The 56,232-nt window shown below is 68.5% G+C and carries 50 protein-coding genes (2 of these 50 only partly in view); 19 read left to right on the top strand and 31 right to left on the bottom strand.

Translation table 11 applies throughout. The features are described from left to right. Window positions 1–1,999, bottom strand: the 5' portion of a protein-coding gene (locus OZ671_RS05495) for a marine proteobacterial sortase target protein (protein ID WP_268859798.1). 185 nt of this gene lie to the left of the window's left edge; the window shows 1,999 of its 2,184 coding nt (coding positions 1–1,999); it begins with the start codon at window positions 1,997–1,999; its stop codon lies off the left edge, out of view. Between the two features lie 179 nt (window positions 2,000–2,178). Here OZ671_RS05495 and OZ671_RS05490 point away from each other — a divergent pair, with 179 nt between their 5' ends. Both OZ671_RS05490 and OZ671_RS05485 read left to right on the top strand, forming a co-directional pair. Then, window positions 2,179–2,943, top strand: coding sequence for a helix-turn-helix domain-containing protein (locus tag OZ671_RS05490; RefSeq protein ID WP_268859797.1), 765 nt, complete (start codon window positions 2,179–2,181; stop codon window positions 2,941–2,943). 6 nt (window positions 2,944–2,949) lie between these two features. Further along, complete coding sequence (locus OZ671_RS05485) at window positions 2,950–3,921, top strand: DUF1624 domain-containing protein (protein WP_268859796.1); 972 nt, start codon at window positions 2,950–2,952, stop codon at window positions 3,919–3,921. A gap of 42 nt (window positions 3,922–3,963) precedes the next feature. On the opposite strand, the gene OZ671_RS05480 is transcribed toward OZ671_RS05485, so the two are convergent. The 3 genes from OZ671_RS05480 to OZ671_RS05470 form a co-directional block, all read right to left on the bottom strand. Next, window positions 3,964–4,545, bottom strand: coding sequence for a GNAT family N-acetyltransferase (locus tag OZ671_RS05480; protein ID WP_268859795.1), 582 nt, complete (start codon window positions 4,543–4,545; stop codon window positions 3,964–3,966). Between the two features lie 33 nt (window positions 4,546–4,578). Further along, window positions 4,579–5,250: a hypothetical protein gene (locus tag OZ671_RS05475; protein ID WP_268859794.1), complete on the bottom strand. Its 672-nt coding sequence runs from the start codon at window positions 5,248–5,250 to the stop codon at window positions 4,579–4,581. A 315-nt stretch (window positions 5,251–5,565) separates the two neighbouring features. Next, complete coding sequence (locus OZ671_RS05470; protein ID WP_268859793.1) at window positions 5,566–6,432, bottom strand: TetR family transcriptional regulator; 867 nt, start codon at window positions 6,430–6,432, stop codon at window positions 5,566–5,568. A gap of 23 nt (window positions 6,433–6,455) precedes the next feature. On the opposite strand from OZ671_RS05470, the gene OZ671_RS05465 reads away from it, so the two are divergent. Further along, window positions 6,456–8,168 carry an acyl-CoA dehydrogenase family protein gene (locus OZ671_RS05465; protein WP_268859792.1) on the top strand — a complete coding sequence of 571 codons (1,713 nt, stop codon included), beginning with the start codon at window positions 6,456–6,458 and terminating at the stop codon, window positions 8,166–8,168. A gap of 73 nt (window positions 8,169–8,241) precedes the next feature. Here the strand turns inward: OZ671_RS05465 and OZ671_RS05460 are convergent, their stop codons facing one another. Then, window positions 8,242–9,825, bottom strand: a complete 1,584-nt coding sequence (locus tag OZ671_RS05460) for an ABC transporter substrate-binding protein (RefSeq protein ID WP_268859791.1) — start codon at window positions 9,823–9,825, stop codon at window positions 8,242–8,244. 182 nt (window positions 9,826–10,007) lie between these two features. Between OZ671_RS05460 and OZ671_RS05455 the strand changes: the two genes are divergently transcribed. Next, complete coding sequence (locus OZ671_RS05455; RefSeq protein WP_442957056.1) at window positions 10,008–11,570, top strand: GMC family oxidoreductase; 1,563 nt, start codon at window positions 10,008–10,010, stop codon at window positions 11,568–11,570. A gap of 24 nt (window positions 11,571–11,594) precedes the next feature. Here the strand turns inward: OZ671_RS05455 and OZ671_RS05450 are convergent, their stop codons facing one another. Next, window positions 11,595–12,191: a DNA-3-methyladenine glycosylase I gene (locus OZ671_RS05450; RefSeq protein WP_268859789.1), complete on the bottom strand. Its 597-nt coding sequence runs from the start codon at window positions 12,189–12,191 to the stop codon at window positions 11,595–11,597. Window positions 12,192–12,369: 178 nt separating this feature from the next. On the opposite strand from OZ671_RS05450, the gene OZ671_RS05445 reads away from it, so the two are divergent. The 9 genes from OZ671_RS05445 (at window position 12,370) to OZ671_RS05405 (ending at window position 20,491) form a co-directional block, all read left to right on the top strand. Further along, complete coding sequence (locus OZ671_RS05445) at window positions 12,370–13,557, top strand: ABC transporter substrate-binding protein (protein WP_038309485.1); 1,188 nt, start codon at window positions 12,370–12,372, stop codon at window positions 13,555–13,557. Window positions 13,558–13,757: 200 nt separating this feature from the next. Next, window positions 13,758–14,681 carry a branched-chain amino acid ABC transporter permease gene (locus OZ671_RS05440; RefSeq protein WP_268859788.1) on the top strand — a complete coding sequence of 308 codons (924 nt, stop codon included), beginning with the start codon at window positions 13,758–13,760 and terminating at the stop codon, window positions 14,679–14,681. A gap of 3 nt (window positions 14,682–14,684) precedes the next feature. Continuing rightward, a complete protein-coding gene (locus OZ671_RS05435) occupies window positions 14,685–15,665 on the top strand; it encodes a branched-chain amino acid ABC transporter permease (protein ID WP_268859787.1) in 981 nt (326 codons plus the stop codon). Further along, on the top strand, window positions 15,662–16,417 hold the full coding sequence (locus tag OZ671_RS05430) for an ABC transporter ATP-binding protein (RefSeq protein WP_268859786.1): 756 nt from the start codon (window positions 15,662–15,664) through the stop codon (window positions 16,415–16,417). Before OZ671_RS05435 ends, OZ671_RS05430 begins: the two co-directional genes overlap by 4 nt. Continuing rightward, on the top strand, window positions 16,414–16,923 hold the full coding sequence (locus OZ671_RS05425) for a MarR family winged helix-turn-helix transcriptional regulator (protein ID WP_268859785.1): 510 nt from the start codon (window positions 16,414–16,416) through the stop codon (window positions 16,921–16,923). The genes OZ671_RS05430 and OZ671_RS05425 overlap by 4 nt, the downstream gene beginning before the upstream one ends. 3 nt (window positions 16,924–16,926) lie before the next feature. Then, a complete protein-coding gene (locus OZ671_RS05420; RefSeq protein WP_268859784.1) occupies window positions 16,927–17,622 on the top strand; it encodes an ABC transporter ATP-binding protein in 696 nt (231 codons plus the stop codon). Window positions 17,623–17,653: 31 nt separating this feature from the next. Then, window positions 17,654–18,736, top strand: coding sequence for an alanine racemase (locus OZ671_RS05415; RefSeq protein WP_268859783.1), 1,083 nt, complete (start codon window positions 17,654–17,656; stop codon window positions 18,734–18,736). Window positions 18,737–18,782: 46 nt separating this feature from the next. Next, entirely contained in the window at window positions 18,783–19,244 is a 462-nt protein-coding gene (locus OZ671_RS05410) for a RidA family protein (protein WP_268859782.1), read from the top strand. A gap of 59 nt (window positions 19,245–19,303) precedes the next feature. Then, the gene (locus OZ671_RS05405) at window positions 19,304–20,491 is read left to right on the top strand and encodes an aminotransferase class V-fold PLP-dependent enzyme (RefSeq protein ID WP_268859781.1); all 1,188 of its coding nucleotides are present in this window, start codon (window positions 19,304–19,306) and stop codon (window positions 20,489–20,491) included. Between the two features lie 28 nt (window positions 20,492–20,519). Here OZ671_RS05405 and OZ671_RS05400 read toward each other — a convergent pair whose 3' ends face one another. From OZ671_RS05400 to OZ671_RS05380, 5 genes are all read right to left on the bottom strand, one after another. Further along, window positions 20,520–20,966, bottom strand: a complete 447-nt coding sequence (locus tag OZ671_RS05400) for a RidA family protein (protein ID WP_268859780.1) — start codon at window positions 20,964–20,966, stop codon at window positions 20,520–20,522. A gap of 57 nt (window positions 20,967–21,023) precedes the next feature. After that, on the bottom strand, window positions 21,024–22,661 hold the full coding sequence (locus OZ671_RS05395; RefSeq protein ID WP_268859779.1) for an AMP-binding protein: 1,638 nt from the start codon (window positions 22,659–22,661) through the stop codon (window positions 21,024–21,026). Then, window positions 22,661–23,851 carry an acyl-CoA dehydrogenase family protein gene (locus OZ671_RS05390; RefSeq protein WP_268859778.1) on the bottom strand — a complete coding sequence of 397 codons (1,191 nt, stop codon included), beginning with the start codon at window positions 23,849–23,851 and terminating at the stop codon, window positions 22,661–22,663. The genes OZ671_RS05395 and OZ671_RS05390 overlap by 1 nt, the downstream gene beginning before the upstream one ends. An 87-nt stretch (window positions 23,852–23,938) precedes the next feature. After that, window positions 23,939–24,769: an enoyl-CoA hydratase family protein gene (locus OZ671_RS05385; RefSeq protein ID WP_268859777.1), complete on the bottom strand. Its 831-nt coding sequence runs from the start codon at window positions 24,767–24,769 to the stop codon at window positions 23,939–23,941. A gap of 39 nt (window positions 24,770–24,808) precedes the next feature. Continuing rightward, window positions 24,809–25,621 carry an SDR family NAD(P)-dependent oxidoreductase gene (locus OZ671_RS05380; RefSeq protein WP_268859776.1) on the bottom strand — a complete coding sequence of 271 codons (813 nt, stop codon included), beginning with the start codon at window positions 25,619–25,621 and terminating at the stop codon, window positions 24,809–24,811. A gap of 141 nt (window positions 25,622–25,762) precedes the next feature. Between OZ671_RS05380 and OZ671_RS05375 the strand changes: the two genes are divergently transcribed. From OZ671_RS05375 to OZ671_RS05365, 3 genes are all read left to right on the top strand, one after another. Then, on the top strand, window positions 25,763–28,090 hold the full coding sequence (locus tag OZ671_RS05375; protein WP_268859775.1) for a bifunctional salicylyl-CoA 5-hydroxylase/oxidoreductase: 2,328 nt from the start codon (window positions 25,763–25,765) through the stop codon (window positions 28,088–28,090). 108 nt (window positions 28,091–28,198) lie between these two features. Beyond that, window positions 28,199–28,441 carry a type II toxin-antitoxin system Phd/YefM family antitoxin gene (locus OZ671_RS05370; protein WP_268859774.1) on the top strand — a complete coding sequence of 81 codons (243 nt, stop codon included), beginning with the start codon at window positions 28,199–28,201 and terminating at the stop codon, window positions 28,439–28,441. Next, window positions 28,441–28,899, top strand: coding sequence for a PIN domain-containing protein (locus OZ671_RS05365; RefSeq protein ID WP_268859773.1), 459 nt, complete (start codon window positions 28,441–28,443; stop codon window positions 28,897–28,899). Before OZ671_RS05370 ends, OZ671_RS05365 begins: the two co-directional genes overlap by 1 nt. 12 nt (window positions 28,900–28,911) lie before the next feature. On the opposite strand, the gene OZ671_RS05360 is transcribed toward OZ671_RS05365, so the two are convergent. From OZ671_RS05360 to OZ671_RS05330, 7 genes are all read right to left on the bottom strand, one after another. Continuing rightward, the gene (locus OZ671_RS05360; RefSeq protein ID WP_268859772.1) at window positions 28,912–30,228 is read right to left on the bottom strand and encodes a nicotinate phosphoribosyltransferase; all 1,317 of its coding nucleotides are present in this window, start codon (window positions 30,226–30,228) and stop codon (window positions 28,912–28,914) included. 127 nt (window positions 30,229–30,355) lie between these two features. Next, window positions 30,356–31,051 (bottom strand): molybdate ABC transporter permease subunit, encoded by a 696-nt coding sequence (gene modB, locus OZ671_RS05355; protein WP_268859771.1) that lies wholly within the window; start codon window positions 31,049–31,051, stop codon window positions 30,356–30,358. Between the two features lie 69 nt (window positions 31,052–31,120). Then, on the bottom strand, window positions 31,121–32,743 hold the full coding sequence (locus tag OZ671_RS05350) for an ABC transporter ATP-binding protein (protein WP_268859770.1): 1,623 nt from the start codon (window positions 32,741–32,743) through the stop codon (window positions 31,121–31,123). Continuing rightward, on the bottom strand, window positions 32,740–33,570 hold the full coding sequence (locus tag OZ671_RS05345; RefSeq protein ID WP_268859769.1) for an ABC transporter permease: 831 nt from the start codon (window positions 33,568–33,570) through the stop codon (window positions 32,740–32,742). The genes OZ671_RS05350 and OZ671_RS05345 overlap by 4 nt, the downstream gene beginning before the upstream one ends. A 4-nt stretch (window positions 33,571–33,574) precedes the next feature. Further along, the gene (locus OZ671_RS05340) at window positions 33,575–34,552 is read right to left on the bottom strand and encodes an ABC transporter permease (protein ID WP_268859768.1); all 978 of its coding nucleotides are present in this window, start codon (window positions 34,550–34,552) and stop codon (window positions 33,575–33,577) included. Window positions 34,553–34,614: 62 nt separating this feature from the next. After that, window positions 34,615–36,219 (bottom strand): ABC transporter substrate-binding protein, encoded by a 1,605-nt coding sequence (locus tag OZ671_RS05335; protein ID WP_268859767.1) that lies wholly within the window; start codon window positions 36,217–36,219, stop codon window positions 34,615–34,617. A gap of 93 nt (window positions 36,220–36,312) precedes the next feature. After that, window positions 36,313–37,161, bottom strand: a complete 849-nt coding sequence (locus OZ671_RS05330; protein ID WP_268859766.1) for a VOC family protein — start codon at window positions 37,159–37,161, stop codon at window positions 36,313–36,315. 337 nt (window positions 37,162–37,498) lie between these two features. On the opposite strand from OZ671_RS05330, the gene OZ671_RS05325 reads away from it, so the two are divergent. Next, a complete protein-coding gene (locus OZ671_RS05325; protein WP_268859765.1) occupies window positions 37,499–38,839 on the top strand; it encodes an NAD(P)/FAD-dependent oxidoreductase in 1,341 nt (446 codons plus the stop codon). Between the two features lie 65 nt (window positions 38,840–38,904). Here the strand turns inward: OZ671_RS05325 and OZ671_RS05320 are convergent, their stop codons facing one another. Both OZ671_RS05320 and OZ671_RS05315 read right to left on the bottom strand, forming a co-directional pair. Then, window positions 38,905–41,235 (bottom strand): Tex family protein, encoded by a 2,331-nt coding sequence (locus OZ671_RS05320; RefSeq protein WP_442957055.1) that lies wholly within the window; start codon window positions 41,233–41,235, stop codon window positions 38,905–38,907. A 176-nt stretch (window positions 41,236–41,411) separates the two neighbouring features. Continuing rightward, a complete protein-coding gene (locus OZ671_RS05315) occupies window positions 41,412–42,392 on the bottom strand; it encodes an aldo/keto reductase (protein WP_268859763.1) in 981 nt (326 codons plus the stop codon). A gap of 238 nt (window positions 42,393–42,630) precedes the next feature. On the opposite strand from OZ671_RS05315, the gene OZ671_RS05310 reads away from it, so the two are divergent. Beyond that, window positions 42,631–43,617: a Bug family tripartite tricarboxylate transporter substrate binding protein gene (locus OZ671_RS05310; RefSeq protein WP_268859762.1), complete on the top strand. Its 987-nt coding sequence runs from the start codon at window positions 42,631–42,633 to the stop codon at window positions 43,615–43,617. 21 nt (window positions 43,618–43,638) lie between these two features. On the opposite strand, the gene OZ671_RS05305 is transcribed toward OZ671_RS05310, so the two are convergent. The 4 genes from OZ671_RS05305 to OZ671_RS05290 form a co-directional block, all read right to left on the bottom strand. Further along, window positions 43,639–45,060, bottom strand: coding sequence for an amidohydrolase (locus OZ671_RS05305; RefSeq protein ID WP_268859761.1), 1,422 nt, complete (start codon window positions 45,058–45,060; stop codon window positions 43,639–43,641). Between the two features lie 87 nt (window positions 45,061–45,147). Then, the gene (locus OZ671_RS05300; RefSeq protein ID WP_268859760.1) at window positions 45,148–46,788 is read right to left on the bottom strand and encodes a sulfatase-like hydrolase/transferase; all 1,641 of its coding nucleotides are present in this window, start codon (window positions 46,786–46,788) and stop codon (window positions 45,148–45,150) included. Window positions 46,789–46,792: 4 nt separating this feature from the next. Beyond that, window positions 46,793–47,788, bottom strand: coding sequence for a tripartite tricarboxylate transporter substrate-binding protein (locus OZ671_RS05295; RefSeq protein WP_268859759.1), 996 nt, complete (start codon window positions 47,786–47,788; stop codon window positions 46,793–46,795). Window positions 47,789–47,894: 106 nt separating this feature from the next. Then, a complete protein-coding gene (locus OZ671_RS05290; RefSeq protein ID WP_268859758.1) occupies window positions 47,895–48,338 on the bottom strand; it encodes a DMT family transporter in 444 nt (147 codons plus the stop codon). Window positions 48,339–48,450: 112 nt separating this feature from the next. Here OZ671_RS05290 and OZ671_RS05285 point away from each other — a divergent pair, with 112 nt between their 5' ends. After that, a complete protein-coding gene (locus tag OZ671_RS05285) occupies window positions 48,451–49,359 on the top strand; it encodes a LysR family transcriptional regulator (RefSeq protein WP_268859757.1) in 909 nt (302 codons plus the stop codon). A 34-nt stretch (window positions 49,360–49,393) separates the two neighbouring features. Here the strand turns inward: OZ671_RS05285 and OZ671_RS05280 are convergent, their stop codons facing one another. From OZ671_RS05280 to OZ671_RS05250, 7 genes are all read right to left on the bottom strand, one after another. Further along, window positions 49,394–51,040, bottom strand: coding sequence for a thiamine pyrophosphate-dependent enzyme (locus OZ671_RS05280; protein WP_268859756.1), 1,647 nt, complete (start codon window positions 51,038–51,040; stop codon window positions 49,394–49,396). Between the two features lie 53 nt (window positions 51,041–51,093). After that, on the bottom strand, window positions 51,094–51,531 hold the full coding sequence (gene hpaR, locus OZ671_RS05275; protein WP_103169047.1) for a homoprotocatechuate degradation operon regulator HpaR: 438 nt from the start codon (window positions 51,529–51,531) through the stop codon (window positions 51,094–51,096). A gap of 76 nt (window positions 51,532–51,607) precedes the next feature. Beyond that, window positions 51,608–52,432: a 2-oxo-hept-4-ene-1,7-dioate hydratase gene (hpaH, locus tag OZ671_RS05270; protein WP_268859755.1), complete on the bottom strand. Its 825-nt coding sequence runs from the start codon at window positions 52,430–52,432 to the stop codon at window positions 51,608–51,610. A gap of 2 nt (window positions 52,433–52,434) precedes the next feature. After that, the gene (locus OZ671_RS05265) at window positions 52,435–53,304 is read right to left on the bottom strand and encodes a fumarylacetoacetate hydrolase family protein (protein ID WP_268859754.1); all 870 of its coding nucleotides are present in this window, start codon (window positions 53,302–53,304) and stop codon (window positions 52,435–52,437) included. A 10-nt stretch (window positions 53,305–53,314) separates the two neighbouring features. Then, entirely contained in the window at window positions 53,315–54,298 is a 984-nt protein-coding gene (gene hpaD, locus OZ671_RS05260) for a 3,4-dihydroxyphenylacetate 2,3-dioxygenase (RefSeq protein ID WP_268859753.1), read from the bottom strand. Window positions 54,299–54,343: 45 nt separating this feature from the next. Continuing rightward, the gene (hpaE, locus tag OZ671_RS05255; RefSeq protein WP_268859752.1) at window positions 54,344–55,885 is read right to left on the bottom strand and encodes a 5-carboxymethyl-2-hydroxymuconate semialdehyde dehydrogenase; all 1,542 of its coding nucleotides are present in this window, start codon (window positions 55,883–55,885) and stop codon (window positions 54,344–54,346) included. 33 nt (window positions 55,886–55,918) lie between these two features. Beyond that, on the bottom strand, window positions 55,919–56,232 hold the 3' portion of the coding sequence (locus OZ671_RS05250) for a 5-carboxymethyl-2-hydroxymuconate Delta-isomerase (protein WP_268859751.1). The gene runs 76 nt beyond the window's last position; 314 of the gene's 390 nt are visible here — the last part of the coding sequence; its start codon lies off the right edge, out of view — the gene reads right to left on this strand; its stop codon occupies window positions 55,919–55,921.

Here is a 56,232-nt window from a genome sequence, read left to right as displayed (position 1 = left end):
CCTGGCCGAACAGGGCCTGGAAGTCCCAGCCGGCCGGCAGGTTCAGCGGCAGGTCCTGGCGGGTCAGCGGCGTGCCGACCGGACGGACCGGCGTATGGTCGACCGCAACAAGGCTCGTCTGGCTCGAGACGAGGCCGTGGGCGAGCGCGAGGTCGCGGATGCGCGCATCGGCGACGTCTCCGGTGATCCGGCGCAGCGAGCGCTCGGCCTCGACGTCGGCGATCTTGCGCCGCGCCCAGAGCTTGGAGAGGCCGCGGCCTTCGATGGCGGCGGCGACCGGCAGTTCGGCCCGCCACGTCTCGCCGGCAATGCGGCCTTCGATCCGCAGGGTGCCGGTCAGTGCCGCGACCTTGATCGCGACGACCACCGGCTCGCCGGCATAGAGATCGGGCATGGCCGCCGGCGTCATGTCGGCGCTCGTGCCCTCGATGCGGGCCGCGAGGTCGGTCACGACCGGACGCTCCAGCTTGCCGAACAGCTCACGCATGCGGGTCTCCACCTCGGCGACCGAGCCGATATGGGTGTAGGTGCCGCGGCCCATCTCCGCGCCGCGCGTCATCAGGAAGGTGTTGGGCGCCGAGCCGATGCCGACCATGAACAGGCGCGAGCGGCCGCGTTCGCGGGCGATCGTGTCGATCAGCTGCTGGTCGTTGCCGATCGCACCGTCGGTGAGGAACACGACCTGGCGGACGCGGGCGGCATCCTCGGGACGCGGGTCCTCCAGCGCGGCACGCAGGGCCGGAACCATTTCGGTGCCGCCGCGCGCCTCGAGGCCGGAGACGAACTGCCGGGCCGTGTCGAGATGGCCGGCATCGGCCGGAACCGTATCCGGGAACAGCTTGGTCAAGGTATCGTCGAAGCGGACGACGTTGAACCGGTCGCCGGGCTTCAGCCGTGACAGTGCGTAGAGGAGGCTCGCTTTGGCCTGGCGCATGGAGAGGCCGCTCATGGAGCCGGAATTATCGATGACGAAGACGATCTCGCGCGGCGCTTCGGCCGCGGTCGCGGCCGAGGGGGGCGTCACGAAGGCCATCAGATAGTCTTCGCCGCCGATCCGTTCGCGGAACAGCCGGGCCTGCGGCGCGGCGGAGGGGGCCGCCGTCCAGGTCAGTTCGAAGTCGCGGTCGGCCGGCACTTCGCCATCGGTCAGCATGATGAAGCGGCCGGCGCCCTCGGGCCTGTCGACCACCGCGTGATAGGCGCTCTTGACTTCGCCGAGCTGGAAGCCGGGCCGCAGCTGGACGCGGATCGACACCGGATTGGTCTTGTCGTAGCGGCGCGGATCCAGGACGGGCGCAGCCATGGCGGCGCGGTTCGACACCGGATCGGCGCCATCGGCGCCCGGCCTGGGATTGTAGCGCGGCCCCATCACCAGCGGCACGCGCACGGACGAGACACCCGCGCTCTGGCGGACCTGCGCCTGATATTCGATCTGCACCAGCACCGTCTCGCCCGGGCCGATATTGGCGACCGAATTGGTGAAGAGGTTCGGCCGCTGCTGCTCGACGAGACCGGCGCGCCGGCCTTCGGCGCGCGCCGCCTCATAGACCGCCCGGGCCTCGGCCCGCGGCTTGATCTCGCCAATGATGATGCGATTGCCGACCACCATCTTGAGATAGTCGACCGCGCCGTCGTCAGGCAGCGGGAAGACGTAGACCGCCTCGACCCAGCGGTCGCTGGTATTGCGGAACACCTGGGTGATCCGGCCGCGCACGGTCGGCCCGCTCACCGAGAGATAGACGTCCGTGCCGAGCCGGACCGCTTCGGTGAAGCCCGGACCGTCGGCATTGCGGACGAGGAGGCCGCCCGACTGCATGGCGCCGGGCGTCACGGCCTCGCCACGGCCATCGCCGGCCCGGGCATGGCCGAGAATGAGAAGGCAGCCGAAAAGCGCCAGCAGGGCGGCCATGGCGTGCCTTGCGAAACGCTCGAGCCGGGCGGCGAGGACGGTGGGGACGATGGCTCCGGCAATGGGTGGCCGGCGGATGGAGCTCGTCATGATCTCAAGGTCTCCTGCGATCGATGGGGACAGGCGACCTCCCTTTTGTGCGCAGGCGCGTCCGCACAGTGAGCGTCGAGTTCGGCGTCTTCCGGCCATCGGCCGCACCGGCCGTCTTGTTCGCGGCCGGGCCGTGTGACACTGTGCGGCCTTGTGCGGAAATGTGCGGAAGCGTTCAGATGCCGGCCACCGAGAGCGAGCTGACGGGCGAACACAGCCGGGTGGTCGCGGGCCTCGTGCGCAGCGAGCTGGCGCGCCGGCGCATGTCGCGGCAGGCGCTGGCGGACAAGGCGCGCATCAGCATATCGACGCTGGAAAAGGCGCTCGCCGGCAGCCGGCCCTTCACGCTCGCCACGACGCTGCGCCTCGAGGAAGCTCTCGGCCGATCGCTGCAGCCCGGCGGCGCAGCACCGCAGCCGCAGGCGCAACCATCGGGCCTCGCGCCGACCTCGCTCGGCGCCTATTCGCGGGCGGCCGCCGATTGGCTGACCGGCGAATATCTGACGATCCGGCCCTCGCTCGAGGAGGCCGAAGCAATCTTCGCCTATCACACCGAGATCGTCTGGGACGAGGCGGCCTCACATCTCGTCTTCCGCGAAAAGGCGCGGCTCGATGCCGCCTTCACCCAGAAGGGCTCGGTCTCGCTGCCCAACCAGTCCGGGCAGGTCTATCTGGTCACCAGCGAAGCCGGGCAATATCGGCTGGCGATCCTCAACCGGCCGACGATCACCGGCGAGCTCTACGGCCTCATCACCACGCTGCAGGTCGGGCTCGGCGGCCATCTGACGCCGGCCTCCCTGCCGCTGGCGCTGATCCCGATGCGCCATGCACCGGCCGCCGCGCCCGGGCGCCTGCATGCCGCTGATCCCACCTACGCCGCCTGCCGCGAACGCCTGGAGCGCATCACGCGGCAGGGTTTCGCGCGTCTCGTGGCCGTCGGCTGAGGCGCCATGACCGCCATTGCCCCATCGGCCGCCTCCACGCCGTCGCGACGGGCCGACCTCGTCGACCTCGCACGCGGGCTGGCGCTCGTCGCCATGTTCGTCTTCCACTTCACCTGGGACCTGTCGCTGTTCCGGCTGATCGCGACCGACATCGCCGCCGAACCAGGCTGGCGCTGGTTCGCGCGCTGCATTGCCGGCTCGTTCCTCGTCATCGTCGGCTTCAGCCTGGTGCTGGCGACCCGCAACGGCTTCAAGGCCCGCCCCTATTTCAAGCGGCTCGCCATGGTGGCGGGCGCTGCCGCGCTGGTGACGCTCGCCACCTGGTTCGCCCTGCCCGACGCCTATATCTTCTTCGGCATTCTGCACCATATCGCCGTCGCCAGCGTGCTGGGCCTCGCCTTCCTGCAGCTGCCGTTCCTCGCCGTCGCGGGCGCGGCGGTCACCGCCTTCGCGCTGCCTCCGCTCGTCACCAGTCCGATCCTCGACAGCTCCTGGCTCGCCTGGCTCGGCCTCGGCCGCCAGCAGCTCTCGACGGCGGACTATGTGCCGGTCCTGCCCTGGTTCGGCTGCGTGCTGGCCGGCATCCTGCTCGCGCGCCTCATGCTTGGCAGCACCCTCGGGGCGCGCGTCATGGGCTGGCGCGCCGCGTCCGCACCCACCCGGCTCCTCGCCTGGGGCGGCCGGCACAGCCTTGCCGTCTATCTCGCTCACCAGCCGGTCTTCTTCGCCGTGCTGTTCCTCGTCGCCCGGGTCGCCGCCATGCCGGCGGCCGATGCCCGCCCCTTCATCGCCGCCTGCGAACGCAGCTGCACGGCCGTGGGCCAGGCCGCGGCCACCTGCCGGCCAGCCTGTCTCTGCACCGTCGACCGGCTGAAGCGCGCACAGCTCTGGGACAGGGTGCTGACCGACCGGCTCAGCGCCGACGAGCGGACGCGCATGAGCGAGATTGCGGAAGGCTGCTACGACGCGCCACGCTGAGGGCCTTTCCGGAGCTGGTTCGGTCAGGTCCTCGCCCGGAGCTCAGCGCGGTCGCCGCAGCATCGGGACGAGCGTCGGCGACGAACCGGCCTGGATCGCGCCGAGCGGTTCGAAGCCATGGCGCCGGTAGAGCGGGATGTTGCGCGGGTTGGAGGATTCCAGACAGGCCGGCGCCGGATCGCGGTCGCAATGCGCGAGTGCATCCGCCATCAGGGCGCCGTGACCCTGGCCCTGGCAGCACGGATCGACGCCGATCACCGGCAGGTACCAATGCGGCTCGGCGGGGTGGAACGCAGCCATCTGCTCGAATATGAACGCGGCCTTCGCCGAACGAGCGGGTGCGACCGTGCTGTCCATCAGCGCACCGAGCTCCTCCTCGTCGCGATGCAGGCCGGGCGCCAGCCACAGCGCGGCACCGGCAAAGCCGTCGGTGCAGAAGGCGCTTCCGCCGGAGAAGGCCTTGCGCCCGAATGCGCGGACCAGCCGCGGCATGGCTGCGAGGTATTCGTGGGCATGAGGCCAGGTCCATCGGGCCATCGGGTCCGCGCCGAATGCCAGCACGATGGTTTCGACCGCCGGGCGCTCATCGGCCTCGGTCATGACCCTCACTGTCGGCGATCTCACGTCCGCGTCCTACGCACCGGATGCGCGATGGGTTCACTGTCCGTGGTCAGCCACCATGTGATCGGCCAGGCTGTAGCAGTGGCTTGCCTGATAGGCGTTCCGGCCCCGGTTCATATGCGTCAGGTTGAAGGCCCTGACGGCCTGCAGCGCGCGGCGCTCCGTCAGGAATTTGCCGATCGAGGCGCAGCCCCGGACCCTGACGCCGAACATGTCCTCGCCGCGGGGCACGACATAGCTGACGTCTTCCGGCGCCGCCACGCAGTGCTCGAGGAAAGCTTGGTCGATCTGGGCCGCGTCGCGTGAACGGTCCCTGGTGAAATCGGACAGATGCACCAGGAACAGCGCGCGGATGCCCTCTCCGTCCGGATAGAGCGAGAACAGCTCCATCCAGCTCGCATTGACGCGAACCAGGGCCTTGCCCGGCGTCGAAGGCAGACAGGACACCGACCAGTAGTGCCGTTCGGTCCGGCGCGGGATCGGGATGCAGTCGCGGCCGTATCGCCCGAGAATATCCAGGACCGCCCCGGCCTGCGGCCGGCGCAGCAGCTTCTCGAACCGGGGGGCATATCTGAAGCGCAGTTCCAGGGACTGCTCGCGCTCGTCGGCATCGTGCAGAACCGCCCTGCCCTCCAGCCAATCGCGCTGCTGCCGGAGGTCGAGGAAACGACGGAGGCCCGTCGGGCCGGAGCGGTTCGCCGCGCTCATAGCCGGTCCTCCGCCGATCCGATCCATGTGGTTGCGGCGGCGCCCGCTCGCCGCGCCCGGCGGCCTCGTCCGCCGCGCCCCCATCGATCGCCAATCCCACTCCGCATGCAGAGGCCTCTTGCCTGCCGTCGACATGTACCCGGCGGTGCCGGCCCGACGGCAAGGGCGCCGATGCGCCGCCGCCATCAGTCCGGTTCGCGCCTGTTCCAATCGGCCACGCTCCGGAACCATGAAACAGAATTGCGGCGACGGCATACCGGATTTTCACGGCCGGCCTTCCGAAAAAACCGCCGCAGCGACCTGTGTCGACGGCTTTCAGCCGGCCCGGCCCGCGCGTGCCCTTTGCCGCAGGTGCACGGGAGTCCCGGCCCCGGCCGCACGGCCGTTCAGGACGGGATTGTCGGGCCGCGCGACGGCCGCCAGGCAGAGATCCGCGATCGCCTCGGCCACTTCCGCGGCCCTTTCGCGGACGCCGCCCGTGTCGGGGGCGAGCGAGCCGACGAGCCCTTCCATGAACGCGCCGACGAGGCAGGCGCCGGCGACCTCGACGTCGACCGCCCTGAACTCGCCCGCGGCGATGCCCTCCCTGATGATGGTCTCGAACACTCGCGCGATCGCGCGGCGATATTGCAGCCGGGTGCTTTCCACCTCGGGATCGATCGGCTCGAAGATCAGGCCATAGGCGAGCCGCCGGCCGCGCATGGCGCGCGTGGCGAAGGTGCGAACCGCGTCGCGCACCTTCTGCGAGGGCGATCCCTCCGACACCGCGATGCCGGCGAGGACATCCACTTCGCGCTGGGAGGTCGTGCTCACGATGGCCGCGCAGAGCTCGGCCCGGGACGGGAAATAGCGATAGATCGTACCCACCGCGACACCGGCGGCCGCGGCCACGGCATTCATCTGCAGATCGCCGAAGCCGCCATCCATGACGACGGAGCGCGCCGCGCGCAGGATCTGCGTCTTCTTGTCGAGCGAGCGAACCTGCCTGCCGTTCATCGTCACGCCCCCCGAAAGACGGATATCGATATGCCGCCTTGATATGAATTCGAATTCATTTTCATCTTGATTGATGCAGCTCGCGGCGTCAATGTGTGTCGCTACCCCTGACTTCGCATTCAATGAATACGAATTCATATTCATGCCGAATGAGCACTGCCACCCGCAGCCGCGCAGCTGAAACACGATCACCCCTTCCCGGGCTTCCCATGACCAAGGCTCCCCTGGCCGGCACGGCCGACACCTCCGCCAGCCGCTACAGCACCCATGACGTGCGCAACCAGGCACGGCCGGCGACCGGCTTCAACGCCTTCGCCGGCGATGCCGTCCTGCGCGCCGCCATCGCGCGCGAGGCGCCCTGGGCGGCGGAGCGCTGCGACGCGCTCGGCGCGGTCGCGGGCGACGAACATGTGCAGGACCTGGCACGCCTCGCCAACCGCAACCTGCCCGAGCTTCGCACGCACGACCGTTTCGGCCATCGCATCGACTGGGTCGAGTTCCACCCGAGCTGGCACGAGCTGATGACGCTCGCCTGGCGGCACGAGGTGCCCAATCTCGCCTGGCGCACGAATCAGAAGAACGGCCACTTCGCACGCGCCGTCCTGTCCTATCTCTGGAACCAGGTCGAGCATGGCACGGCCTGTCCGACCGGCATGGCCTATGCTTCCTATGCCGGTTTCGCCGCGGAGCCCGCCCTCGCCATCTGGGCGGAAAAGGTCAAGGGGACGGAATACGAATTCAGCCGCAGGGAGGTCGGCGACAAGCCGTCGGTGGTGATCGGCTATGCGATGACCGAGAAGCAGGGCGGTTCGGACCTGCGCGAGACGCAGACGACGGCGCGCTTCTCGCATGCCGGCGACTATCACGGCAAGACCGCCAACTGGTACGAGCTGACAGGCCACAAATGGTTCTGCTCGGTGCCGCAATCCGACGGCTTCTTCACGCTCGCCAAGGTCGATGGCGAGGTGACCTGCTTCTTCCTGCCGCGCACCCTGCCGGACGGCAGCTACAACCGGTTCTTCGTGCAGCGCCTCAAGGACAAGGCTGGCAACAAGTCCAATGCCTCGAGCGAGGTCGAATATGCGGGAACGCTGGCGATCCGTGTCGGCGAGGAAGGCAAGGGCATCCGCGAAATCCTGTCGCACGCGCACCTGACCCGGCTCGACTTCGCCATCGGCTCGGCCGGCCTGATGCGGCAGTCGCTGACGCTCGCCCTGCAGCATACGACGACCCGCAACGCGTTCGGCACGACCATCGCGGACCGGCCGATGATGACCCATGTCCTGGCGGACATGGCCGTGGAGGTGGAGGCGGCGACGCTGATGGCCCTGCGTGTGGCGAAGGCCACCGATCAGCTTGCCGCGGTCGAGCACGAAAAGCTTCTGGCGCGTGTCGCAACCCCTGCGGCGAAGTTCTTCAACTGCTCGCGCGCTCCCTCGATCGCCTTCGAGGCGCTGCAATGCCATGGCGGCAACGGCTTCATCGAGGAGAACCCGATGGCGCGCCTCTATCGGGAAGCCCCGCTCAACAGCGTCTGGGAAGGCACCGCCAACATGATGTGCATGGACGTGCGGCGCGCCATGACGAAGGACCCGCGCACGATCGAGGCGCTGTTCGACGAGGTCAGGCCGCTCGCGCGCCAGGATGCGCGCTACGACGCGATGGTCGCGCTGGCCGAGCGGCTGGTGCGCGGGGCGGCCGCCGACGAATGTCTCGCCCGTCCGATGACCGAGGCCGTCGCCCGCATCCTGCAGGGCGCGGAGCTGCTGCGCCACAGCACGCAGGAGGTTGCCGACCTGTTTCTCGCGACACGCAATCCGGGACTGCCCGGCGCCTGGGGCGTGCACTACGGAACGCTCGGCGAGGCCGTCGGCTCCGCCACGGCCTCAGCCGTCATGCGGCGGGCCATGGTCAGCGGTTGAGGCCGCAAGCGCCACGGCCCGGCAGGTGGCGGCACATGGCCGCCGCGCGGCATGGATCGAGCCGGCCGTCGCCTCAGGCCCTGCGGACGTTCCAGAAGGTGGCAAAGCCGCTCTTCACCCCGGTCAGGCTCGAGCGGAAGGCGGTCGGCTGGATGTACTGGCCGAGCGGCAGGTAGGGCGCGTCGACGAAGGCCTGCTTCTGGATCTGGGCGGCGATCGCCTGCTGGCCGGCAAGATCCGGCGCCTCGAACCAGGCGTGGCGCAGCCGCTCCAGTTCATCGCTCTTCGGCCAGCCGAAAAAGCCGCCGTCGCCGCGCAGCAGGAGATGAGCCGACGGATCGAGCTGGTCGAGCCCGCCCCAGCTCGAGCAGTAGCAGCTCCAGCCGCCGTTCTCGACCGGCTCGCGGTTCGACCGGCGCTGGATGACGGTGCCCCAGTCGAGCGCCTGATAGTCGACATTCATGCCGACGCGCCGCATCATTTCGGCTGCGACATCGCAGGAATTCTTCACGTCGGGCACGTTCACGCCGGCGAGCAGCACCACCTTCTCACCCTTGTAGCCGGCCTGTTCCAGTGCCTGCCTCACCTTGGCGTCGTCGCGCGGGCCGGTGAGCACTTCCATGCCGGCACTGCTCGCCATGGGCGTGCCCGGGCAGAACACGCCGACGCCGGTGCGGAACATGCTGGCGTCGCTGCCGACCTGCGCCCGCATGAACTCCTCCTGGTCGACCGCGCCGAGCAGCGCCCGGCGGATCGCGGGATTGTCGAAGGGCTTGGTGAGCGTGTTGAAGCGCAGGGTCGGGATCATGCCCGTGGGCTCGGGCACCTCGACACGGACGCCGCGGTTGCGCTTCAGCATCGGCAGGAGGTCGTGCAGCGGATATTCCCACCAGTCGACCTCGCCGCCCTGGAGCGCGCCGGCGGCGGTCGCCGGATCGGGGATGATCGCCCATTCGACCCGGTCGAAATGGGCGACCTTCGGCCCGCCGGTCCAGCCCGGTTCGCCGTCGCTGCGCGGCACATAGTCGGCGAACCGCTCGTAGACGACGCGGGCGCCCGGCACGCGCTCGTCGAGCTTGATGCGATAGGGGCCGCTGCCGACCATTTCGGTCACCTGCGTCGTCGGTTCCGCGGCGGCAAGGCGCTCCGGCATGATCGCCGGCATGTAGGAGGGCACCTTGCCGAGCGCATTGGGCAGCAGCGGGAATGGCCGCTTCAGGCGGAACCGCAAGGTTCTGTCGTCGACCGCGGCAAGTTCGTCGGTCGCCGCCATCAGGACCTGACCGAAACCGTCGCGGCCGGCCCAGCGGCGGATGCTGGCGACACAGTCGCGCGCCAGCACCGGCGTGCCGTCATGGAACTTCAGGCCGTCCCGCAGCCTGATGGTCCATTGCCGGCCGTCGTTCTCGGTGCCGGCGCTCTCGGCCATCTGCAGCACCGGCCGCAGGTTGCCGTCCATGCCGAACAGCGTGTCGAACACGAGATAGGCATGGTGACGCGTGACATAGGCCGGCGAAAAGACCGGATCGAGCACGGCGAGGTCGGCATGCGGGACGAATTTCAGAACGCGCTGGTTCTGGGCCAGCGCAATGCCCGGCGCCGCGAGCGCAGCGGCAAATCCCGCCCCGGCGCCCTTCAGAAATCCCCGACGGTCCATCGATCACCCTTTCCCAGAACCCATCTTCCGGCGAACGCTAGTCAGGGCGGGGCGCAAGAGCCATGGCCGGCAAGCGGGCGGACGTTCCGCCGGAATTGCATAGCTCGACGCGGATCGCGCCCTTTAGGCTCGACCGATCGGCAGCCGCCGGCAAGGCTGCGCCGGACATGAGGGCCATGGGAATGATCGGCGAGGACTACGACTACATCATCATCGGCGCGGGATCGGCCGGTGCGGTGCTGGCCGCGCGGCTGAGCGAAGACCCGGCCGTCAAGGTGCTGCTGCTCGAAGCCGGGCGTGATTTCCGCTCGGCGGAAACGCCGGATCATATCCGCATCCCCAATCCCATGCGCGCGATCGGCGATGACGACTATCGCTGGCCGAAGCTGATGGCGCGGCGCACCGAGCGGCAGGAACCCAGGCTGCTCTGGCGCGGCCGGGCGGTCGGCGGCAGCTCGACCATCAACGGGCAGATCGCCATTCGCGGCGTGCCCGACGATTTCGACCGGTGGCAGGCCGACGGTTGCGCCGGATGGGGCTGGCAGGATGTCCTGCCCTTCTTCAACCGGCTCGAAACCGACGTCAATTTCGGCACGGCACCCTATCACGGCAGCACCGGGCCGATCCCGGTCTATCGCGCGCCGGTGGCCGACTGGGGCAGCGTCGACGTGGCGCTGAAGGACGCCTCCATCGGCCTCGGCTATGGCTGGTGCGAGGACCACAATGCCCCCGAGGGCACCGGCGCCTCGCCCTATGCCATCAACAGCCGCGCCGGTGCGCGCGTCTCGACCAATGACGGCTATCTGGAGCCGGCCCGCGGCCGGGCGAACCTGACCATTGTCGGCCACGCGCTCGTCGATCGGCTGCAGGTCGAAGGCAACCGCCCGCATGCGAGCGGCGTGCACGTCACGGTCGAGGGCCGGACCTATGCGCCACGCGCGAACCGGAGCGTGATCCTGTCGGCCGGCGCCATCCACTCCCCGGCGGTGCTGCAGCGCTCGGGCATCGGTCCGGCCGGCGTGCTGAAGGGCCTCGGCATTCCCGTCGTCGCCGACCTGCCGGTCGGCGAGAACCTGCTCGACCATCCGATGATGCCGCTGTTCCTGACGCTCAAGGACCATGCGCGCGTCGGCACGCTGATGCACCGCCATACCAATTGCTGCCTGCGCTATTCCTCCGGGCTCGGCGGTGCCGGCGAGAACGACATGATCGTCATCGCCGGCAATCTCGTCTCGCTCGGCGCGAATGGCGACACCGGCCGCGGCCGGCTGGTCGTCTCGGTCTACCAGGCGTTCAGCCAGGGCCACGTGCGGATCACCACCCCCGACCCGAGCGTCGATCCCGCGGTGGAGGAGCGCATGCTGTCCGACGAGCGCGACCTCGTCCGGATGCGCGACGGCGTCCTGCGCCTCAGGGCCCTCGCCCGGCACGAAGCCATCCGCGCCATTACGACCCGCGTCGACTATGGCTCGACCGGCCGCTCGATCGAGGAGGACTTGAGCCCGGCCGAACTCGACGACTGGCTGTTCAGCGAATGCTCGGATGCCCAGCATGCCAGCGGCACCTGCCGGATGGGTGCGGCCGACGACCCCCGTTCGGTGGTCGATCCGGACTGCCGGGTGATCGGTTGCACCGGTTTGCACGTCATCGACGCCTCGATCATGCCCGAGGTGGTACGCGCCAACACGCATCTGACGACGGTCATGATCGCCGAGAAGATGGCCGAAAGGCTGCGGGCGGGCTGAAACCCGCTGGTGCCGGGTGGCTGGTCAGCCCATCGCCGCCACCTCCTCGTGGCGGAAGCAGCCGACCATGTGGTCGTTGGTCATGCCCACCGCCTGCATGAAGGCATAGACGATGGTCGGCCCGACGAAGGCGAAGCCGCGCGCCTTCAGGTCCTTGGAGATCTTGCGCGCGATTTCGGTTTCGGTCGGCACCTGCGACCGGTCGGTGAAACGGGGCTGCACCGGCCGGCCGTCGACGAAACCCCAGAGATACTCGGAAAAGCCGATGCCCCTGGCCTGCATGTCGAGATAGATGCCGGCCGACCGGATGGTGCCGACGATCTTGGCACGGTTGCGGATGATGCCGGGATCGGCCATCAGCGCCTCGATCTTGGCCGGCGTGTAATTGGCGATGATCTCCGGTTCGAAGCCGTCGAAAACCTTGCGGAAATGATCGCGCTTCCGGAGAATGGTGATCCAGGACAGGCCCGCCTGGAAGCCGTCGAGGATCAGCTTCTCGAACAGGGCGCGATCGTCGCGCTCGGGCACGCCCCAGTCGGTGTCGTGATAGGCGACATAGAGCGGGTCGTAGCCGGGCCAGGCACAGCGCGGCTTGCCATCGGCATGGTCGGTGATCAGCATCGGGCCTACCTGCGGGTTCCTGCGGCGAATCGCCCCTGCCAGCCTTGCGGAAAATTACTTTAGGCTTAAAATATTTTTCGCGGCCGGGGTTGTTCACGACAAATCCGGCGTAATAATGCCTTGGCATCAGCCGCGACCACGGACAAGCCCGGGCCGGCGCACGGGTGGGGAGATTTTGATGAAACGCCTTCTGTCGATGGTGGCTGCCGGTTTTGCCGCCGGCCTGGGCCTCAGCACGGCTGCGCCGGTGGCCAGCGCCCAGGAGCCGATCCGGATCGGCGTCATCGAGACGCTTTCGGGCCCCTCGGCGGTGCTCGGCCAGCACGCCCGCGACGGCTTCCAGCTGGCCATCCGCCAGCTCGGCGGCCGGATGGGCGGCCGCGAGGTGCAGGTGATCGTGGTCGACGACGAATTGAAGCCCGACATCGCGATCCAGCGCGTCCAGGGCCTCATCGACCGCGACAAGGTGGACTTCGTGGTCGGCCCGATCTTCTCGAACGTGCTGCAGGCGATCCAGGCGCCCGTGGTCAATTCGCGCGCCTTCCTGATCAGCGCCAATGCCGGCCCGTCGAGCTATGCCGGCAAGGCCTGCCACGAAAACATGTTCGTCACCTCCTACCAGAACGACCAGGTGCACGAGGTGCTGGGCGCCTATGCGCAGAGCCGCAACATGCGCCGTGTCTTCCTTCTGACGCCGAACTACCAGGCCGGCCGCGACGCCATGGCCGGCTTCAAGCGGCATTTCCGCGGCGAGGTCGTCGACGAGGTGTTCACCCCGCTCGGCCATCTCGACTTCTCCGCCGAGCTCGCCCGCATCGGCGCCTCCCGGTCCGACGGCATGTTCACCTTCATGCCCGGCGGCATGGGCGTGAACCTGGTGCGCCAGTATCGCCAGGCCGGCCTCGTCGATCGCGTGCCGTTCCTCTCGGCCTTCACCGTCGACGAATCCACCCTGCCCGCCCAGCAGGACGCGGCGATCGGCATGATCGGCGGCATGACCTGGGCGCCGAACATGGACAATCCGCAGAACAAGAAGTTCGTCGCCGATTTCGAAGCGGCTTTCGGCTACGTGCCCGGCTCCTACGCCATGCAGGCCTATGACTCGGCCATGCTGATCGACAGCGCCGTGCGCGCCGTCAACGGCAATCTGAGCAATCGCGACGCCGTACGCGCCGCCCTGCGCAAGGCCGACTTCGTCTCGCTGCGCGGCAACTTCCGCTTCGGCAACAACCATTATCCGATCCAGGACTTCTACACCGTGCGCGCCGCGCGGCGTCCCGACGGCAAGTTCCAGACCGAGATCGTCGAGCGGGTGTTCACCAACTACGCCGACGTCTATGCCCGCGACTGCCCGATGCGCTGGTGACGGTCCAACCCGGCCCCGGCGCCAGCCGGTCGCCGGTCGCTGGGACGGCCGTACCGCCTGAATGCGAGGCCCGGCCGGCCTTGCCTGTTCCCGATCCCGCCCGGTGCGGGATCGGCAGGGCCGGTTCATGCCGGCCGTCGTTGTCTCACATGTCAGCAGCCGCGCCGATCTCGTAGCCACCCGAGCCCCGACCGGAACTCATGTCCTCGACTCTTCTGATCATCCAGACATTGAACGGGCTGCAGCTCGGCGTGCTGCTGTTCCTGATCGCCGCCGGCCTGACGCTGGTGTTCGGCGTGATGGACTTCATCAACCTCGCCCACGGCGTGCAATACATGCTCGGCGCCTATCTCGCGGCCATGTTCGTCGCCTGGACGGGCAACTTCTTTTTCGGCCTGGTGCTGGCCCTCATCGCGGCGCTCGCCTTCGGCCTGCTGCTGGAGGTGGCCGTCATGCGCCATCTCTATGAGCGCGACCATCTCGAACAGGTCCTGGCGACCTTCGGCGTCATTCTGTTCCTCAACGAGAGCGTGAAGATCATCTGGGGCGCCGCGCCCCTGCAGGTGCCGGTGCCGGACGTGCTCTCGGGCTCGATCGCGATCGCCGATGGCGTGCTCTACCCGGTCTGGCGTCTGGCCATCATCCTCGCCGGGCTCGGTGTCGCGCTGGGCCTCTACCTGATCGTCGCGAAGACACGCGTCGGCATGCTGATCCGCGCCGGCGCGACCAACGCGCCGATGGTCTCGGCTCTCGGCGTCGATATCAAGCGCCTGTTCATGATCGTCTTCGGCTTCGGCGCCATGCTGGCCGGCTTTGCCGGCTGCATGGCCGCGCCGGTCCTGTCCGTCGAGCCCGGCATGGGCGACAATCTGCTGATCCTCGCCTTCGTCGTCATCGTCATCGGCGGCATCGGCTCGATCCGCGGCGCCTTCATCGGCGCACTGATCGTCGGCCTCACGGACACGCTGCTGCGCTCGTTCTCGGTCGATCTCCTGCGCCTTGCCGGCCTCTCGCCCTCGGACGCGCGCACCGTCGGCCCGGCCATCGCGTCCATGTCGATCTACATCCTGATGGCGGCGGTGCTGTTCTTCCGGCCGACCGGCCTGTTCCCGGCAAAGGGCTGAGCGATGACCGACGCCTCGCCCCTCGCCGCCCCCATGGCCGCAGCGCCGCGGTTCGACCGCCGGCGGCTCCTTGTGCCGCTCGCCGTGTTCGCGGCGCTCGCGCTGGTGCCGCTGGTGCTGCCGGTCGACCGCTATGTCCTGACCCTCGTCACCCGCGCCATGATCTTCGCCATCGCGGCGCTGTCGCTCGACCTGATCCTCGGCTACGGCGCGATGATCTCGTTCGGCCATGCCGCCTTCATGGGCATCGGCGGCTATGCGGTCGCTATCCTGATGTTCCACGACACCGACGAGGCGCTGATCGCCTTTCCCGTGGCGATCGGCGCCGGCGCGCTGTTCGCCCTGGTGACGGGGGCGATCTCGCTGAAGACCCGCGGCGTCTACTTCATCATGATCACGCTTGCCTTCGGCCAGATGGCCTTCTTCACCGCCACCTCGCTCTCGGCCTATGGCGGCGACGACGGCCTGCGCATGGTCCAGCGCAGCCTGGTGGCCGGCACGCGGCTGATGCGCAGCGACACGAGCTTCTACTTCATCGTGCTCGGCCTGCTTGTCGCCTGCTATGGCCTGCTGCGCATGATCGTCGGCTCGCGTTTCGGACGCGTGCTGCGCGGCGCGAAGGAGAATGAGCGGCGCATGCGGGCGCTCGGTTTCGATCCGTTCCGCTACCGCCTCGCCGCCTATGTCATATCCGGCGCGATCTGCGCGCTGTCGGGCGCGCTCTTCGCCAATCTCGGCCTGTTCGTCGCGCCCGCCTATATGAGCTGGCCCCGTTCCGGCGAACTGATCGCCATGGTCGTCCTGGGCGGCACCGGCTCGCTCAGCGGCGCGGTCATCGGCGCCATCGGCGTCATCCTGATCGAGGAGTGGCTCGCCGAACTGACCCAGCACTGGAAGGTGATCTTCGGACCGCTGGTGGTGCTGGTCGCGCTCTTCGCGCGCGGCGGGATCATCAGGCTGATCGAGCGGAGGAACCGTCCATGACCCGGCCGATCCTCGAGCTGAAGGGGCTGCGCAAGGCGTTCGGCGCGCTCGTCGTCACCGACGACGTGACGCTCGACATCGGACCGTCGGAATTCCACGCCGTCATCGGCCCGAACGGCGCCGGCAAGACGACGCTGATCGGCGAGATCACGGGCGAGCTGTCGATCGATGCCGGCAGCGTCACTTTCGCCGGCGAGGACATCGGCCACCTCCCCGTCCATGCCCGGGCGCTGCGCGGGCTCACCCGCTCGTTCCAGATCACCCAGGTGCTGCCCGGCTTCTCCGTCCTCGACAATGTCGCAACCGCGGTGCAGGCCCATTCGGGCTCGTCGTTCCGCTTCTTCCGGCCGGTCGCGGCCGAGCGCGCCCTGAACGACAAGGCCTTCGCCGCGCTGGAGCAGGTCGGCCTCGACGCGCGCGCGGCGAGCGATGCGGCGAGCCTCTCCCATGGCGAGAAGCGCCAGTTGGAGCTCGCCATGGCGCTGGCGTCCGAGCCGAAGCTCCTGCTGCTCGACGAGCCCATGGCCGGCATGGGCCGGGAGGAGACCGAGGGCATGGTGGAGGTGCTGCTCAAGCTCAAGGGGCGCTATCCGATCGTGCTGGTCGAACACGACATGCACGCCGTGTTCCGCCTCGCCGACCGCATTTCCGTGCTCGTCTACGGCCGGCTGATCGCCTCGGGCACGCCCGACAGCGTCCGGGCCAATCCGGCGGTGCGCGAAGCCTATCTCGGCGCGGAGGAATTCGCATGACCGAGCCGCTCGACGCCGAAAGCCGCCTTGCCCACCAGCCGCGCGATGCCCGACCGGAGCTCAGGCTGTGGCTCAGGCTGCTCACCTGCACCAACCTGATCGAGCGCGAGATCCGCCGCCGGCTGATGGACCGTTTCGCCATCACGCTGCCGCGCTTCGATCTGCTCGCCCAGCTCGACAAGGCGCCCGACGGCCTGACGCTCGGCGAGATCTCGCGCCGCATGATGGTCACCAACGGCAATGTCACCGGGCTCGTCGACCGCATCGTCGAGCAGGGCCATGTCGAGCGCCGCCGCGATGCCAGCGACCGGCGCGCCCAGCGCATCGTGATGACCGACCAGGGCCATGTCGCCTTCACCCGCATGGCGCGCGAGCATGGCCAGTGGATGACCGAGCTCCTGGGCGACCTCGAACCGGCCGAGCGGGAGACGCTGATGGGCCTGCTCGGGCGCACCAAGGCCTCGGTCGCGCGTGCGCTCGCCCGGCCGGTCGAAGCGGCGGAGTGAGCGATGCTGACGGTGAAGAACCTCGAAGCCGGCTACGGCGACGTGCAGGTGCTGTTTGGCGTCTCGCTGGAGGTCGGCCAGGGCGAGGTCGTGACCCTGCTCGGCCGCAACGGCATGGGCAAGACCACCACGATCCGCGCGATCTTCGGCCTGATCCGGCCGCGCGGCGGTGCGATCGAGGTGGAAGGGGTCGCGCTCGCCGGCCGGCCGCCCTATCGCGTCGCCCAGGCCGGCCTAGGCCTGGTGCCGGAGGGCCGGCAGATCTTCCCCAATCTCGATGTCGAGGAAAATCTGGTCGCGACCGCCGCGAGCCGCGGCGCGCCGGCCTGGACGCTGGAGCGGGTCTACGCCTTCTTCCCGCGCCTCAAGGAGCGCCGGCGCAATATGGGCAACCAGCTCTCCGGCGGCGAGCAGCAGATGCTGGCCATCGGCCGCGCCCTGATGACCAATCCGAAGCTGCTCGTGCTTGACGAGGCGACCGAAGGCCTCGCACCGGTCATCCGGGCCGAGATCTGGGCCTGCCTTCAGCGTTTGAAGCAGGACGGCCAGTCGATCCTGGTGATCGACAAGAACGTCGATGCTCTGATCAAACTGGCCGACCGGCATCTGATCCTTGAAAAGGGACGGATCGTCTGGTCAGGATCGAGCGCGGCCTTCGTCGCCATCCCCGACCTGAAGGACCGCTACCTGCACGTCTAGATCCAGCGCCCGGAATGCCCAGAGGACCGTCATGACCACATCGCTCGCCGCCAAGATCGCCCGCGAATACGGAACGCCGGCCGTGGTCATCGACATGGACCGGGTCGAGCGCAACATCCAGCGCATCCAGTCCGCCTGCAACGCGGCGGGCGTCGCCAACCGGCCGCACATCAAGACGCACAAGAGCCCGGAGCTCGCCAAGCTGCAGGTCGCCGCCGGCGCCAAGGGCATTACCTGCCAGAAGATCGGCGAGGCCGAGATCATGGCGGAAGCCGGCATCGACGACATCCTGATCAGCTACAACCTGATCGGCGAGGAGAAGATGGCGCGCCTCGCGGCGCTCATGGGCAAGGCCGAAATGACAGTCGCCGCCGACAACCCGACCGTCATTGCCGGCCTGCCGGCGGCGGGCGCCGCGGCCGGCCGCGACCTCGGCGTGGTGATCGAATGCGATACCGGGCGCAAGCGCGCCGGCGTCGAGACCCCGGCCGAGGCGGTCGCGCTCGCCAAGCTCGTCGCCGACACGCCGGGCATCGCCTTCAAGGGCTTCATGTTCTACCCGACCGAGGACGGCTGGGCCGAAGCGCAGCGGTTCCATGACGAGGCCCTCGCCGGCGTCCGCTCGCATGGCCTCGAGCCCGCCATCGTCTCCACCGGCGGCTCGCCCAACATGAAAAATGTCGGCAAGCTCAAGGGCGCCACCGAGCACCGGCCGGGCACCTATATCTACAACGACCGCATGCAGGTCGCGGCCGGCGTCGCCAGCCTCGACGACTGCGCCCTCACCGTCTATTCGACCGTCGTCAGCCGCGCCGCCGCCGACCGCGGCATTCTGGACGCCGGCTCGAAGACGCTGACCTCGGATCCCGGCGGCGGCCTCGACGGTTTCGGCCTGATCCTCGAACATCCGGAAGCCCGGATCGCACGGTTTGCCGAGGAGCACGGCATGCTGGACCTCGCCCGCTGCAACGAGCGGCCGAAGGTCGGCGATGTCGTGCGCGTGGTGCCGAACCATGTCTGCGTGGTCGTCAACATGGTCGACGAGGTGGTGATGGTGCGCGGCGAGGAGATCGTCGGCATCCTGCCGGTCGTCGCGCGTGGCAAGCTGCGCTGATCAACCCTTCCCATCCCCTCCCAGTCCCGTCAGTCCGGAGCCGCCAATGACCCCCGAAGACAAGCTCGCCAAGATGGGCCTCACGCTGCCCGAGGTGCCGACGCCCGCCGGCAACTACGTGCCCTGGAAGCGGGTCGGCGACATCGCCTATCTCGCCGGCCAGGGCCCGCGCAAGGCGGACGGCGCCTTCGCCACCGGCAAGGTCGGCGCCGACGTGACCGTCGAGACGGCCTATGAGCATGCCAAGCTCGTCGGCCTGCAGATCCTGGCCTCGGCCAAGGCCGCCGCCGGCGGCGACCTCTCCAAGGTCGAATTCGTCAAGGTGCTGGGCATGGTCAATGCGGTGTCGGATTTCGGCGACCAGCCGCGCGTGATCAACGGCTTCTCCGATCTGATCGTCGCCGTGCTCGGCGACCGCGGCCGGCATGCCCGGTCGGCGGTCGGCATGGGCTCGCTGCCGATGGGCATCACCGTCGAGGTCGAAGCCATCATCAAGATCCACGACTGAACGGGCTGCGGCCGCCGGCAGGAATGGCCGCCGGCCTCCGTCAGAGGATGCTCTCGGGGATGCCGATGACCGCGCTCGATCTCACCCGCCATTTCTCGCGGTTCCGGGCGGCCGCGCCCGACCGGATCAACCTCGCCGCCCACAGCCATCACGACTGGCCGGACGTGACCTTCGCCGCCCAGGCGGCAGCCTGGCAGGATGCCGCGGGCCTTGCCGGCGACAAGTGGGGCAAGGTGTTCGGCGAGGTGATTCCCGCCGTGCAGGCGCATCTGGCACGGGCGCTCGCCCTGCCGGATCCTCGTACGATCGCGGTCGCGCCCAACACGCACGAATTCCTGCGCCGGCTGCTCTCCTGCTTTCCCGCCGGCAAGCCGGTGCGGATCCTGACCAGCGACGCCGAATTCCACACCGCGCGGCGGCAGATGGCGCGGCTGGAGGAGGACGGCCTCGTCACGGTCGAGCGCATCGCGACCGAACCGTTCGCAACCTTCGCCGAGCGGTTCGGAGCGCGGATCGCCAGCGGCGCCCATGACCTCGTCTTCGTCAGCCAGGTGTTCTTCACGTCGGGCGCGACATCGGGCGATCTCGGCGCGCTCGCCGGCTGCCGGCACAGCGGCGATACGCTCATCGTCATCGATGGCTATCACGGCTTCATGGCGCGGCCGACCGACCTCGCCGCCATCGCCGACCGTGTGTTCTATCTCGCCGGCGGCTACAAATATGCCATGGCGGGGGAAGGCGCCTGTTTCCTGCACTGCCCGCCCGGCCTCGCGCCACGGCCGCGCGACACCGGCTGGTTCGCCGATTTCGGCGCGCTCGCCGCGCCCGCGGGCAAGAGCGTCGGTTATCCCGCCGATGGCGGCCGCTTCCTCGGCGCGACCTTCGATCCGAGCGGCCTCTATCGCCTGAGGGCGGTGTTCGACTGGCTGGCGGCGGCCGGCGTGACGGCCGCCACGGCGCATGACCATGCCCGCTCGCTCATGGCCCGGTTTCTCGACGCGGTCGAAGCGATGAACATTGCTGGGCTTCGGCGCGACGATCTGCTCACGCCGTTCGGGCCGCAAGCCGAGCACGGCAACTTCCTCGCCTTCCGCACGGAGCGGGCCGGCGAGATCGAAACGCGCCTTGCCGCCGTCGGCGTGCACAGCGACCACCGCGGCGACCGCCTGCGTTTCGGCTTCGGCTTGTGCTGCAATGCCGACGACGTCGACCGGGCGGTGGAACGGCTCGCCCGGGCGCTGCGCTGAGGCCGCCGGCGCGGCTCGCCGGCGAGCCTCATTCGGGAACGATGGCGGTCGCCTCGATCTCGATCTTGGCCGCCTTTTCGACGAGGCGCACCACCTGCACCACGGCCATGGCCGGATAGTGCTGGCCGAAGATCTCGCGATAGGCCCGTCCGAGCGGCTTCAGATGCGCCAGATATTCCTCGACGTCGGTCACATACCAGGTCAGGCGCACGATATGGTGCGGGCTCGCGCCGCCTTCGGCGAGGATCGCCCTGATATTGTCGAAGCACTGGCGGGCCTGGTCGCCGAAATCGGGCTTGAAATTGCCCATCACGTCCCAGCCGACGACACCGCCGGTCACCACGACGCGGCCCTTGGCCGCCATGCCGTTGGCATAGCCGCGCGGTACCGGCCAGCCCGGCGGATTGAGGGTGACGGGACGTTCGTCCTCGTCGGCGATGGAGAAGGACAGGACGGGGGTGGTCGGCTTGGTCATATCATCAACTCCGCCGCTCGCATCGTCGGGACGGGCGTGGTCGGCCTGGTCATCATTTCAACTCGCCCCAGGGGTCAAGGCGGCATCGCGCGCCGCGATCTCGCGCAGCGCGAAACGCTGCAGCTTGCCGGTCTCCGTGCGGGGCAACTGGTCCACGAAGGCGATCGACCTGGGGTATTTGTAAGGCGCGATCTCGGCCTTGACGAAGGCCTGGAGTTCCTCGGCGAGCGTCTTGCCCGGCGCAAAGCCCGGCTTCAGCACCACATAGGCCTTCACCACTGTGCCGCGTTCCGGACAGGGCTGGCCGACGACGCCGCATTCGGCCACGGCCGGATGGCTCATCAGGCAAGCCTCGACCTCGGGGCCGGCAATGTTGTAACCGGCCGAGATGATCATGTCGTCGCTGCGCGCCTGGTACCAGAAATAGCCTTCCGGATCGACCAGATAGGTGTCGCCGGTGACGTTCCAGCCGTCGATCACGTAGCGGGCCTGGCGCTCGTCGGAGAGATAGCGGCAGCCGGTCGGGCCGCGCACGGCCAGACGTCCAGGCGTGCCGGCCGGCAGGTCTTCGCCGTCGGGACCGATCACCTTGGCCTGGTAGCCCGGCACGGGAAGCCCGGTCGCCCCCGGGCGGATCAGCTCCTGCGGCGCGGCGATGAAGATGTGCAGCATTTCGGTCGCGCCGATGCCGTCCATCAATTGCAGGCCGGTCGCCTCCTTCCAGGCATCGAAGGTCGCCTTCGGCAGCGCCTCGCCAGCCGAGACGCATTTCTTCAGCGAGCGCCAGTCGTGATCCTTCAGCATCGGGATCATCGCCCGGTATGCGGTCGGCGCGGTGAAGCAGACGGTCGGCCGATAGGCCGCGATCGCCGGCAGCAGTTCAGCGGGCGGCGCCTTTTCGATCAGCACGGTGGAGGCGCCGACGCGGAAGGGGAACAGCACCAGGCCGCCGAGACCGAAGGTGAAGGCGAGCGGCGGCGAGCCAATGAAGCGATCGTCGGGCTCGGCCTTCAGCACGTTGCGGCCATAGGCGTCGCAGATCGCCAGGAGATCGCGATGGCCGTGCATGGTGCATTTCGGCGTGCCCGTCGTACCCGAGGTGAAACCGAACAGGCAGATGTCGGTGGCCGATGTGTCGACCGCGGCGAAGTCGGCGGAAGCCTTCGCCGCGCGCTCGGCGAGCTCGCCGAACCCGACCACCCGCCGGAGCGGCGCCAGCAGGGCGCCGGCCGTGCCGAGCTCGGCGGTCAGGCGATCGTCGCAGAGCGCCAGGCCGATCTCGGCCTTGGCGGCGATGGCGCCGAGCTCCTTGGCGCGCAGCAGCGGCATGGTCGCCACCACGATGCCGCCGGCCTTGATGACCGCGAGATAGGCCGCAACCATCATCGGATTGTTGGGCGCGCGCAGCAGCACCCGATTGCCGGGCACGAGACCGAGCTCGCCGGTCAGGACATTGGCGATGCGGTTCACGTGGTCAGCGAGATCGGCATAGGTCCAGGCAAGTCCGCCCGGCGCCAGGATCGCCAGGCGCTCGCCCCGGCCCGCGGCGACATGGCTGTCGACGAAATCGGTGACGCAGTTGATCCGCTCGGGATACTGCAGCTCCGGCCGGTCGAACAGGAACACCGGCTGGGCGCTCGCCGGCGGCAGGCCGCGGGCGGCGAAATCGTCGACATGTGCGGAATGGGCGGACATCAGCGCTTTCCCCCCTCGGCGGCCGCGGCATGCTCGGCGAGATGCGCGCGGGCGATGACGATCTTCTGGACCTCTGTGGCCCCCTCGTAGATGCGCAGGGCCCGGATATCGCGGTAGAGCTCCTCGACCTTCTCGCCCTTCTTGACGCCGAGGCCGCCGAAGACCTGGATGGCGCGGTCGATCACCTTCTGGGCATTCTCGGTCGCCACCATCTTGGCGACCGCCGCCTCCTTGGTGATGCGGGGCTTGCCCTGGTCCTTGGCGTAGGCCGCGCGGAAGATCAGCAGGCTCGCGGCCTCGAGCTCGGCGACGGAATCGGCGAGCGAAGCCTGCGTGAGCTGAAGATCGGCGAGCGGCGCGCCGAACATCTGCCGCTTCACCGCCCTTGCCGTCGCCTCGGCCAGCGCGCGGTTGCCCATGCCGAGAGCGGCGGCGGCGACCGTCGAGCGGAACACGTCCAGGGTCGCCATGGCGATGCGGAAGCCGTCACCCGGCTTGCCCAGCATGGCGCCGGCCGGAACGAGGCAATTGTCGAATTTCAGGGTCGCCAGCGGATGCGGCGCAATGACGTCGATACGCTCGGCTATGGCGAGGCCGGGCGTGTCGGCCGGCACGATGAAGGCCGAAAGGCCGCGCGCACCCGGCGCCTCGCCGGTCCGTGCGAAAACGACATAGCAGTCGGCAATGCCGCCGTTGGAGATCCAGGTCTTCAACCCGTCGAGCCGATAGTGCGCGCCGACCCGCGTCGCGCTGGTGGTCATGGCCGCGACGTCCGAGCCGGCATCGGGCTCCGACAGGGCGAAGGCGGCGATGGCATGGCCGCTGCGCACGGAGGGGCAGCAGGCGGCCTTCTGCTCGGCCGTGCCGAACAGCGAGATCGGGCCGGTGCCGAGGCCCTGCATGGCGAAGGCGAAATCGGCGAGGCCGTCGACATAGCCGAGCGTCGCGCGGGCGATGCAGAGGGTGCGCACGTCGAGCCCTTCGCGCAGCCCACCCTGGTCACCGGGCACGCAGGCGGCCAGGAACCCGGCTTCGCCGAGCGCTGCCACGAGACGCCGGCAGGAACCGTCGACATCGTGATGGTCGACCAGCGGCGGCACCGTCTCGCGCGCCCAGGCGGCAAGGCGGCGGGCAAAGGCGCGGTGTGCCTCGTCGAAGAACGGCAGGTCGAGAATATCGGAACCGAGCATGTCAGCAGCCTCCCCCGATGCTGCGGAAATCGTCGGAGCACCGCCGGATCGGACCGGCAGGCGCGCCCAATGGGCCGGTGGCCATGGTCAGTTTCCCTCGAAGACGGGCTTCTGTTTGGCCGCGAAAGCCTCGAAGGCCCGGCGGAAATCCTGGGTGTCCATGCAGATCGCCTGGGCCATGGCCTCGGCCTCGATCGCCTCATCCACCGACATGGTCCATTCCATGTGCAGCATGCGCTTGGTGATGCCATTGGCGAAAGTCGGGCCGGCGGAAATCTCGTCGGCGAGCTGGGTCGCCTCGGCGAGCACGGCCTCGGGCGCGACCAGCCGGTTGAAGAAGCCCCAGGCAAGGCCCTCCTCGGCGCCCATCATGCGGCCGGTATAGAGCAGTTCCGAGGCCCGCCCCTGGCCGATCAGGCGCGGCAGGATGGCACAGGCGCCCATGTCGCAGCCGGCCAGGCCCACCTTGTTGAACAGGAAGGCGACCTTGGCCCGCGGCGTGCCGATCCGCATGTCCGAGGCCATGGCCATGATGGCGCCGGCGCCGACGCAGATGCCGTCGACCGCGGCGATGACCGGCTGCGGGCAGGCGCGCATCGCCTTCACGAGCTCGCCGGTCATGCGGGTGAACTGCAGCAGGCCCGGCATGTCGCGTTCGGTCAGCGGGCCGATGATCTCGAAGACATCGCCGCCGGCGCAGAAATTGCCGCCGGCGCCGGTCACGACGATGGTCTTGATCTCGGTGTCGAAGGCGAGCGCGCGGAACAGATCGCCGAGCTCGGCATAGCTCTCGAAGGTCAGCGGATTTTTCCGGTCCGGCCGGTTCAGCGTGATGGTCGCGACCTTGTCCTTCACCTCCCAGAGGAAATGGCTGGCCTTCCAGTCGGCGAGACGCTGGCGGTGCGGGATGGTGTGCATGGCGGGCTTCCTCGGGCGTTTCTTCTGAAAGGATCGAACTCAGGCGATCTCGCCGCCGGCAATCGGCAAGGCGAGGCCGGTCACCGCGGCCGCCTCGTCGGAGGCGAGCCAGAGCACGGCATGGGCGACTTCCTCCGGCCTGATCAGGCGGCCGATCGGCATGGAGCGGGTGAGGTCGGCGAGCGCCGCATCCGGCGTGCGGCCGGTCTTGGCGACGATGGTTTCGATCGATCCTGCGACGAGATCGGTCTCGGTGAAGCCCGGGCACACCGCATTGATGGTGACGCCTGACGTCGCGACCTCCTTGGCCAGGGCGCGAGTGAGGCCGACGACGCCGTGCTTGGCGGCGCAATAGGCGGCGACATAGGGATAGCCGGTGAGCCCGGCGGTCGAAGCGATCGTGATGATCCTACCCCGGCCGCGCGCCAGCATGCCAGGCAGGACCAGGCGGATGGCTTCGAACGCTGCGGTGAGATTGACCGCGATCATCCGGTCGAACAGGCCGCGCTCCAGGCGCTTGGCAGGCCCGGTCTCGGCATGGCCGGCATTGTTGACGAGAATGTCGATGGGCCCGGCGGCCTCCGCCGTGCGGACCGCTGCCTCCAGCGCCGTCGCATCGGTGACGTCGGCGACAGCGAAGGCGCACGCATCGCCCGCCGCCACGGCATCCGAAAGGCTCTGCGCCGTGCGGCCGAGAATGGTGACGTGCACGCCAGCGCGCGTCAGGTCGCGGGCGATGACACGCCCGATGCCGCGACCGCCGCCGGTCACCAGCGCACGCTTGCCGGCCGGATGGCGGTGGTGTTCGAGGCGGGCTTCTTGGGACTGATCCGGAGAGCTGGAAACGACCATCACGACCTCCCACCATTTGTTTTAAGCTTAAAATATTTCGGAGCAAGAGGGTGCTGCCCGCTTGCCGGAATTTATTTTAGGCTTAAAATAATTTTCAGACCGGGAAGCGGCGTTCGAACCGGCTTGTCGAGGAGGCACCCCATGCGGATCGCGGTCATCGGTGGCGGACCGGGCGGGCTCTATTTCGCCTGCCTGATGAAGCAGTGGCGCCCTTCGGCCGAGATCACCGTGTTCGAGCGCAACAAGGCCGACGACACGTTCGGCTTCGGGGTGGTCTTCTCCGACGCGACCCTCGACATTTTCGAGCGCTACGACGCCGAAAGCTACCGGGCGATCACCGACCACTTCGCCTATTGGGACGACATCCAGATCAACTTCCGCGACACCGTCCACCGGGTCGGCGGCAACGGCTTCTGCGGCTGCTCGCGCCAGACGCTGCTGATCCTGCTGCAGCGCCGGGCGCGGGCGCTCGGCGTGACGCTGCAGTTCGAGACCGAGGTCGAACCCGACCTCTCGGCCTTTGCCGGCTACGACCTGGTGGTCGCCGCGGACGGGATCAATTCGCGCATCCGCGAGGCGCATCGCGACCATTTCCAGCCCGAAGTGGACCTGAGGCCCAACAAGTTCACCTGGATGGGCTCGACCCGGCCGCTCGACGCCTTCACGTTCTTCTTCCGCGAGACGCCGCACGGCATCTTCATCGCCCATACCTACCAGTACGAGCCTGGCCGTTCGACCTGGGTGATCGAAACCGATCCTGCCACCTTTGCCCGCGCCGGCCTCGACAAGCTCGACGAGGAGGCCTCGGCGCGCTTCCTCGAAGGCATCTTCGCCGAGGAGCTCGCCGGCCATCCCCTGATCACCAACCGCTCGCTCTGGCGCCAGTTCCCGATGATCCGCACCCGCCGCTGGGTGAAGGACAATGTCGTGCTGATGGGCGACGCCAAGGGCACGGCGCATTTTTCGATCGGCGCCGGCACCAAGCTCGCCATGGAGGACGCCATTGCCCTGTTCGATGCGTTCCGGGCCAAGGGCAGCGTGGCGGAGGCGCTCGCGGCCTACGAAAACGACCGGCGCGAAGAGGTCGAGCGCACCCAGCACGCGGCCGACGTCTCGCTCGTCTGGTTCGAGCATCTCGACCGTTTCGCCGACATGGATCCGCGCCAGTTCGCCTTCGGCCTGATGACGCGCTCGAAGGCGATCACCTATGACAATCTGCGCCTGCGCGCGCCCGACTTCGTCGCCGATGTCGACCGGATGTTCGCCGAGACGGTTGCCGGCGCCGATCTCGCGGCACCGCGGCCGCCGCTGTTCCAGCCGCTCCATCTGCGCGGCATGACGCTCGATAACCGGGCCGTCGTCTCGCCCATGTGCATGTATTCGGCGGTCGACGGCCTGCCCAATGACTGGCACACCGTGCATTACGGCGCGCGCGCCGTCGGCGGCGCCGGCCTCCTCTATACCGAAATGACCTGCGTCGCGCCCGATGCCCGCATCACCCCCGGCTGCACCGGCCTCTGGAACGACGCGCAGGAGGCGGCCTGGACCCGCATCGTCGATTTCGTCCACGGCCACTCGCGCGCCAAGATCTGCCTTCAGCTCGGCCATGCCGGACGCAAGGGCGCGAGCCGACTGATGTGGGAGGGCATGGACAGGCCGCTTGCAGAAGGCGGCTGGCCGCTCGTCTCGGCCTCGCCCCTGCCCTACTACCCCGACAGCCAGGTGCCGACGGAGCTCGACGAAGCCGGCATGGAGCGGATCATCGCGGAATTCGTCGCGGCGACGACGCGCGGCGCGCGCTGCGGCTTCGACATGCTGGAAATGCACGCCGCCCACGGCTACCTGATCGCCTCCTTCCTGTCGCCGCTGACCAACAAGCGCACCGACGCCTATGGCGGCTCGCTCGACAACCGGCTGCGCTTCCCGCTCGCCGTGTTCCGCGCCATACGCGACGCCTGGCCGAGCGACCGGCCGATGTCGGTGCGCATCTCGGCCACCGACTGGCATGAGGACGGCCTGACAGCCGACGACTCGATCGCCATCGCCCGCGCCTTCGCGAAAGCCGGGATCGACCTCGTGGACGTTTCCACCGGCCAGACCTCGCCGGCCTCGCGGCCCGTCTATGGCCGCATGTTCCAGACGCCCTTCGCCGATGCCATCCGCAACGAAGCCGATGTCCTCACCATGTGCGTCGGCAACATCACCAGCGCCGACCAGATGAACACGATCCTCGCCGCCGGACGCGCCGATCTCGTGGCGCTCGGCCGGCCGCACCTTGCCGATCCCTCCTTCATGCTGAAGGCGGCCGCCTGGTACGGCATCGACATCCATCAGCCGCCGCAATACCTGCCGGGCAAGGACCAGGCGCTGCGCAATGCGGTGAAGGACCGGGCCGATTTCGAGGCGCTGAAAGTGGCGGCCAAGCCGAAGCGACACGCCAAGGGCACGTTCGATCAGGCGGCGGAGTGAGGGGTGGGCGGCGCAACGGTCAAGCCAGCCGCCGTCGCGAAAAGATATCTTGAAAACCGTCGCCTCGACGTTATAGTAGGCAATATAACTACTTTTATCGAGGTCATCATGGATGAGGCCGTTTCAGCAGCCGAAGCCAACCGCAATTTTTCGGCCATTTTGCGCAATGTTCGCGAGGGGCAAAGCTATCTGGTCACCAGCCACGGCCGACCTGTCGCGCGCATTGTACCCCCGGGCCGGCAGCCGGATCTGACAGCCACGACGCGCGACGCGCTCCTGGCTCGGCTCGAAGACCAGCCTCTTATCGATATTGGTCGATGGAGCCGCGACGAGCTCTACGAGCGGACCTGATGAAGGTCGCACTCGATACCAATCTTCTGGTCTATGCCGAAGGCATCAACGGCGCCGACAAGCGCGCAATAGCCCTCGACGTGCTGCGGCGCCTTCCGGCCGATACCGCCATCATTCCCGTGCAGGTACTCGGGGAACTGTTCCACGTTCTCGTCCGTAAGGCTGGATGGTCTCAAGCCCGGGCGCGGGGCGCGCTTCTCAGTTGGCGCGACGCTTTCGCTGTCACCGACACATCTGCTGATGTCATGCAAGCGGCTGTCGACCTTGCAAGCGACCACCATCTTGCAATCTGGGACGCGGTCATCCTCTCGGCTGCCTCGCAGGCCGGCTGCCGGCTGCTCCTGTCGGAAGACCTGCAGGACGGTTTCACCTGGGGCGGAGCGACCGTCGTCAATCCCTTTGCCGCTGTTCGGCATGCTTTGCTGGATGCGCTCCTCAGCGCCGCCGATCGCGCCTGAGAGCGCTGCCGCTCACACCAGAACCGGCTGCGCCTTCATGCCGGCGACGCCGAAGATGCGGCGGTAGCGCTCGATCTCCTCGCGCGGACCGGTCGCCTTCAGGGGGTTGTCCGAGAGCTTGACCGCCGGCCGGCCATTGGCCTCGACCACCTTGCACACGACCGAGATCGGCGCCAGCGCGTCGGCATCGCCATTGGGCATGCAGCCCTTGAAGTCGTTGGTGAGGTTGGTGCCCCAGCCGTAACCGATGCGCACGCGTCCCTTGAAATGGCGAGCCGTCGCCTCGATCGAATCGATATCCATGCCGTCGGAGAGAATGACCAGCTTCTTGGTCGGGTCGCGGCCCTTGAGCGACCACCAGCGGATCAGCTCTTCCGTCCCCTCGATCGGCTCCTTGGAATCGGGGCGCGCGCCGGTCCAGTCGGCGACCCAGTCGGGCGCATGGGCCAGGAAATGCTCGCTGCCGAAGCAGTCCGGCAGGATGATGCGCATGTTCTGGTCGTAGATGCGGGCCCAGTCCTCCAGAACCCGGTAGGGCGAGGCGAGCAGCTCGGCGTCGGTCTCGGCGAGCGCCGCATAGACCATCGGCAGTTCATGGGCATTGGTGCCGATGGCTTCGAGGCCGAGATCCATGGCAAGCTTCATGTTGGACGTGCCGGTGAAGACCTCGGGACCCAGCGCGTCGGCCAGCGCCTCCAGCATCCATTGCTGCCAGAGATAGCCGTGACGGCGGCGCGTGCCGAAATCGGAGATCTTGAGCACGCCGACCTCGTCCTTCAGCCGGCGCAGCCGCTTGATCTTGTCCCAGGCCTTGGCCTTGGCATTGGCGTAGAGGATGTCGAGCTCGAGCTTGGACAGGTCGCGCATGATCGCGCGGGCGCGCAGCTCGTTGATGATGGCGAGCGACTGCACCTCCCACATGGTGGTGGCGGCCCACTGGCCGGCGAAGCGCAACTCATACTGCCCCTCGCGCTTGGTCAGCTCATAGTCCGGCAGCCGGAAATCCTTGAGGTAGGCGAGGTAATCCGGTCCGAAAATGCGCTCGCGGCCGTAAAAGGTGTTGCCGGCAAGCCAGATCAGCTCACGCGGCGTGAAGCGCAGCTCACGCGCATGGTCGAGCTGGGCGCGCAGCTCGGTTTCGTCGATGTCGTCGGCCAGCCGCACTGTGGTGGTGCGGTTGGACAAGGCGAAGGTCGCCGTCACATCCGGATAGAAGCGCCGGATGAGCTGCTGCATCGAGAATTTGTAATAGTCGGAATCGAGCAGCGACCGGATGATCGGATCGAGTTTCCACGTATGATTGTAGACGCGGGTGGCAATGTCGACCATGGGCTGCTCGAACGCGATGACGTGACGGCCGGGACCATAGCAAGGCCGGCTTGGCCCTGAACACTGGCCCCTCGCCTTCGATATCGCAAGCCAGCCGCGCGGCCGAGGCCCGGCTGGATGCTGGACGTCAGGTTCCGTGCAGGCGGGCGCCGGCGCGCCGGGCGAACCATTCGGAGACGACGAGGGCGGCGAGCGCGACCACGACCGCGATCACGGTGAGGCGGAGCGCCGCCGCATCGCCGCCGGGCACCTGGGTATAGGTGTAGATCGCCGCCGAAATGGTCTGGGTTTCGCCTGGTATGTTGGACACGAAGGTAATGGTGGCGCCGAACTCGCCGAGCGCCTTGGCAAAACACAGGACGATGCCGGCCAGGATGCCGGGCAGCGCGAGCGGCAGGGTGACGGTGAAGAACACGCCGACCGGATTGGCGCCGAGGGTGGATGCGGCCTGCTCCAGTTTCACGTCGGCGGCCTCGATCGACAGGCGGATCGCCCGCACCAGCAGGGGAAAGCCCATGACCGCGCAGGCGAGCGCCGCGCCGGTCCAGCGGAACGAGAAGACGATGCCGAAATGTTCGGCCAGGAAGGCCCCGACCGGCCCGCGCCGGCCCATGGTGAGCAGCAGCATGTAGCCGGTGACGACAGGCGGCAGGACCAGCGGCAGATGGATGAGCCCGTCGAGGACGGCCTTGCCCCAGAACTGCTTGCGGGCGAGCAGGAAGGCGAGCGCAATCCCCGCCGGCAGGGCCGCGGCGGTCGCCCAGAAGGCGACACGCAGCGACAGCTCGATCGCGACCCATTCCTCGCTGGTCAGATGCAACATCTCGGCCCCCAATGTCGCCACGAGCTTAGCTTGCCCCCGCCCCCCGCGCGAGACGCCGAAATGCCGCCCTCAGGCCGTCACCGGCTCGCGCGCAAGGCTGAAGTCGCGCCCCGGGATCGAGGCGAGCAGCGCCTGGGTATAGGGATGCTGCGGGTTGCCGAAGACCTCTGCCACGGGACCCGTCTCCACCACCTCGCCGCTCTTCATCACCGCGACGAGGTCGCAGACCTGGGCGGCGACGCGCAGGTCGTGGGTGATGAAGACGATCGACAGGCCGAGCTTCTGGCGGAGCTCGCCGAGCAGCTTCAGCACCTGCGCCTGCACCGAGACGTCGAGGGCGGAGACCGGCTCGTCGGCCACCAGCACATCCGGCTCGAGGGCGAGCGCGCGGGCAAGACCGATGCGCTGGCGCTGGCCGCCGGAAAATTCGTGGGGGAAGCGGTCGGTCGCTGCCGGGTCGAGCCCGACCAGGGTGAAGAGCTCGCGTGCCCGGGCCAGCGCCTTGTCGTGCGGCATGCCGTGGACGATCGGGCCCTGCGCCACCAGCTCTCCCGCCTTGCGGCGGGGGTTGAGGGAGGCGAAGGGATCCTGGAACACCATCTGGATATGGCGCGTCTCGGCGCGCATCTCCTCGCGCGAAAGGCAGGCGAGATCGCGGCCGTTCAGCACGATCCGGCCGCTGTCGGGATCGATGAGGCGGACGAGGCAGCGGGCGAGCGTCGACTTGCCCGAGCCGGATTCGCCGACGATGCCGAGCGTGCCGCCCTTGGGCAGCACGAGCGAGGCGTTCTTGACCGCATGGGTGACGCGCGCGCCGCGGCCGAAGAAACCGCCGTTGCGATAGGTCTTCGAGACGTTCTCGATCGTCATGATCGGCTCGTCCGACAGCGGGCGGGCCGGCGGCGCGGTGAGCGGCGGCACGGCGGCAATCAGTTGCCGGCTGTAGGGGTGCTGCGGCCGCGACAGGATCGCCTCGGCCGGCCCCTGCTCGACGATCCTGCCATGCTGCATCACCGCGACCCGGTCGGCGATCTCGGCGACCACGCCGAAATCGTGCGTGATGAAGAGGACCGCCGTGCCCTTGCGACGCTGCAGGTCGCGGATCAGCTCCAGGATCTGCGCCTGGGTGGTGACGTCGAGCGCGGTGGTCGGCTCGTCGGCGATCAGCACCTTGGGATCGAGCGCCAGCGCCATGGCGATCATGGCGCGCTGGCGCTGGCCGCCGGAGAGCTCGTGCGGATAGGCCCTGGCGGCCTGTTTCGGATCGGGGATGCGCACCTCTTCGAGCAGGCTGAGGACCCGCTCGGCGATCTCGGCCTTGCCGAGCCCGGTGTGCACCTTGAACATCTCGCCGATCTGGTCGCCGATGCTGCGCAGGGGATTGAGCGCAGTCATCGGCTCCTGGAAGATCATGGCGATGCCGGCGCCGCGCACGCGGCGCATCTCCGCCTCGTCGACCTCGGCAAGGTCCCGCCCGTCGAACAGGATGCGGCCACCGTCGATGGCCACTCCACCCGGAAGCAGGCGCATCACGGCATTGGCGGTCATCGACTTGCCCGAGCCCGATTCGCCGACGACGCAGAGGATCTCGCCCGCCGCGACGGCAAGCGTCACGTCCTGCAGGGCATGGCTGCGGTCGGCGCCCTTGGGCAGCCGCACGCTGACATTGTCGAGGGTCAGAAGCGCGCTCATTTGCCCTTGAGCCTTGGATTGAGCGCATCGTTGAGGCCCTGGCCGACCAGCGACACGGCGAGCACGGTGATGAGGATGGCGACGCCCGGAATGGCCGAAACATACCACTGCACGCGCAGCACGTCGCGGCCGAGGCCAATGAGATTGCCCCAGGAGGCGACGTTGGGATCGGAGAGCTTCAGGAAGGCGAGCGAGCTTTCCAGGAGGATCGCCACCGCCATGACGACGCTGGCGTAGACGATGACCGGCGGCAGGGCGTTCGGCAGGATCTCGCCGAAGATCAGCTTGACGTCCTTGAGGCCCAGCGTGCGGCCGGCCTGGACGAATTCGCGGTTGCGCAGCGACAGGAACTCGGCCCGGGTCAGCCGCGCCGGCGCCGGCCAGGAGACGACGCCGATGGCGATCGTCACCGTTGCCAGCGTCGAGCCGAACACCGCCACCAGGACCAGCAGGAGCAGAAAGTTCGGCAGGGTCTGGAAGGCCTCGGTAACGCGCATCAGCGCGTTGTCGACATGGCCGCCGTAATAGCCGGCGAGCGAACCGATGACGATGCCGATGGCGACAGCGATGCCGGTCGCGACGAGGCCGATCAGGAGCGAGATGCGCGCGCCGTGGAAGATCTGCGCCGCGATGTCGCGGCCGGAATTGTCGGTGCCGAGCAGGAAGCGCGGATTTTCGAACGGCCAGACCAGCGGCCGGCCGGCGAGGCTCAACGGATCGCGCGGATAGAGCCAGCCGGCGCTCGCCGCCATGGCCAGCACCAGGACGAGCAGGATGAGGCCGACCACCGCCGGCGGGCTGCGGAAATAGGACTTCAGGAAGGCCATGATCTCAGCCCTCCGCCGAAATGCGCGGATCGAGCCGGGCATAGAGGAGGTCGACGACGAAGTTCACCGCGATCACCAGCAGCGCCGAGACGAAGATGATGCCGAGCAGGGTGTTGAGATCGCGCTGGACCACCGATTCATAAGCGAGACGGCCGAGCCCGGGCAGCGAGAACACGCTCTCCACCACGACCGAACCGCCAAGCATCGTGCCGGCCTGCAGGCCGATGAGGGTGACCATCGGCAGCAGCGCATTGCGCAGGACATGGCGCACCACGACGCTCGTCTCGTCGAGCCCCTTGGCACGCGCCGTGCGCACGAAGTCGAGGTTCAGCACTTCGAGCATCGAGGCGCGCATGATGCGCAGGTAGATGGCGAGAAAGATGAGCCCGAGCGTCAGCGTCGGCAGGACCAGGTGGTGGGCGATGTCGAGGGTGCGCCAGAAGCCGGTCTGCACCACCGTGATGTCTTCGAGCCCGCCGGCCGGCAGCCATTGCAGGTAGACCGAGAAGACGACGATCGCCATCAGGCCGAACCAGAACGAGGGCGTCGCATAGAAGATGAGGCCGAGGCTGGAGATCAGCGTATCCGGCCACTTGTTGACCCCGCGCGCGGCGATGACGCCGAAGACGAGGCCGAAGAAGAAGGCAAAGGACAATGCGGCCGTCATCAGGAGCAGGGTCGCCGGCAGGCGCTCGGCGATGACGGTCGCCACCGGCTTGCCGTAGATGGCGGAAAAGCCGAGATCGAAGCGGACCAGGCGCCAGAGGTAGTTGCCGAGCTGGGCCGAGACCGAGAGATCGAGCCCGTAGAACCGACGCAGCTCCTGCGCGGTGGCCGCGTCGCCGCCGCCCATCTGGGCCATCATCGCGTCGACCGTGTCGCCCGGCGCGAACTGCAGCAGCAGGAAGACGCCGATCAGGATCAGCAGGAGGGTCGGGATCGAGGCGGCAAGGCGCCGCCCCGCGAGACGAAGGATACGCATCAGCTAGCGGTCCGATTCCAACGTTTGCGTTCCCGCGCTGCAGATCACATGAGCCAAGACGGTCATTCCGCCAGCCAGAGGTCGTGCCAGCTCGACGAGCCCCAGCGCGGCGTATTGGAATGGTTGCGCGCCTTGGCGTTGATCACGGTGACGAAGATCTGCTCGATGGGCATCCAGATGGGCAGTTCGCCATTGGCGCGCCGGACGAAGTCCGCATAGAGCGCCTTGCGCTTGACCGGGTCGACCTCGGTCGCGGCATCGTCGATGATCTTGTCGATGACGGGGTCGGTCCAGCCCCACTGGTTGGTCCAGGGCGCGCCCTTCGGCTGGCCGGAACGGTACCAGACGGTGGTCGAGACGGCCGGATCGTTGCGGTACTGGTGCCAGCCGGTCGCCAGGTCGAAGGCGTGGTCGTCATAGACCTGCTTGAGGAAGCCGCCGCCGTCGTTGCGCACGATGTCGACGCGCACGCCGACCTCGGACAGCGACTGCTGGATGAAGGTCGCCCACAGCGAGACATCCTCGCCCCAGGGAGCAGGCAGGAGGCGCAGCGAGAAGCGCGTGCCGCCGGCGCCCGGCTTGTAGCCGGCCTCGTCCAGCAGCCTGATCGCCTTGGCCTTGTCGTAGGGATATTGCGGAGTGTCCGCGCCCGGATAGAAGTCGGTCGAGACCGAGGGGATCGGGCCGGTGCCGAGCTTGGCGAAAGTGCCGAGGAAGTTCTCGATGAAGAACGGCACGTTGATCGCATGCGCCAGCGCCTGGCGCACCTTGATGTCAGAGAGCTCCTTGCGCCGGAAATTGAACTCCAGCGTGTTGGTGCGGGCATTGCCCTCGTTGCCCTTGGTGGAGACGATGAAGCGCGGATCCTTGCCAAGCCGCGCCATGTCGGAAATCGACAGGGCCGAGAACGGGCTGTAATGGATCTGGCCGGCTTCGAGCTGCGCGGCGGCCGCCGCGCGATCGGTGATCACCCGCCAGACGATCCGGTCGAGATAGGGCGCGTTCGGGCGCCAGTAGTTGGGATTGCGCTCGGCGATGATGTGCTGGCCGCGCTCATACTGGACGAACTTGAACGGCCCGGTGCCGACCGGCGCGAGATTGACCGGGTTCTGCCTGATGTCGCCGGCATTCTCGTAGAGATGTTTCGGCGAGACGTAGCCGAGATCGGGCAGCGCGCGCAGCAGGAGGTTGAGTGGCATCGGCCGCTCGTAGCGGAACACCGCCGTGTGCGGGTCGGGCGTATCGACGGCGTTGAGGAAGAGCTGCAGGGTCGATCCGTAGTTGAGGATCTTCTTCCACATCTCCATGGCCGTGAAGGCGACGTCGGCCGAGGTGAACGGCTTGCCGTCATGCCAGGTCACGCCCTGGCGCAGCTTGAAGGTGATGGTCTTGCCGTCGGGAGCGGCTTCCCAGCTCTCGGCGAGGACGCCGACCGTGCGGCCCTCGGCGTCGAGATCGACGAGCGGCTCCTGGATCTTGCCGCCGATGATATAGACGCCGGTCGAGGCCTGCAGGCTCGGATTGAGCTGGCGCTGCTCGGCCGCGTAGTGGACCGTGAAGACCCCGCCCCGGCGCGGCGTCGCCTGAGCGAAGGAGCGCTCCGGAAACAGGACGCTGGAAGCGATGGCGGCGCTGGTCATCAGCGCGGCGCGGCGGGTGAAGTCCATAGACGGGTCTCCTGGGAGCGGCGGATCGGTCGTGACGATGAGAGACGGGCCGTGGCCCGTCAATCGAGGAGCGGCTTCGGCTGAACCGTGGGCTCAGGCCTGAACGAAGCTGACGATGACGCCGTTGGCGGCGCCCGCCGGCACCGACGCGGCGCCGTCATGCGCGACCGTGCCCGGCACTGCGCGCGCCTTGGCGAGATCGTCGGTGCCGAGCACGATGGCCACGGCGCCTTCCGCGGCCGCGCCCTGGCGCACGGCCTCCGGATAACGCGCGGCGAGGCCGGCCGCGTCGTAGAAGACGAAATCGGCGCGCCTCTTGCCCGACGGCACACGATAGCTGCCGCCCGCCTCGGCCTGGACCGGCTCGTCGATCAGGCGGCTCAGATGCGCCGCCGACGCCTTGGGATCGGCGCTCAGGACCTCGACGCGGACGATGCGTGTCGCGCCATTGGCGTGGCGCTGCAGTTCCGGGATCCAGACGGTGTCGCGTGTCAGGTGCTGGCAGGCGAAGATGCGCATGCCGCCCGGATTTTCGGTGAGCGGCCAGCGGAACACGTTGAAGCGCGCTTCGCCGGTGCCGCCGCCGGGCAGTTCCACCGGACGGCCGAAATGAACCGGCCCGAGCGGCTCGAGGCCGCGGCTCTTCAGCTCGGCGGCACCGGCCGCGGCGTCGTCGGTGGTGAAGGCGGTGCGCTCGATGCCTTCGCGCTTGGCGAGAAAGTCGCGGGTCGGCTTGTTCTGATCGGTCTCGGCCAGCACGCCCAGCAGTTCCAGGTAATCCTCACCGAACATGATCGTATAGTTGCCCGACCCCATCTGCGGCGAATGGGTGCCACGCGGCGACACGGTGAAGCCCAGCCGCTTCCACTCGGCGGCCGAGGCATCGAGATCGCGGACCGCGACGACAACGTGGTCGGCGCCCAGAATGTGCTTGAGCGGCATGGCTCGCCCCCTGTTCCATGAACGGGCGGCCGCGCGTCATGCCGGCCCGCCCCGATGCGGGATCGGCGCGCCCGGCTCAGCCGAGCGCTCGCCGCCCCCAGCCAAGACATATCGCGCCGTAGTGTTTTATTTCAATAGCGGTCATAAAAATAGCACAGAAAGTTCAAAAAATTCTACAACATAGCCAAAATGAAGAAAAAATATCCCGTTTTGATGGAAAGACTGATGATGCTATGCAGCCCGACACCAAACGGGGACGGCCATGCGGCCGGCGACCTTGTGACCAGCCGCGCGCGCGGCTTTCATGCATCATAGTCATAACAGCGGAAGAACATCCATGCCCCAGTCGTCCACGTCGACCGCTCCGGTCAGTTGGCCGCCTTCGCTGTGGGCGGCCACCGCGCCGCCCGGCCCGGCCTTGCCCGCGCTCGAGGGTCCGGTCAGCACGGACGTCGTGATCATCGGCGCCGGCTTTACCGGGCTTTCGACGGCGATCCACCTGCGCGAGATGGGTGTCGAGGTCACCGTCGTCGAAGCCGCGGAGCCCGGCTGGGGCGCGTCCGGGCGCAACAACGGCCAGGTGATCCCGACCCTGTCGGGCCACGACCCCTCCGCCATGGTGGCGCGCCACGGCGAAGCCGGCGAGCGGTTCAACGCCGTGCTGCGCGACAGCGCCCACTACCTCTTCGACGTCGTGCGCAAATATTCCATCCCCGCGGAAGCCGAGCAGGCCGGCTGGGTGCAGCCGGTTCATTCGCCCGGGCGCATGAAAATCGCCGAAAAGCGGGTGAAGGAATGGTCCGCCATCGGCGCGCCGGTGGAGCTTCTCGACCGGGCGGCGATGAGCCGGATGCTCGGCTCGGACGCCTGGTTCGGCGGCTTCTGGAACCGCACGGGCGGCCATATCAACCCGCTGGCGCTGGCGCGCGGCCTCGCCGAGGTCGCCCTGAGGCTCGGCGCGGTGATCTATGCCCGCTCGCCGGCCGCCAGCATGGCCTATGCCAATGACCGCTGGGTGGTGAAGACTGCGGCCGGCTCGGTGACCGCGCGCGCCCTGGTGCTCGCGACCAACGCCTATACCGGCGAGTTCGAGGCTGGCCTTGCCCCCGAGATCGCGCAGGAGGTGATCCCGGTCCTGTCCTGGCAGATGGCCACACGGCCGATCAGCGACAATATCGCGAAGACCATCATTCCCGACCGCCAGGCCATGTCGGATACCCATCGCGAACTCTATTTCGCGCGCTGGGACGCCCGCAACCGGCTGGTGACCGGCGGCGCCGCCATGCTGCCGGGCCCCGGCGGGGCCAATCTCAGGCCGCAGGTGGCCGAACGGCTGAAGCGGCTCTGGCCGCAGATCGGCGACGTCGAATTCGACTTCGTCTGGTCCGGCTATGTCGGCATGACGCCCGACAGCGTGTTCAAGCCGCAGGTGCCGGGTTTTCCGCGAATCCATCGGCTCGGCCCGAACGGCTTCGCCTGGACCGGCTGCAACGGCCGGGCCGTGGCCTTGTCGGTCTCGCTCGGCCGGGAGCTTGCCCGGGCGACCCAGGCCGTGTCCCTCGACAAGCTCGGCCTGCCGCTGTCGGAACCGAAACCACAGCCGTTCCAGCCCCTGATCCGGCGTATCGCCCCCTTCGCCCTGCCGCTCTACAGGCATCTCGACGCCAAGGAAATCTAGGCGCCGGCCAAGCTTCCCGGCTTCCGGCAGGGCGGGCGATCGCCGATCGCCTGCCCTCGCCGCCATCAGCGCCGGCGCATCGCCTCGGCCAGCGCCGCGCCGAGCGCCCCCTGTTGGGGCTTTGCATCCCGCTCGCCCGACCTGCTGCCCGCCGGCTTGCCGCTGTAGCCACCCTTGCCGCCCTGCGGCCGCGACCGGTCGGCCATGCGATCGGCAGCGCGATCGGCGCCCTGCCCGTCGCGGCGCATGGTCAGGCTGATCCGCTTGCGCGCGACATCAACCTCCAGCACCCGGACCTTGACGACGTCGCCGGCTTTGACGACCTCGTGCGCGTCCTTCACGAAACGGTCGGCAAGCTGCGATACATGCACGAGCCCGTCCTGATGGACGCCGATGTCGACGAAGGCGCCGAAGGCGGCGACATTGGTGACCGTGCCCTCGAGCTGCATGCCGGGCCTCAGGTCCTTGATGTCGTCGATGCCCTCGGCAAAGGTCGCGGTCTTGAAGTCCGGCCGCGGATCCCGGCCCGGCTTCTCGAATTCGGCGAGGATGTCCTTGACCGTCGGCAGGCCGAAGCGCTCGTCGACGAACAGCCTGGGGTCGAGCTTGCGCAGCGTCGCGCCGTCGCCCATGAGGGAACGGATGTCGCGGCCGCAGGCGCTGACGATCTTGCGCGCCACCGGATAGGCTTCCGGGTGGATCGAGGAAGCGTCCAGCGGCTCGACCCCGTCGCGGATGCGCAGGAAGCCGGCGCATTGCTCGAAGGTCCGCGCGCCGAGCCGGGGCACGGCCATGAGGTCGGCGCGGCTCGCATAGGGCCCCTCGGCGTTGCGGCGCGCGACGATCGCCTCGGCGATCGACGGTCCGAGCCCCGACACCCGGGTCAGCAGCGGAACCGAGGCCGTATTGAGGTCGACGCCGACGCCGTTGACCGCATCCTCGACCACGGCGTCGAGCGCGCGGGCGAGCCGCGTCTGGTCGACATCGTGCTGGTATTGGCCGACGCCGATCGATTTCGGCTCGACCTTGACGAGCTCGGCGAGCGGATCCTGCAGGCGGCGGGCGATCGATACCGCCCCCCGCAGCGATACATCGAGCCCGGGAAACTCTGCCGCAGCGGCCTCGGAAGCCGAATAGACCGAGGCGCCGGCTTCGGAGACGATGACCTTGGTCGGCTTCGGCGCGGGGATATCGGCAAGGAGATCCGCGACCAGCTTCTCGGTCTCGCGGCTCGCCGTGCCGTTGCCGATGGCGATGAGTTCGATCTTGTGCTTGACGATGAGCTTGGCGAGTTCGGCCTGGGCACCGCGCACGTCGTTCTTGGGCTGGAACGGATAGATGGTCGCCGTGTCGACCAGCTTGCCGGTGCGGTCGACGGCGGCGACCTTCACGCCGGTGCGGATGCCGGGATCGAGGCCGAGCGTGGGGCGCGCGCCGGCGGGCGCGGCGAGCAGCAGATCCTTCAGGTTGCGCGAGAAGACCCGGATCGCCTCCTCCTCGGCCCGCTCGCGCAGCTCGCGCATCAGGTCGAGCGAGAGCTGCAGCGACAGTTTCACCCGCCAGGTCCAGCCGGCGACCTCGCGCAGCCAGGCATCGGCCGGACCATTGCCGACCTTGAGCGCCGCCGCCACCTTCAGTTCCACCGGCTTGTTCGGCGCGGGCACGTCGGCGTCGACCTCGATCGCCACCGTGAGAATATCCTCGTTGCGGCCGCGCAGGATGGCGAGCGCACGGTGGCTCGGCACGGTCGACCACTTCTCGGAATAGGCGAAATAGTCGGAGAACTTGGCGCCCGCCTCGGCCTTGCCCTCGATCACCGTCGAGGTCACCACGGCATTGGCCTTCATATGCTCACGCAGGTTGCCGAGCAGGTCGGCATTTTCCGCGAGCTGTTCGGCAATGATGTCGCGCACCCCGTCGAGAGCGGCCTTCACATCGGCGACCTCGCCGGTGACATAGGCTTCCGCCGCGGCGCGCGGATCGAGCGAGCGATCGGCGAGCAGCGCCTCGGCGAGCGGCCCGAGGCCGCGCTCGCGGGCGATCTCCGCCTTGCTGCGGCGCTTCGGCCGATAGGGCAGATAGAGGTCTTCGAGCTCGGCCTTGGTGGCGGCGCCGGCGATCCTGAGCGCGAGCTCGTCGCTCATCTTGCCCTGGCCGGTGATCTCCTGAAAGATTGCCGCCCGGCGCGCTTCCAGCTCGCGCAGATAGGCGAGCCGCTCGGCGAGGTTGCGCAGTTGCGTGTCGTCGAGACCGCCGGTCGCTTCCTTGCGGTAGCGCGCGACGAAGGGCACGGTCGCGCCCTCGTCCAGAAGCGCCACCGCCGCCGTGACCTGCGCCGCGCCGGCGCCGATTTCCGAGGCGATGGTGGCCGCGATCTTCTGTTCCGTCTGCATGATGATTCCGTCACGATTCCGGGGAGGCGCGACCATAGAGAGAACGCCAGGGCGCCGGTACGGCAAGTGGCGCGTCTCCACAATAAATGCAGGCCCGGCCGACCGGACAAGAGACAAGACAAGGACGGGCGCGGCGGCGGGCGCCGCGCCGATCCGGCCGCAAACGGCTTCGCCCGGTGTCAGCGGAAGCCGGTCACCGCATGCGGCACATAGGGTGCCTCGAGCGCGGCGATCTCGTCGGGCTCGAGCTTCACGGCCAGCGCGGCCACCGCATCGTCGAGATGCTGCGGCTTGGTGGCACCGACGATCGGCGCGGTGATGCTCGGCTTCGCCAGCACCCAGGCGAGGGCGATCTGCGCGCGCGGTACGCCACGGGCCTTCGCGACCTGCGCCACGGCTTCCACCACCTTGCGGTCGGCGTCGGCGGTCGCGGCATAAAGCGTCTTGCCGAAGGCATCGGTCTCGGAGCGGGCGCTTGTCTCGTCCCAGTCGCGGGTCAGCCGGCCGCGGGCGAGCGGGCTCCAGGGAATGACGCCGATGCCCTCCTCGCGGCAGAGCGGCAGCATTTCGCGCTCCTCCTCGCGGTAGAGCAGATTGACATAGTTCTGCATGGTCGCAAAGCGGGTCCAGCCGTTCAGCTCGGCGAGATAGAGCGCCTTGGTGAACTGCCAAGCGTGCATGGAGGACGCACCGATATAGAGCGCCTTGCCGGCCTTGACCACGTCGTGCAGCGCTTCCAGCGTCTCCTCGATCGGCGTCGCCTCGTCGAAACGATGGATCTGGTAGAGATCGACATGATCGGTGCCGAGCCGACGCAGGCTCGCGTCGATCTCGGTCATGATCGCCTTGCGCGACAAGCCCGCGCCGTTCGGGCCGGGCCGCATGCGGTTGAACACCTTGGTGGCGATGACCACGTCCTCGCGCTTGGTGAAATCCTTCAGCGCGCGGCCGACGATCTCCTCGCTGGTGCCGTCGGAATAGACATTGGCCGTGTCGAAGAAGTTGAAGCCGAGGTCCAGCGCCTTGCGGATGAACGGCCGGCTCGCCTCCTCGTTCAGCGACCAGGGATGGCTGCCGCGGTCGGGCATGCCGTAGCTCATGCAGCCGAGGCACAAACGCGAGACTTCGAGGCCGGTCCGGCCGAGTTTGACGTAATCCATCGCAGTGCTCCTTGCCCCTGATGCCCCCCGGGGTGGCCGCCAGCATATCGGCGCCGGACGGCGGGGAGAACGGCCGCTGCGGCCGGCCAGGAATGTGCGGCCGGCCGAGCCGGCGATTGCCGTGCGATTTCGACGCGTTGACCCCTGTCGGGCCGTGTGGGACCGTCGCCTGGGCCGAGCACGGGCGGATCGCGCGGCGGCCCCAAGCGATGCCGAAAATGCACCTATGGGGAAACGCATGCCGAGCCCATTCTCGCGCCGCCAGGCGATCTATGCCGGGGCCCTGTCGACGGTCGCCGCTCCGTTCGTGAACGCCTGGGCGCAGGCCTGGCCGAGCACGACGATCAAGATCATTTGCGGGACCGCCGCCGGCGGCCTGACCGATCTCTTCTCCCGCGCCTATGGCGACTATATCTCGCGCGCCGTCGGCCAGCCCGTGGTCGTCGAGAACCGTGTCGGCGCCACCGGCGCCATCGCTGCCCAGACGGTCAAGGCGGCGCCGCCCGACGGCCATACATTGATCCTCTCGGTCGCGACCACCTTTCTCGGCAACCGCCTGCTCGTGCGCGACCTGCAATACGATCCGGACAAGGACTTCACGCTGATCTCGCTGATGCCGAGCGGACACCTGCCGCTCGTCGTGCACCGATCGACCGGCGCCACCGATCTGAAGCAATTCCTCGACTATGCCGGCCGGAACGAGGTGAGCCTCGGCACCTATGGCCTGGCGACCCATCCGCACATTGCCGCCCACGAGTTCAACAAGGCCCTGCAGCGCCCGATCGTGCCGGTGCACTATCGCGGCGAGGCGCCGATGTGGCGCGATCTTTCCGCCGGCGTGGTCCAGGCTGCCAGCGGCAGCTATCTCGCTGCCGTCAGCACGCTCGACAGCCGCGCCGGGCGGGCGATCGCCGTGCCGACCGCACAGCGCATGCGCAAGCTGCCCGACGTTCCGACCTACGCCGAACAGGGCCTCGCCTCCCCCGCCTTCCAGGTGAAGGGCTGGGTCGGCCTGTTCGGTCCGGCCGGCCTGCCCGAACCGATCACGCAAAAACTGTCCGAGCTGATGGTCGCAGCCGGAAAGAGCGAAGCCATCCAGAAGATGCTCGACACCTTCGCGATCGACGAGGCCGCCCTGACGCGCGCGGAATCGAAAAAGCTCTACGACGAGGAAGGCCCGATCTGGATCGACCTCGTACGCCAGTTGGGCATCAGCCCGACCTGACCGGCGGCGCGGCCACCGGCGTCAGGCATCCAGCTTCATCTGGTCCGCCACGAGATGCAGCGTCGCCCGCAGTCCGACGATCAGCCCGCGCTCGTCGACGCGGAAGCGTGGCGAATGATTGGGGGCGGCCTGCCCCGGCGGCACGTCCGGCGCGCTGACGCCAACGAAATAGAAGAAGCCGGACGCGACCTGGGCGAAGAAGGGGAAGTCCTCGCTGGCGCTGACCCGCGGGATCTCGACGGCCTTGCCGCCGGTGACGCGGCCAAGCGTCGGTGCCGAGAGGCGCGTCAGCTCGGCATTGTTGATGAGCGGCGGATAGCCGTTGGCGCTCCACGTGACCTCGGCCTTGCCGCGCATGCCGGCGGCGGTGCTCTCGGCAATCTCGCTCACCCGGCGCTTGATGGCTTCGCGCTGCTCGGGGTTGTACGTGCGCAGCGTACCCATCATTTCCGCGCTGTCCGGCACGATGTTCTGCCGCACGCCGCCCTTGAAGACGCCGACGGTGAGCACGGCCGGATCGGTGAAGATATTGGTCTCGCGGCTGACAATGGTCTGGAGGGTCGAGACGATGGTCGCTCCGATGACGATCGGATCGACGCCCGCCCAGGGAACGGCGCCATGGGTCTGCCGGCCCGTGACGCGCACGCGGAACGTATCGGAGCCGGCCATGAGGGGGCCTGAACGATAGCCGACCACGCCGACCGGCATCGCGCTGGTGACGTGCAGGCCGAAGACCATATCGGGCTTCGGGTCGGCCATGGCGCCGTCGGCCACCATGGCGCTGGCCCCGCCGGGCGCGCCGTTGGGCGCGCCTTCCTCGGCCGGTTGGAACAAGAGCTTGATGGTGCCGCGCAGGTCCGCCTTCATGCCGGCCAGCACTTCGGCGGCCGCCATCAGGATGGCGACATGGCAGTCATGGCCGCAGGCATGCATGACGCCGACCTCTTCTCCGCCCCACGGCGCCTTCACCTTCGAGGCGAAGGGAAGATCGACCTCCTCGGCAACCGGCAGGGCATCCATGTCCGCGCGCAACGCGATGACCGGCCCCTCCCCGCCGCCGCGCAGCACCGCGACGACACCGGTCTTGCCGACACCCTCGCGCACCTCGTAGCCGAGCGCCTTCAGATGTCGCGCGACGAGGCCGCTCGTGCGCACCTCGGCAAAGCCGAGTTCCGGATTGGCATGGATGTCCCGCCGCCAGGCGATCATCTTCTCCTCGATCGCGGCGGCCGCCTTGTCGAGCCGGGCGTGAACCGGTCGCGCCGGGGAAGCCGCCGGGGCCGCTCCCTGAGCGAGGGCAAGGCCGGGACGGCCCGCGGCGAAGGCCACGCAACAGGCACAGGCGCCGGCCAGCAGGCCTCGCTTGCTGGCGTCGATGCCGGGCTCGACAGCCTCCGCGACGAAACGGCGGGATGGGCGAAATTGCTGCCAGAACCCGGCCATGGCTGCCTCCTTGCGCGGAACCCGTTCCAAGGCTGGCCCAGCGGCAGCTTCCGCGCATCGGGATTTTCCGGTAAGCGCGGGGCGAATTTAGAGGCCGTACTGCCTTCTCGCCCGCTCGACCTCGGCCTCGTCCCAATAGCCGATGAGAATGCCCGACTTGAGCTGCGTCGCCGGCCCATAGGCCGCGATGCGGGCATCCGGCATGGTGATGCGGTTGTGGTCGGTCAGCGCCCAGCCGAGCAGCAGGTCCTTGAGCCTCGCGCGCTCGGCCTCGTAGCCCGGATCGCCGCCGAGGTCGCGGAACTCGTGCGGGTCGGCGTCGAGGTCGTAGAGCATCGGCCGGAAGCCGGGCGCGTGGATATATTTGAAGCGGCCGTCGAACAGCATGAAGAGCCGGCAGTCCGAGACGTCGCGCTTGAGGGTCGTGCGCACGTCCTGCATCGAATAGTCGTATTCGGAGACGACGAAGGAGCGCCAGTTGTCGACCCGCTGCCCCTGCAGATGCGGCGTCAGCGAGCGGCCCTCGACGATGTGGCGCGGCACGGTGCCGCCGAAATAGTCGATGAAGGTGGCGGCAAGGTCGATCGCCTCGACCAGCACGTCCGACACCGTGCCTCTCGCGGCATCGGCCTCCGGCGCGGGATCGGCGATGATCAGCGGCACCTTGACGCTCATCTCGTGGAACAGGTCCTTCTCGCCGAGCCAGTGGTCGCCGAGATAGTCGCCGTGGTCGGAGGTGAAGACGATCATGGTGGAGCCGCTCAGCCCCTCCTCGTCGAGGAAGCGGAACAAGAGGCCGAGCTGGTCGTCGATCTGCTTGATCAGGCCCATATAGGCCGGGATCACCCGGCGCCGAACCTCCTCGCGGGCGAAGTTGCGCGAGACGCGCAGGTCCATGAAGGCGCCGTAGACCGGATGCGGATCCTGCCTTTCGCGCTCCGAGCGGATCGCCGGCTGGACGTCGTCGGGACCGAACATGTCGTGATAGGGCGCCGGCGCGATATAGGGCCAGTGCGGCTTGATATAGGACAGATGCAGGCACCAGGGGCGGCCATCGGCGCGCGCCTCACGGATGAAATCCATCGCCCGGCGCGTCATATAGGGCGTCTCGGACTGCTCGTCCGAAACGCGCGCCGGCTTGTCGCCATGGGCGAGCAGCCAGCCGTTCTGGCGTGTGCCGTCGGCCGCCTCGCCCGAATTGGCGAAATCCTCCCACGGATTCGGCCCGGCATAGCCCTCCGCGGCGAGGTAGCCATCGTAGCGCGGCCGGTCCGCGCCCGGGCGCGTCGGATGCAGGCCGTCGTCGCGCTCGTAGGGCTCGAAGCCGCACTGGGCGGCCTCGACGCCGATGATCGAATTCGGATCGATGCCGAGGCGCGCCATGCCCTCGTCGTCCGCCTTCATATGGGTCTTGCCGACGAGGACGTTGCGAACGCCGAGCCGCTTCAGGTGCTCGCCGAGCGTCGGCTCGCCGACCCGCAGCGGGAAATTGTTCCAGTTGGAACCGTGCGAGCGCATGTAGCGGCCGGTATAGAAGCTCATGCGCGAGGGGCCGCAAACCGGCGACTGGACATAGGCGCGCGAAAAGCGGACGCCGCGGCGCGCCAGCGCGTCGATATTCGGCGTTTCGAGGCGGGCATGGCCGGCGCAGCCCAGATAGTCGAACCTGAGCTGATCGCACATGATGAAGAGCACGTTCTTGGTCGTCTGCGGGTCTGTATCGGCCATGGCTTCAGCGCGGTTTCATCAGGTCGGTCATGATCGGCCCCCAGGCGCGCATCTCCTCGACGATCTGCTGGCGCATGGCGTCGGACGAGGACGGCGTCACCAGGAAGCCGAGCTGGATCAGGCGCTCGCGCACGGCGGGCCTGGCGAGCGCCGCGGCGACGATGGCCTGGTAGCGTTCGACGATGGCCGACGGCGTGCCGGCGGGCAGGAACAGGCCGTTCCAGCCGTTGGAATCGAGGCCGGCCACGCCGCTCTCGGTGAAGGTCGGCACCTGGCTCAGCGCGGGATGGCGGATCGTGCCCGAGGTTGCGACGATGACGATGCGTCTGGCCTGATGCAGCTCGGAGAAATCGGCGGCCGCGCCGAACCCCATGGCGAGCTGCCCGCCCATCAGGTCCTGGGCGATCGGCGCGCCGCCGCGATAGGGTACCACCGTCAGCGGCAGGCCGGTGGAGGCCGCGAGCCGCGCGGCGAAAAGATGCGGCAGGCTGCCGGCGGCCGGGACGCCGATGCTGCCGCGCGCGGGATTGGCGCGCGTCCAGTCCATCAGGTCGGCGAGCCGCGTCGCGCCGGTCATGGCGCCCGTCGCCAGCGCGATCGGGAATTCCGTCGTCTTGGCAAGCGCCACGAAATCCTTGACCGGGTCGTATTTCAGGCCGGGAAAGGAAAAGGGGGCGAGCGACATGGTGACGATATTGGCGATCAGGATCGTCGTGCCGTCCGGCGCGGCGGCCTTGACCACGTCGCCGGCAATGGTGCCGGCCGCTCCCGTGCGGTTCTCCACCACCACGCCGACGCCAAGCGCCTCCTGCAGCGCCTCGGCGAGGATGCGGGCGAGAACGTCCTGCGAACCGCCGGCGGCAAAGCCGGAAATGATCCGCACCGGCCCCTGGGCCGCGGCCGGCAGCCCCGGCAGCAGCGCCGCGGCCGCGAGCAGGCCCCGGCGGGACAGCGTTGGGCGTGGCGGATAGGGACGCAGCCGCGACAGAGGGATCGTCATGGCGCTTCAGCCTCCCGTCGCCGCCCTTTCCCGATCAGCCGAGCCTCATCCACTTCTCGGGATCATGCAAGGCTTGCCGGCGACAGGATCCGCGCTTCGCCGGCCATCACCGCCGGACGAGGATGACGCCGCCGACCAGCAAGGCGACACCGAGCAGGCGGGTCAGGTCGAGCGGGTGCCGGGGAAGGCCCATCCATCCGAAATGATCGATGGTCACCGATGCGACCATCTGGCCGGCGACGAGCAGCGCGATGAAGGTCGCCGCCCCCAGCGCCGGCACGAGCAGGATGGCGAGGCCGATGAAGATGGCGCCGAACACGCCACCGCTCCATTGCCACCACGATATGCGCAGCGCGACGCCCGCCGCCGGCACCGGCTCGCGCAGGACGAGCGCAAGCAGCGCCATGCAGACGACGCCGACGAAATAGCTGGTGAAGCCCGACCAGACGGCCGAGTTGAGCGCCGTGCGCAAATTCGCGTTCAGCACCTGCTGGACGACGATGCTGGCGCCGGCGAGGACGGCAAGGACGACGGGGAGCAAGAGCTGCATGGGCTTCGACCGTTCCAGGCGTGGTTGCTGTTGCCGGGTTCCGGACCATTGACAAGCATGCCGGCCACATGCAGTCAAATGCTGGCATTCGCCATTTCCATGCAAAATCGGCATGTTGAGCCCAGCACATCTCGATCTGTTCCGTGCCGTGGTCCGTCACGGCGGCATGACCAGGGCCGCCTCGGCGCTCGGCCTCGGCCAGCCGCATGTCAGCCGGGCCATCGCCCGGCTCGAAACCGATCTCGGCTTCGCGCTGTTCGTGCGCGGCCGCGGCAACGCCTTCCTGACCCGGGAGGGGGAGGCTTTTGCGGTCGAGGTGCAGCGGACCTATGCGGGGCTCGATCACCTGCGCCAGGCGGCGCGCGAGATCCGGGAACTGGGCAGCGGGCCGTTGCGCATCGCCTGCCAGCCGTCGCTGGCGGCGGGCCTGCTGCCGCGTGCCCTGCACCGGCTGATGGCCGCTTCGCCCGGCGCGCGCGTCGCGGTTCACGTGCCGACCCCGGACCTGATCTGGTCCTGGGTCGCCTCGGGCCAGTGCGACATCGGCCTGGCGCGGCCGCGCGCCGGCCATGCCGGCATCGTCCGCGCGGCGTTCCTCGCCGTGCCTGCGGTCTGCGCCCTGCCGCGCCGCCATCCGCTGTCGTCCAGGCCGGAGATCACCGTTCGCGACCTCGCCGGCGAGACCATGATCGCCGGCGCGCCCGGCGACTTTCAGCAGGCGGTGGAAGAAGCCTTCGCGCGGGAAGGCATCGCTCCACACTTTCCCCTGATGGCGCAGTACACGGCAGCGCGGTGCGGCCTGGTGGCGGAAGGGCTGGGTATCGCGATCGTCGATCCGGTCCCGGCCCGCGATCTGCGCCATCCCGCCATCGTGCTGCGGCCGTTCCGTCCGCGGATTGCCATCGAAACGGTGCTGATCCGGCCGGCCACGCCGCCCGGCGCGGCAGCCGAGAGGCTGATCGCCCTCCTCGAACGCGAGCGCGACGCGCTCGCCGCCGAAATCGCCGGCGCGGCGGCCTGATCCCCCCCGGGCGCGCCCGCCGCCGGGCGCTTCGTCAGCCCGGCCCGGCCGGGTGGATGAACGGCCAGGGCGAGGCCTCGCTGCCACGCGGCACCACCACCTCGATCAGGCTCGGCCGGCCCGCCGCGATCGCCGCCTTCAGCACCGGTTCGAGCGCGGCGGGGGAGTGGACGCGCTGGCCGTCGATGCGGAACGCCCGCGCCAGATCCATGAAGTCGGGATTGACGAGATCGGCACCGATCAGGCGGTTGCCGAAACGCTCCTCCTGGTCCCTGCGGACATTGCCATAGGCCTCGTTGTTGAACAGGACCGTGACGAGGCCGATGCCGTATTGCGCCGCCGTCGCCAATTCCTGCACGCCGAACATGAAGCCGCCATCGCCTGATATCGAGACGACAGGCTTGTCGGGATGGGCGACCTTGACGCCGAGCGCGGTCTGGAAGCCGAAGCCGAGCGTGCCCTGGAAACCGGTCGAGACATAGGTGCGCGGGCGCCGCACAGGATAGCCGAAATAGCTGGTGAAGCCGGCCTGGCACAGCTCCTCGACCAGGAAGCCGTCGTCCGGCAGGGCGGCGCGGACGACCTTAAGGTAGTCCATCTGCGGCTGGACCGCCGCGGTCTCGGCCGCCGCCTCGGCCCTGGCGCGCGCGATGCGCGCCGCATTGGCGGCGGGGCGATGCCCTTCGAGCGCCGCGAGGAGGGCACGCGCGGCATCCGCGGCGTCAGCGACGATGCCGGCATGAACCTTGAGGCGCGTCATCTCCTGGGGGTCGATGTCGATGCGGACGATATGCGGCGGCGCCTCGGGCCGATCGACCATGCGCATCATGCCGGCCCAGCGCATGGTCGGCATTTCCAGGCGCGTGCCGATGCCGATCACGAGGTCGCATTCGCCGTAGAGCTTGAACGCGGCATAGGAGGAGATGCCGTGATCGCCGGCCTCGTCGACCACGCCGCGGCCGCCGCGGAAGGCCGCGACCGGCGCGCCGATCGCGCGGGCGAGCTGCCCGATCTCCGCGCTCGCATGCTGCGCGCCGCTGCCGGTCATGATGATCGGGAACCGGGCGGCACGGATCAGCGCCGCAGCCGCCGCGATCTCGGCCGACGCCGGCGGCGGATTGGCGTCGAGCGCCGCCGCCTGCGCCGGCGGCACCTCTTCCGAGCCCGCCATGACATCCCAGGCCATTTCCAGCGCGACCGGTCCCGGCCGGCCCGACTGGGCCTGGCGGAAGGCCTCGGCGACGAGCGCTGGCGCATCGGCCGGCCGCTCGATGCGCTCGGCCCATTTGACCACCGATTTCAGCGTGCCGAGCTGGTCGGCGATCTCATGCAGATGACCGCGCCGCCTGCCGATGAAGGCGGACGGGATCTGGCCGGTCAGGCAGACGACCGGCGTCGAGCAGCCCCAGGCGGTCGCGAGCGCCGCCGTGGTGTTCAGGACGCCCGGCCCGGGCACCACCGAATAGACGCCGGGCCGGCCGGTGGAGCGGGCATAACCGAAGGCCATGTAGCCGCAGGCCTGTTCGTGGCGCGCGCCGACCGTGCGGATCGTTTCGCCGGCGCGGGTCAGGGCGTCGAACAGCGGATACATCTGCGCGCCGGGCAGGCCGAAGACCGTATCGACGCCATTGGCGACCAGGCCGGAGACGATCGCCTCGCCTCCCGTCATGTTGCGCTTCATTCAGAGCTCCCAGAGCTTTGGAGACGGGGCCGCCCCGGCCGGACGGCCCTGCGTCAGGCTTCCTCGCCCACGTCGCCGGCATCGCCCGGGCCGAAGGCGGTCATCTCGCGTTCGAGATCGCGCAGCATGTCCTGCAACTGCGCCAGCCGCTCGGCGCCGAACCGGGCGGTGATCTCGGCATAGATCGCCTCCGACTGCGGCGCGATCTCCTCCATCAGGGCAACCCCGCTCGGCGCGATCGAGATCAGGCTGCGACGCAGATCGCGCGCCGGGGTCCGCCGCGCGATCAGCCCCCGCGCCTCGAGGTCGCGCAGAATGCGCGACAGGCTCGGCGCGAGCAGGAAGGTGGAGCGGACGAGGTCGGCGATCTCAATCTCGCCGACCGAGGACAGGGCGCGCAGCACCCGCCATTGCTGCTCGGTGACGCCGTGGCTGCGGAGCGAAGCCCGGAAATGCCGCATCACCGCCTCGCGGGCGCGCAAGAGCGACATGGGCAGCGACCGCGAGAAATCGCGCAGGCGGACCCGGGTGGCAGCGGCAGGCTGGGCGTGCTCGTTCAAGGCGACCTCATGCGAAGTGGCAGCCGACCGTCCCGAACGGTCCGAAATCGGCCTGGAAAGTGTCGCCCTTGCGAGCCTCGACCGGCCGCACGAACGAGCCCGACAATACGACCTGGCCCGGCTCCAGCCCAAGGCCGTTGTCGTGCAGCTTGCGCACCAGCCAGGCGACGGCATTGGCGGGATGGTTGAGCACGCCGGCGGCGACGCCGGTTTCCTCGACCGCGGCATTTTTGGTCAGGATCGCCGACACCCAGCGCAGATCGGTGTCATCGGGCCGGAACGGCCGGCCGCCGACGACGATGCCGGCATTGGCCGCATTGTCGGCAATGGTGTCGGCGATCTTGCGCGTCGCCTTGGTCTGCGCATCGACCCGCTCGATGCGGGTATCGAGGATCTCCAGCGCCGGCACGACATAGTCGGTGGCATTGATGACGTCGAACAGGCTGCAGCGCGGCCCGGCAAGCCGGGTCTTCATGACGAAGGCGAGCTCGACCTCGATGCGCGTCGCGATGAAGCGGTCGGTCGGCACCTCGCCGCCGTCGGCGAACAGCATGTCGTCGAGCAGATAGCCCGAATCCGGCTCGTCGATCCCGAGCGCCTGCTGCATGGCCCGAGAGGTCAGCCCGATCTTGTGGCCGATCACCGAACGGCCGTCGTTCAGCTTCTTGTCGATCCAGGCCGCCTGGATGGCATAGGCGTCGGCGACGGTGATCGCCGGGTGCGCCTGGGACAGCTGGCGGATCTGGGTGCGGCCACGCTCGGCGGCATCGAGGCTCTTGGCGGCGGCATCGACGTCCTTGGCGGACAGGGTACGGTCTTCAGCGGCAGCCATGGTCACGCCTCGTCGACGACGGTGTTGGAGAGAGTGCCGATCCCCTCGGCGGTGACCTCGATCACATCGCCGGGCTTCAGGTAGCGCGGCGGATCGAAGCGGGCCCCGGCGCCGGTCGGCGTGCCGGTCAGGATCACGTCGCCGGGCACCAGCGTCGTGAAGGTCGAGATATAGGCGATGAGATAGCTGAACGAGAAGATCATCCGGCCGGTGCGGTCGTCCTGGCGCAGCTCGCCGTTGACGCGCGTCGTCAGGCCGATATCGGCGATCTGGGCGGCCTCTGTGAAAGGCACCAGCCAGGGGCCGATGGCGCCCGAGCTGTCGAAATTCTTGCCCTGGGTGACGTTGAACTTGGCATGGCGCACCCAGTCGCGCAGCGTCCCCTCATTGGCGAGGCTGACCGCCGCGATGTGGCCGAGCGCATCGCGCTCCGCGATATGCCGGCCGGCCCTGCCGATGACGATGACCACCTCGCCCTCATAGTCGAGCTTGTCGGAGGCCTTCGGCCGGACCAGCGGCTGGCCATGGCCGGTGAACGAGCGGGCAAAGCGCGGGAACAGGCTCGGATAGGGCGGCGCCTCCTGGCCGTCCTTATATTCGGCGTTCCGGTCGGGATAATTGACGCCGACGCAGATGATCTTTTCGGGGTTCGGCACGGGCGGCAGCAGCGTCACCGCGTCCAGCGCATGGTCGGCGACGTGGCGATGGCCGATATCGACGAGGCGGCCGAGCGCGCCCCCTTCGATGGCATGGCGCAGGTCGCGCCACTCCCCTGCCCGCCGTGTCAGGTCGACGATGCCCTTGGGCGTGACGAGGCCAAAGCGCTGTTCGCCGTTGGTCAGGAAGCTGGCAAGCTGTCCGTGTTCGCTCATGATCGCTCCGTCAGCTCGCGATCACGACATCGGCGACGAAGCTCGCCGGCCGCGTCTCGGTTCCGGCGAAGGCACTGCCTTCCTCGAACCAGGAGCGTGGCGCCGGCGATCCCCACAATGTCTGGCGCCGCGGATCGCGCAGCGACCAGCGCAGCGGCTCATGATCGGGATCCATGGTCTGATAGTCGCTGGTATAGAGTTCCAGGCGATGCCCGTCGGGATCGCGGACATAGAGGAAGAAGGCATTGGAAATGCCGTGCCGGCCGGGCCCCCGCTCCATGTTCGGCAGGTAGCCTGTCGTCGCCATCACGTCGCAGAGATGAATGATGTCGAGCGCGGTCGGCGTCCAGTAGCAGAAGTGATGCAGCCGCGGCCCGGCGCCATTGGTGAAGGCGAGATCGTGGACATTGCCCTTGCGATGCATCCAGCCCGCCGCGATGCGCCCGTTCGGTCCGTCCTCCTCGGCATATTCGGTCAGCCGGAAGCCGAGCGTCGCATAGAAGTCGAGCGAGGACTGGATCTCCGGCGCGAAGACGTTGAAATGGTCGAAGCGCTGGGGGCGGACACCACGATAGTGCTCGTATTTCTGCAGGAGGATGTCGCGCCTTTCCATGGCCGCGACCAGTTCGAGCTGCATGCCCGCCGGATCGGTCACGTGCAAGGTCCGGCCCTGATAGGGCTGGGACACGAAGGTGGTCGGCAGGCCGAGCTTCGAGAAATGCTCGGCCGCCTTGTCGAGATCCGCCTCGGTGCCGACCCGGAAACCCATGCGCCGGCAGCTCGCCTGATGCGCCCTGCGCAGCACGAGGGAATGGTGCTGGCGCTCCTCGACGCCACGCAGATAGACGGCATCGCTGTCGGCATCCTCGACATGGAGCCCGATCGTCGTCTCGTAGAAGGCCCGGCTGCGGGCGAGATCGGTCACGTCGAGCACGACATGGCTCGCCCGCACGATATTGAAGGGCGGGTCGAAAACGTGGGTCGGCACCGGCATGGGAAGTTTCCTCTTGGTCGAAGTCGCCGTTATCGGTCTGCCGTCTCACGCGCCGAGGCGCGGCACCTTGTGGCTGCCCTTGGCCAGGCAGATGTTCTTGGTTTCCATGTAGAAATCGAACGAATAGTCGCCGCCGTCGCGGCCGATGCCGGACGACTTCATGCCACCGAACGGCGTCGGCAGGTGGCGCACATTCTCCGAATTGAGCCAGATCATGCCGGCGTCGAGCTCGTCGGCGACGCGCAGTGCCCGCTCCATGTCGCGCGTCCAGACATAGCCGGTCAGGCCATAGTCGACGGCATTGGCGAGCGTGACCGCCTCCGCTTCGTCCTTGAACGGCATGACCGTCAGATAGGGCCCGAAGATCTCCTCCTGCGCGACGCGCATGGTGTTGGTCGCGCCGGTGACGAGCGTCGGCTCGACATAGAAGCCGCCACCGGGGCCGGCAAAGGGCTTGCCGCCGGCCGCAATCGTCGCGCCGTCGGCCCGGGCAATGTCGAAATAGGAGCAGACCTTGGCATAGTGCCGCTCGTGAATGAGCGGACCGATCTCGGTCGAGGGATCGAGCGGGTGGCCGACCTTCAGCCTTTTCACCCGCTCGGCGACCGCCTTGGAGAATTCCGCGGCAATGCCCTCCTGCACCAGGAGACGGCTCGAGGAGGTGCAGCGCTCGCCGTTCAGCGAGTAGATCATGAAGATGACGGCATCGAGCGCGCGTTCGATATCGGCATCGTCGAAGACGATGACCGGGTTCTTGCCGCCGAGCTCGAAATGCACCCGCTTCAGCGTCTTCGCACCCTGCGCCATGATCGCCGAGCCGGTCGAGCTTTCGCCGACGAAACCGATCGCCTTGATCGCGGGATGCTCGGTCAGCGCCCGGCCGGCATCCTCGCCGAAGCCGTGCACGGTGTTGAGCACGCCGTCGGGGACGCCGGCTTCGAGCAGCAGGCGCGGCAGGAGATCGGCGGTCACCGGCGACCATTCGGCCGGCTTGTGCACGACGGTGCAGCCGGCGGCGAGCGCCGGAGCGATCTTCCAGGTCGACAGCATGAACGGCGTGTTCCACGGCGTGATCACTCCGACCGGGCCGATCGGCACGCGGGTGGTGACGTTCCAGTGGTCCTTGGTCGGCAGGTTCAGGCCATCGCGGGCTTCCGGCGCCCGATCGGCAAAGAAGCGGAAATTCTCGGCCGCGCGCACCGCCGCCTTGGCCATGAAGCGGTGGGCCTGTCCGGTATCGATACATTCGAGCAGCGCGATGTCGTCGGCATGGGCCTCGATGACGTCGGCCACCTTGTGCAGGATCGCGCGGCGCTTGTCGCCGTCGAGATTGCGCCAGGACCGAAAGGCCTTGGCCGCGGCCTCCGCCGCCTTGTCGATGTCGGCAGCCTCGCCGCGCGCCACCTCGGCCAGCACCGAGCGGTCGACCGGCGACACGGTCTCGAAGGTGCGGCCGGACAGGCTGGCCACCCGCTTGCCGGCAATGTGATGGCCGATGCCCTCCCCCTTGAGGCGCGCGAGCAGCGTCTCGGCGCGCGCCTGATGAGCGGCAAACGCGGCTTTCGCGTCGGCGACTGGAGCTGCCATGGCTCGGATCCTCGTGCTGATGGGGCGGTCGGTTCAGGCGCGCTGCTTCAGCGCCTCGTGAATGGAATTGCGCTTCCAGTTGAGCTCGGGATGGACCTCCCTGATCTCGAAGGAGAGCGCCACCGTGGTTTTGGCAAAGGCCGGGTCGAGCGCCTTCGACAGCGCCGCAAAGACGTGGGCGCCAGCCCGCCGGCAGGTCTCGAGATCCCGGCCGGCCCCCATCTTCAGCGTCGCATCGACGAAGGCATGGGCCGGGTCGCCGTCGGCGATCGCCGCATGGTCCACGCAATGGGCCCTGACACGGATGCCGCCGAGCGGGAACACGCCGGTCTCGACCGCCGCCGCCC

The organism is Phreatobacter sp. AB_2022a (assembly GCF_026847585.1).
Lineage (GTDB): Bacteria > Pseudomonadota > Alphaproteobacteria > Rhizobiales > Phreatobacteraceae > Phreatobacter.
Note: the sequence above shows the minus strand (reverse complement) of the source record. Positions and strands in the feature narration are given on the sequence as shown.

Coding starts and splice junctions, on each gene's coding strand:
- OZ671_RS05325 (WP_268859765.1), top strand. CDS start 37,499: ATGCCCCAGTCGTCCACGTCGACCGCTCCGGTCAGTTGGCCGCCTTCG.
- OZ671_RS05290 (WP_268859758.1), bottom strand. CDS start 48,338: ATGCAGCTCTTGCTCCCCGTCGTCCTTGCCGTCCTCGCCGGCGCCAGC.
- OZ671_RS05395 (WP_268859779.1), bottom strand. CDS start 22,661: ATGTCCGCCCATTCCGCACATGTCGACGATTTCGCCGCCCGCGGCCTG.
- OZ671_RS05450 (WP_268859789.1), bottom strand. CDS start 12,191: ATGCTGATCACCGACCATGCCGATGGCAAGCCGCGCTGTGCCTGGCCC.
- OZ671_RS05445 (WP_038309485.1), top strand. CDS start 12,370: ATGAAACGCCTTCTGTCGATGGTGGCTGCCGGTTTTGCCGCCGGCCTG.
- OZ671_RS05285 (WP_268859757.1), top strand. CDS start 48,451: ATGTTGAGCCCAGCACATCTCGATCTGTTCCGTGCCGTGGTCCGTCAC.
- OZ671_RS05415 (WP_268859783.1), top strand. CDS start 17,654: ATGACCACATCGCTCGCCGCCAAGATCGCCCGCGAATACGGAACGCCG.
- OZ671_RS05475 (WP_268859794.1), bottom strand. CDS start 5,250: ATGAGCGCGGCGAACCGCTCCGGCCCGACGGGCCTCCGTCGTTTCCTC.
- OZ671_RS05295 (WP_268859759.1), bottom strand. CDS start 47,788: ATGACGATCCCTCTGTCGCGGCTGCGTCCCTATCCGCCACGCCCAACG.
- OZ671_RS05265 (WP_268859754.1), bottom strand. CDS start 53,304: ATGAGCGAACACGGACAGCTTGCCAGCTTCCTGACCAACGGCGAACAG.
- OZ671_RS05375 (WP_268859775.1), top strand. CDS start 25,763: ATGCGGATCGCGGTCATCGGTGGCGGACCGGGCGGGCTCTATTTCGCC.
- OZ671_RS05345 (WP_268859769.1), bottom strand. CDS start 33,570: ATGGCCTTCCTGAAGTCCTATTTCCGCAGCCCGCCGGCGGTGGTCGGC.
- OZ671_RS05490 (WP_268859797.1), top strand. CDS start 2,179: ATGCCGGCCACCGAGAGCGAGCTGACGGGCGAACACAGCCGGGTGGTC.
- OZ671_RS05435 (WP_268859787.1), top strand. CDS start 14,685: ATGACCGACGCCTCGCCCCTCGCCGCCCCCATGGCCGCAGCGCCGCGG.
- OZ671_RS05380 (WP_268859776.1), bottom strand. CDS start 25,621: ATGGTCGTTTCCAGCTCTCCGGATCAGTCCCAAGAAGCCCGCCTCGAA.
- OZ671_RS05410 (WP_268859782.1), top strand. CDS start 18,783: ATGACCCCCGAAGACAAGCTCGCCAAGATGGGCCTCACGCTGCCCGAG.
- OZ671_RS05425 (WP_268859785.1), top strand. CDS start 16,414: ATGACCGAGCCGCTCGACGCCGAAAGCCGCCTTGCCCACCAGCCGCGC.
- hpaR (WP_103169047.1), bottom strand. CDS start 51,531: ATGTCGCTCTTGCGCGCCCGCGAGGCGGTGATGCGGCATTTCCGGGCT.
- OZ671_RS05350 (WP_268859770.1), bottom strand. CDS start 32,743: ATGAGCGCGCTTCTGACCCTCGACAATGTCAGCGTGCGGCTGCCCAAG.
- OZ671_RS05365 (WP_268859773.1), top strand. CDS start 28,441: ATGAAGGTCGCACTCGATACCAATCTTCTGGTCTATGCCGAAGGCATC.
- OZ671_RS05300 (WP_268859760.1), bottom strand. CDS start 46,788: ATGGCCGATACAGACCCGCAGACGACCAAGAACGTGCTCTTCATCATG.
- OZ671_RS05340 (WP_268859768.1), bottom strand. CDS start 34,552: ATGCGTATCCTTCGTCTCGCGGGGCGGCGCCTTGCCGCCTCGATCCCG.
- OZ671_RS05455 (WP_442957056.1), top strand. CDS start 10,008: ATGATCGGCGAGGACTACGACTACATCATCATCGGCGCGGGATCGGCC.
- OZ671_RS05420 (WP_268859784.1), top strand. CDS start 16,927: ATGCTGACGGTGAAGAACCTCGAAGCCGGCTACGGCGACGTGCAGGTG.
- OZ671_RS05360 (WP_268859772.1), bottom strand. CDS start 30,228: ATGGTCGACATTGCCACCCGCGTCTACAATCATACGTGGAAACTCGAT.
- OZ671_RS05390 (WP_268859778.1), bottom strand. CDS start 23,851: ATGCTCGGTTCCGATATTCTCGACCTGCCGTTCTTCGACGAGGCACAC.
- hpaE (WP_268859752.1), bottom strand. CDS start 55,885: ATGGCAGCTCCAGTCGCCGACGCGAAAGCCGCGTTTGCCGCTCATCAG.
- OZ671_RS05305 (WP_268859761.1), bottom strand. CDS start 45,060: ATGGCCGGGTTCTGGCAGCAATTTCGCCCATCCCGCCGTTTCGTCGCG.
- OZ671_RS05460 (WP_268859791.1), bottom strand. CDS start 9,825: ATGGACCGTCGGGGATTTCTGAAGGGCGCCGGGGCGGGATTTGCCGCT.
- OZ671_RS05440 (WP_268859788.1), top strand. CDS start 13,758: ATGTCCTCGACTCTTCTGATCATCCAGACATTGAACGGGCTGCAGCTC.
- OZ671_RS05330 (WP_268859766.1), bottom strand. CDS start 37,161: ATGCCGCTCAAGCACATTCTGGGCGCCGACCACGTTGTCGTCGCGGTC.
- OZ671_RS05485 (WP_268859796.1), top strand. CDS start 2,950: ATGACCGCCATTGCCCCATCGGCCGCCTCCACGCCGTCGCGACGGGCC.
- modB (WP_268859771.1), bottom strand. CDS start 31,051: ATGTTGCATCTGACCAGCGAGGAATGGGTCGCGATCGAGCTGTCGCTG.
- OZ671_RS05310 (WP_268859762.1), top strand. CDS start 42,631: ATGCCGAGCCCATTCTCGCGCCGCCAGGCGATCTATGCCGGGGCCCTG.
- OZ671_RS05430 (WP_268859786.1), top strand. CDS start 15,662: ATGACCCGGCCGATCCTCGAGCTGAAGGGGCTGCGCAAGGCGTTCGGC.
- OZ671_RS05400 (WP_268859780.1), bottom strand. CDS start 20,966: ATGACCAAGCCGACCACCCCCGTCCTGTCCTTCTCCATCGCCGACGAG.
- OZ671_RS05385 (WP_268859777.1), bottom strand. CDS start 24,769: ATGCACACCATCCCGCACCGCCAGCGTCTCGCCGACTGGAAGGCCAGC.
- OZ671_RS05280 (WP_268859756.1), bottom strand. CDS start 51,040: ATGAAGCGCAACATGACGGGAGGCGAGGCGATCGTCTCCGGCCTGGTC.
- OZ671_RS05465 (WP_268859792.1), top strand. CDS start 6,456: ATGACCAAGGCTCCCCTGGCCGGCACGGCCGACACCTCCGCCAGCCGC.
- hpaH (WP_268859755.1), bottom strand. CDS start 52,432: ATGGCTGCCGCTGAAGACCGTACCCTGTCCGCCAAGGACGTCGATGCC.
- OZ671_RS05405 (WP_268859781.1), top strand. CDS start 19,304: ATGCCGATGACCGCGCTCGATCTCACCCGCCATTTCTCGCGGTTCCGG.
- OZ671_RS05335 (WP_268859767.1), bottom strand. CDS start 36,219: ATGGACTTCACCCGCCGCGCCGCGCTGATGACCAGCGCCGCCATCGCT.
- OZ671_RS05315 (WP_268859763.1), bottom strand. CDS start 42,392: ATGGATTACGTCAAACTCGGCCGGACCGGCCTCGAAGTCTCGCGTTTG.
- hpaD (WP_268859753.1), bottom strand. CDS start 54,298: ATGCCGGTGCCGACCCACGTTTTCGACCCGCCCTTCAATATCGTGCGG.
- OZ671_RS05370 (WP_268859774.1), top strand. CDS start 28,199: ATGGATGAGGCCGTTTCAGCAGCCGAAGCCAACCGCAATTTTTCGGCC.